Source organism: Streptomyces sp. NPDC029956, assembly GCF_055574655.1.
This window is the reverse complement of the sequence record NZ_JBVHZJ010000003.1, coordinates 170,441-226,870: the sequence shown is the minus strand read 5'-3', so window position 1 is coordinate 226,870 and position 56,430 is coordinate 170,441. Positions and strand designations below refer to the sequence as shown.

Below are 56,430 nucleotides of genomic sequence, written 5' to 3'. Positions count from 1 at the left end.
GATGTCCTTCACGAGCACCATCTCATCGTGCCCGAGATCGAAAGTCGTGGTCAGAACATCCTCAGGCTCCTGACGCATTCCGGCCAGCAGCTCCCGGTACGCACGTGCAACGCGCGCAGGCGTCTTCTGCAGACCCTCGCGGTCCGGGTCCTCGCCGACCGCGATGAGGAGCTCGCGTACGGCCGCCTCGGCGCGCTTCTCGTCGAACTCGCCGATCGTGCCCTCGCCGTCCAGCGTCACCGGGTCGGTCATCTCTGTGCCTCGTTCCGTCTGACTGATGTGCGCGGAAATGCCGCGCCCCCACAGGCTAAAACCTGTGGGGGCGCGGCAGCCATTCCGGGGTGGGGCGGTCAGTCCTCCGGGGTGTCCACCGGGGCGATCTCGATGCCCTTCGTGGTGTCGACCGCGGGGGCCGCCGATCCGTTCGCCGTGTTCGTCAGGGCGAGCTCCTTGGGGGAGAGCACCGGCGGACGCGTGGACGGGGTACGGCGGGAGGAGCCGGTCCAGGCCGGACGGGCCGGGCGCCGGACGATGGGGGTGAAGATCTCGGCGATCTCCTCCTTGCCCAGCGTCTCCTTCTCCAGAAGGGCGAGGACCAGGTTGTCGAGGACGTCACGGTTCTCGACGAGGATCTCCCAGGCCTCGTTGTGCGCGGTCTCGATGAGCTTCTTGACCTCTTCGTCGACCAGCGCCGCGACCTCTTCCGAGTAGTCGCGCGGGTGCGACATCTCCCGGCCGAGGAACGGCTCGGTGTTGTCGCCACCGAACTTGATCGCGCCGAGACGCTCGGTCATGCCGTACTGGGTGACCATCGCGCGAGCCGTGGCCGTGGCCTTCTCGATGTCGTTGGCGGCGCCGGTGGTCGGGTCGTGGAAGACCAGTTCCTCCGCCGCACGGCCGCCCAGCATGTACGCCAGCTGGTCGAGCATCTCATTGCGGGTGGTCGAGTACTTGTCCTCGTCCGGCAGGACCATCGTGTAGCCCAGGGCACGGCCGCGGGACAGGATGGTGATCTTGTGGACGGGGTCGGAGTTCGGCGAGGCCGCCGCGACGAGGGCGTGGCCGCCCTCGTGGTACGCGGTGATCTTCTTCTCCTTGTCCGACATGATCCGGGTCCGCTTCTGCGGGCCCGCGACCACACGGTCGATCGCCTCGTCCAGTGCCGCGTTGTCGATCAGCTTCTGGTCGCCGCGAGCGGTGAGGAGCGCCGCCTCGTTGAGGACGTTGGAGAGGTCCGCGCCGGTGAAGCCGGGGGTGCGTCGGGCGACGGCGCCGAGGTCGACGTCCGGTGCGACCGGCTTGCCCTTCTGGTGGACCTTGAGGATCTCCAGACGGCCCAGCATGTCCGGGCGGTCGACGGCGATCTGCCGGTCGAAGCGTCCGGGACGCAGGAGGGCGGGGTCGAGGATGTCGGGCCGGTTCGTGGCGGCGATCAGGATGACGCCGCCCTTCACGTCGAAGCCGTCCATCTCGACGAGCAGCTGGTTGAGCGTCTGCTCGCGCTCGTCGTGACCGCCGCCGAGGCCGGCGCCGCGGTGGCGTCCGACGGCGTCGATCTCGTCGACGAAGACGATGGCGGGCGCGTTGGCCTTGGCCTGCTCGAAGAGGTCACGGACCCGGGAGGCACCGACACCGACGAACATCTCGACGAAGTCGGAACCCGAGATCGAGTAGAACGGGACCCCGGCCTCGCCGGCGACGGCGCGCGCGAGGAGCGTCTTGCCGGTTCCGGGCGGGCCGTAGAGCAGGACGCCCTTGGGGATCTTGGCGCCGACGGCCTGGAACTTGGCCGGCTCCTGGAGGAACTCCTTGATCTCGTGGAGTTCCTCGACGGCCTCGTCCGAGCCCGCGACGTCGGCGAAGGTGGTCTTCGGCGTGTCCTTGGTGATGAGCTTCGCCTTGGACTTGCCGAACTGCATGACGCGGGAGCCGCCGCCCTGCATCTGGTTCATCAGGAAGAGGAAGACGACCACGATGAGGACGAAGGGGAGGAGCGAGAGCAGGATCGAGACGAAGGGCGACTGCTTCGTCGGCGAGACGGTGTAGCCCTTCTCGATCTGCCCGGCCTCGAACTTCTCCTGCAGCTTGTCCGCGACGTCGACGCCCTGGGAGCCGATGTAGCTGGCCTGGACCTTGCTGCTGTTGTCGATCTTCTGACCGTCGACGAGCTCGATCTTGATGATCTGCTCGTCACCGGTGGTGACCTTTGCCTGCTTGACCTGGTTCTTGTCGATCGCCTGGACGACCTTGCCGGTGTCCACCGTCTTGTAGCCCTCGGACGAGCCGACGACCTGCATCAGCACGACCACGGCGAGGACGGCCAGCACGATCCACATGACCGGCCCACGGAAGTATCGCTTCACGTCCATCCATACGGAGCGAGAACGCCCCGTCCCTCCTGCCCGTAGGAAAATGCTGCTGTGAGAGCTGCTGTGTGAAAAAGCTGTTCTTCGGACGGTACCTCAGCATCGTCGCCCGCGACCGCCTTCCCGTGGTTCAACGGGGGGAAGGCGGTGCGGGTTCCCCGTACGGCCCGGGTGTTCAGCCGCCGTAGACGTGCGGGGCGAGCGTGCCGACGAACGGAAGGTTCCGGTACTTCTCGGCGTAGTCGAGGCCGTAGCCCACGACGAACTCGTTGGGGATGTCGAAACCGATCCACTTGACGTCGATCGCGACCTTCGCGGCCTCGGGCTTGCGCAGCAGCGTGCAGACCTCGAGGGAGGCCGGCTCGCGCGAGCCGAGGTTCGACAGGAGCCAGGACAGGGTCAGGCCGGAGTCGATGATGTCCTCGACGATCAGGACGTGCTTGCCCTTGATGTCGGTGTCGAGGTCCTTGAGGATCCTGACGACGCCCGAGGACTGGGTGCCGGCGCCGTAGGAGGACACGGCCATCCAGTCCATGGTGACGGGAGTGGAAAGGGCGCGAGCCAGATCCGCCATCACCATCACGGCGCCCTTGAGGACGCCGACGATGAGCAGGTCCTTGCCCGCGTATTCCGCGTCGATCTTCGCGGCCAGCTCTGCCAGCTTGGCGTCGATCTCTTCCTTGGTGATGAGCACCGACTGGAGGTCGGTGCCCATGTCCTTCTCGTTCACCCGGGTCACTTTCGTTGCAGCGTGCGTCAGCCTTGCCGGATGACCAGTCTGCCACCCTGGCGGCGGGCTTCGACGCGACCGGGCAGGTTGATGGCCCCCTGGCCGCGCCAGCCGGTGATGAGCCGGTCGACTTCTTCGATGTGCCGGGCGAAGAGGGAGCCGGCGGGTGCGCCCTCGGCGATGACGGCGCGGCGCAGGACGCGGCGGCGTACGGCGGGGGGCAGGCCGTGGAGCTTGGCGCACTCCAGGGCGCCCGCCTCGTCGCGTACACGGGTCTCGGCGTCGGCGGCCCAGGTGTCGAGGGCGTCGGCGTCGTCGCGGGAGAGTTGGGCCGTTCGGGCGAGGGCTTCGACGACGCCCTTGCCGAGGGCCTTCTCGAGGGCGGGGAGGCCCTCGTGGCGGAGCCTGGAGCGGGTGTAGGCGGGGTCGCTGTTGTGGGGGTCGTCCCAGACGGCGAGCTCCTGCGCGACGCAGGCCTTGCGGACGGTCTGGCGGTCGAGCTGGAGGAAGGGACGCCGGTAGCGGCCGGAGGCGCCGGAGATCGCGGCCATGCCGGAGAGCGAGCGGATCCCGGAGCCTCGGGCGAGCCCGAGCAGGACGGTTTCCGCTTGGTCGTCGCGGGTGTGGCCGAGGAGGATCGCGGCGGCTCCGTGGCGTTCGGCGGCGGCGTCGAGGGCCGCGTACCGCGCGTCGCGTGCGGCGGCCTCGGGGCCTCCTTCGCGTCCGACGGTGACGGCGACGGCCTCGGAGGGGGTGAGGCCGAGTGCGGTCATGCGCGCGACGACCTCGCCCGCGCGGGTGTCGGAGCCGTCCTGGAGCCCGTGGTCGACGGTGATGCCGCCGGCGCGCACGGGAAGCTTGCGGGCCTCGAAGGCGAGGGCGGAGGCGAGCGCCATGGAGTCGGCGCCTCCGGAGCAGGCGACGAGCACGAGGGGCGTGTGTGCGTCGCGTGCGGGAGCGGGGTCGGTCTGGTGCTCGGTGAGAACGTCGTGGAGTACGCGGCGGACCGCCAGGCGTATCGCCGCGACCGCAGGATGGGGACCCATGTCCGGTGCCCTTCGTGAATGGGGTGGGGTGCCTCGGTCGGAGTCTTAACGGTCGGAAAGGGGGGTTCGGTCACTCAGAGTGCGTCGATGGTGACAGAAACCCGGCCGTTACCCGAGCATTGCACGCCTCACCCCATGCCCAGGGTCCCTCGGATGGGTGATTGGTGAGGTGTTCCGACGTGTTCCTGTGTCGTGTGCCGCACCTGTCTCACGAGTCTGCCTTACGGTGCACCCTCGCGATCCAGTCGGCGGGAGCGGCGATCTCGGTCTTGGTGGGGAGCGTGTTGGGCGAGGTCCAGACGCGGTTGAAGCCGTCCATGCCGACCTGGTCGACGACGGCGCGGACGAAGCGCTCGCCGTCGCGGTACTGGCGGAGCTTGGCGTCGAGGCCGAGGAGCTTGCGCAGGGCGAGGTCGAGGCGGGAGGCGCCGCGGGCGCGTCGCTGCTGGAACTTCTCGCGGATCTCGGCGACGGAGGGGACGACCTGGGGTCCGACGCCGTCCATGACGTAGTCGGCGTGGCCTTCCAGGAGCGACATGACGGCCGTGAGGCGACCGAGGATCTCGCGCTGCTCGGGGGTCTGGACGAGTTCGACGAAGGAGGGGGTGGGTTCGCCCTCCTCGCCTTCGGGGCGGCCGCCGGCAAGGGTCTGGGCGGCTTCGCGGAGGCGTTCGACGACGGTGCCGGGGTCGACGTCGGTGGCGGCGAGGAACGACTGGATTTCGCCCTGGAGGTGGTCGCGGAGCCAGGGGACGGCGGTGAACTGGGTGCGGTGGGTCTCCTCGTGGAGGCAGACCCAGAGCCGGAAGTCGTGCGGGGAGACTTCGAGTTCGCGTTCGACGTGGACGATGTTGGGCGCGACGAGGAGAAGGCGTCCGCCGCCGTTGGCGCCGGCCGGGAGGTCGCGGGTGGCGGGGGCGAAGGTCTCGTACTGGCCGAGGATGCGGGAGGCGAGGAACGACAGGAGCATGCCGAGTTCGACGCCGGTGACCTTGCCGCCGACGGCGCCGAGCACGGCGTTGCCGGGGGTGGTGGAGCGGCGGTCCTGCATCTTGCCGAGGAGCGGGGTGAGGAGCTCGCGGAAGCCTGCGACGTTGGCCTTGATCCAGCCGGCCCGGTCGACGACGAGGACGGGCGTGTCGTGCGGCTCCATGCCCTCGGGGATCATCCGGGTGTAGGCCCGGACGTGTTCCTCCGACGCCTTGGCGTGCTTGCGGAGTTCGGCGACGACCTCGCGGGCCTCGTCGCGGCTGACTTCGGGTCCGGGCCGCACGAGGCGGGTCGCGGTCGCGACCGCGAGGTTCCAGTCGACCATCCCGGATGTGCCTGCGCCACCGATGCTCGTCATGCGTCAACCGTACGGTCTCGAAGGCTGTTCGGGGTGGGTTCGGTACGGCTTCCGTGCGGCTCGGGGCGGTGTCCGTGCCGGGGCGGGTGGTGGTCAGTCCTGTGCGGCGAGGGCGGCGGAGAGGCGGTCGAGGGCGGGCTGCGCCTCGTACGGCGAGAGGGTGCTGCCGGCGAGGAACGCGAAGGCGAGCAGTCGTCCGTCGGCGGTGACGACGGTCCCGGCGAGGGTGTTGACGCCCGTCAGGGTGCCGGTCTTGGCGCGGACGAGTCCGGCGCCCTCGGTGGCGGGCGCGGTGTCGAAGCGCCCGGCGAGGGTGCCGGTGAAGCCGCCGACGGGCAGTCCGGTGAGGAGCGGGCGCAGGGCGGGGCGTGCGGGGTCGGCCGCTCGGGTGAGGAGTCCGGTGAGGAGGGCGGCGGAGATCCGGTCGCGGCGGTCGAGTCCGCTGCCGTCGGCGAAGCGGGCGCCGGCGACGGGGAGGCCGAGGCGGGCGAGTTCCTCCCGGACGGCCGTGGCGGCGCCTTCGAAGCTCGCGGGCTTCTTGCGGGCGAGGGCGGTCTGCCGGGCGAGCGCCTCGGCGAGGTCGTTGTCGCTGAGGGTGAGGGTGCGCTCGACGAGGTCGGCGAGGGGGTCGGAGTACGTACGGGCGAGGGGGGCGGCCTGGGGAGTGCGACCGGGGGCCGGGTCGCCGGTGACCTTGATGCCGGCCGCGGTGAGGTGGCCGGCGAAGGCGGCGGCGGTGTCGCCCGCGGGGTCGCCGGTGCGGGGTGCGGGGCCGCTCTCGCTGTCGTCGAGGCGTCCTTCGTCGGTCATGAGGGCGACGACGGGGGCGATGTTCTCGTTGGGGCCGATGGGGTGGATCGAGGGGCCCGGGTAGAGGTGCGTGTCGTACGTGAGGCGTACGGAGGTGTGGCCGCGGGCGGTCAGGGCGCGGGCGGTGTCGGTCGCGAGCGCCTTGAGGCGGACCGGGTCGAGCGTGGGGTCGCCGCCGCCGGTGAGGGTGACGGTCCGGCCGTCGGGGGCGGCGGTGACGGTGGTGGCGATGCGGTGGTCGGGGCCGAGGGCGGAGAGTGCGGCAGCGGCGGTGGCGATCTTGACCGTGGACGCGGGGGTCATGGGGGTGCCGGCGCCCTCGCCGTACAGCTGCCTGCCGGTGGCGGTGTCGACGACGGAGGCCGTGCGCAGCGGGCCGAGCCCGGGGTCGGCGAGGAGAGGTACGAGGCGGGCGGTGAGGTCCGCGGGGCGGCCGGCGGGGGCCGGGGCGTGCAGGGCGGTGAGGACGCCGGGTGCGCTGGGGGCGGGCGCGGGGCGCTTGGGCGGGGCGGGGGCGGGGGGCGGGGCGTGACGTGCGCCACCCGCCGCCGGGGCGGCGGCCCGGGCCCGCTCAGCCGTACGCTGACCCGAGTCCCACGGACCGGCCGCGGTCACCGCCACGGCGGCCAGCGCCAGTCCGAGGGCGGCGGAGCCCGCCGTGAGCTGCCACATCCTCGGCTCGGGCATTGCTGACCAGCCCCTTTCGCGATCACACACGTGCGTGAGGGACACTTAATCACCGCGCGTCGTCGCGAGCATTCACTTGTGTTGATTCAGGAGGAGCCACCCGTGGAGTTCGACGTTCTCATCGAGATCCCCAAGGGATCGCGTAACAAGTACGAGGTCGACCACGAGACGGGGCGCATCCGTCTGGACCGTCGTCTGTTCACGTCGACGGCCTACCCGACCGACTACGGCTACGTCGAGAACACCCTGGGTGAGGACGGCGACCCGCTGGACGCACTCGTCATCCTCGACGAGCCCACCTTCCCGGGCTGCCTGATCAAGTGCCGCGCGATCGGCATGTTCCGCATGACGGACGAGGCGGGCGGCGACGACAAGCTGCTGTGCGTCCCGGCCACGGACCCGCGCATGGAGCACCTGCGGGACATCCACCACGTGGCGGAGTTCGACCGCCTGGAGATCCAGCACTTCTTCGAGGTCTACAAGGACCTGGAGCCGGGCAAGTCGGTCGAGGGCGCCGACTGGGTCGGTCGCGCCGAGGCCGAGGAAGAGATCGAGAAGTCGTACGCGCGCGCCAAGGAGCAGGGCGGCCACTGAGCCGGTTCTGTTCTGAGCGTGTGAAGGCGGTGCACCCGTTGGGTGCACCGCCTTTCGCACATCCGTCGCACGCTCATACTGGAATCCACGGTTCCCAGGGAGTGAGGCGGTCAGAGTGGTGGCGGAGCCGGACGGCTCGAAGGACGATCCGGACGACGTCTCGGAGGACGTCCCGGAGGACGGCTCGGAGAACGATTCGGGGGACGGCCAGGAGAACGATCCGGGGGACGGCTCGGAGGACGGCCCGGGCCACGGTCCGTCAGGGGTCCCCGAGGACTCCCCGGAGGACCGGCCGGTGGACTCTCCGGAGGACTGGCCGGAGGACTGGCCGACGGATCGGAAGCCGTTGTCGGACGAGGCACGGAGCGCTTTCGTGCCGCCGGTCGGGGTGGAGCAGCCCGCGCCGCCGGAGGAGGAGCACCCGACCTCCGAGTTCGCCCTTCCCGCGGGGCTGACGACGGAGCCGCCGGCCGAGCAGGAGGGTTCGGCGTTCGCGCCGCCCGCCACGTACTCGGCGAAGAACTCCCCGCCCGCCTTCACTCCCGCCTACGGCGTGCCCCTGGTGCGGCTCTCGCAGAACGCGCCGTGGCAGGACCGGATGCGGACCATGCTGCGGCTCCCGGTGGGTGAGCGGCCGGTGCCCGAGGCGCCGCGCAAGGAGGACGAGAGCGGTCCCTCGGTGCCGCGTGTGCTCGACCTGACCCTGCGTATCGGCGAGCTGCTGCTCGCGGGCGGGGAGGGCGCGGAGGACGTCGAGGCGGCGATGTTCGCGATCTGCCGCTCGTACGGCCTGGACCGGGTCGAGCCGACGGTGACGTTCACCCTGTTGTCCGTCACGTACCAGCCGTCGCTCGTGGACGACCCGATCACGGCGAACCGGACGGTGCGACGCCGGGGCACGGACTACACGCGGCTCGCGGCGGTGTACACGCTGCTCGCGGACATCAACGCGCAGGCGCACGAGGTGACGCCCGAGGAGGCGTACGGACGGCTCGCGGAGATACGGCGCAACCGGCACCCGTATCCCGGCTGGGTCCTGACGGCGGCGGCGGGCGTGCTCGCCGGCGCGGCCTCGGTGCTGCTGGGCGGCGGTCCGACGGTGTTCTTCGTGGCGGCGCTGGGCGCGGTGCTCGGTGACCGGCTGGCGTGGCTGTTCGCCGGGCGCGGGATGCCGGAGTTCTACCAGTTCCTGGTGGCGGCGATGCCGCCGGCGGCGATGGGCGTGCTCCTGACGATGCTGCACGCCGACCTGCGGCCGTCGGCGGTGATCACCGGTGGTCTGTTCGCGCTGATCCCGGGGCGGGCGCTCGTGGCGGCGGTGCAGGACGGTCTGACCGGCTTCTACATCACGGCCTCGGCCCGGCTCCTGGAGGTCGCGTACTTCTTCGTCGCGATCGTGGTGGGCGTGCTGTCGGTGCTGTACATCGCCGTGCAGTTCGACGCGCAGCTGAACCCGGAGGGGACGCTGCAGGCGGCGGAGCGGCCGGTGACGCAGATCCTGGCGTCGATGGTGCTGTGCGCGACCTTCGCGATCCTGTTGCAGCAGTCGCGGGCGACGGTGCTCTTCGCGACGCTGAACGGCGGGGTCGCCTGGGTGATCTACGCGTCGATAGCGGTGACCGCGAACGGGTCGACGGTCATGGCGACGGCGGTGGCGGCGGGTCTGGTGGGCCTCTTCGGGCAGCTGATCGCCCGCTACGAGCACACCTCGTCGCTGCCGTACGTGACGGCGGCGATCGGCCCGCTGCTGCCCGGTTCGGCGACGTACTTCGGGGTGCTCGCGATCGCCCAGAACAACCTGGACCAGGGCTTCGCCTCGCTGGCGAAGGCGGCGGCGCTGGCCCTGGCGATCGCGATCGGGGTGAACCTGGGAGGCGAGCTGGCCCGCCTCTTCATGCAGGCCCCCGGTGCGGCCGCGGCCCGTCGTGCGGCCAAGCGGACCAGGGGCTTCTAGGGAGGGCCCGGCCCGTCGGCCGGGACACGGGAAAGGGCCCCGCACGGTGTGCGGGGCCCTTTCGGTGCTTCGGGTGGATCCGGGGTCAGCGCTTGGCGTGGCGGCCGCGGGGGCCCTGGGGGTTCGGGGTGCCGGGGGCGTCGTGGTCGCTGCCGTGGTCACCGCCCCTGGCCTGCGACTTCTTCGACTGGGAGCGGGCCCGGAGGTACTCGATCACGATCGGGACCACGGACAGCAGGACGATCCCGACGAGAATCATCTCGATGTGCTGGTGCACGAACTCGACCTTGCCGAGGGAGGCGCCGAGCAGCGTCACGCCCGCGCCCCACAGCACACCGCCGATGATGTTGTACGTGACGAACAGGCGGTAGTTCATGCGGCTGACACCGGCGATGATCGGCGTGAACGTCCGCACGATGGGGACGAAGCGGGCCAGGATCAGCGACTTCGGGCCGTGCTTCTCGAAGAACTCATGGGCCTTCTCGACGTTCTCCTGTTTGAAGAGCTTCGAGTCGGGGCGCTTGAAGAGAGACGGGCCGACCTTGCGTCCGAAGAGGTATCCGACCTGGTCGCCGAGGACCGCCGCGGCCACGATCAGCGTGCACATCAGCCACAGCGGCATGTCCAGCTTGCCGGTCGTGATCAGCAGGCCGGTGGTGAAGAGCAGCGAGTCGCCGGGCAGGAAGAACCCGATGAGGAGGCCGGACTCGGCGAAGACAATGGCCAGGACACCGATCGGACCAAAGGTCTGAATCAGATGGTCCGGGTCCAACCAGCTCGGTCCGAGGGCAAGCGTGTTCACGGGTTCCGGGCTCCTGCGGTCGGTGGGGGCATGGGGGACGGCTGGCCCCAAGCTATCAACGTGGGCCGGACGCGACCGGTTCCACCCGGGGCCCACGGGATGCGGAGAGGGCCCGCTCCCCTGAGGCTGGGGGGCCAGGAGGTGTATGCCGATGGGCATCGAGGAGTACGGAGGCGGCCAGGGGTCGCACCCCGACGTACTGGTCGTGACGACGAACGACGTGCCGGGCTTCGAGGTCCGGCAGGTGATCGGTGAGGTCTTCGGGCTCACCGTCCGCTCCCGCCATCTGGGCAGCCAGATCGGCGCGGGCCTCAAGTCGATGGTCGGCGGCGAGCTCAAGGGGCTCACGAAGACCCTCGTACAGACCCGGAACCAGGCCATGGAACGCCTGGTGGAGCAGGCTCGGGCGCGTGGAGCGAACGCCGTGCTGATGTTCCGCTTCGACGTGACCGACGCGGCGGACGTGGGCACGGAGGTGTGCGCGTACGGCACGGCGGTGGTGATCGCACCACGCGCCTGAGCCTTCGGCAGGGCCCTCAGGCCAGGCCCCGGGGCCCGAGGTCCGGGCCCCGGGACCCGGGACCCGGGCCCGGGTCCAGGCCGGGGGGCACCGGGTCAGGCTTCCGGAGCAGCCCCCAGGCGTGGCGCGTTCGCCCGGACGGCGGCGTGGAGGTGCTCGGGAAGGCAGTGGTGTCGGTACGCGTGTCAGCCTGGGGCCTGACGCGACGTGAAGTGCAAGTCCGCTCGACCCGATTTCCGGGATGTTATGCGGCATTTGCTCACTTATGGTGGGGCGGTGACCACCGATCACGTGCCGCCTGACCCGTCGTCCTCCGCCGACAAGACCCCCTTGCAGGTCCTGTTGCCGCAAGTGCTGCCCGCCCTGGTGATCGGGGTGGCGTCGAGCCTGCTGTACCTGGGCATCAGTGCACTCGCGGAGAAGTTCGAGAGCGTCCTCTGGGACGACTTGCCCGACGTCTTCGGCATCGGCGGCCACTCCTCCCTCTGGATCATCATCATGCTCACGGCGACCGGCATCGCCGTGGGGCTCGTCGTCTGGAAAGTCCCCGGACACGCCGGCCCCGATCCCGCCTCCACCGGCCTCGGCGGGACTCCGCTCGCCCTCATGGTCGTGCCGGGGCTCCTCCTCGCGAGCACGCTCGCGCTTGCCGGCGGTGTCAGTCTCGGCCCCGAGAACCCGATCATCGCGAGCAACATCGCCCTCACCTACTGGCTCGGCCGCAGGGTCGCGCCCGCGGTGCCGGGCGCCGCCTGGGTCGTCCTCGCCTCGTCCGCCACCATCGGCGCCCTCTTCGGCACCCCGGTGGCCGCCGCCCTCGTCATCTCTGAGGTCCTCGTCGGCCAGCCGGGACACGGCTCCCTCTGGGACCGGCTCTTCGCCCCGCTCGTCGCCGCCGGGGCCGGCTCCATGACCACCCAGTTGCTCGCCGATCCGAGCTTCGACATGGGCCTCCCGCCACTCACCGACCCCGGCTGGGGCGACCTGCTCGCCGCCCTGGTGATCGCCTCCGCCGCGGCCGCCTTCGGCCTCGCCTCCTGCTACCTCTTCCCCTACGCCCACGCCGTCTTCCGGCGGCTGCGCCACCCCATGGTGATGCTGCCCCTCGGTGGTCTCGCCCTCGGTCTCCTGGGCGCCCTCGGCGGGCCGCTGACCCTCTTCAAGGGCCTGGAACAGACCAGGGAACTGACCTCCTCGGTCGGCAGCTATTCCTCCGGCGAACTCGCCAAACTGGCCGCGGTCAAACTCGTGGCCCTCCTCGTCGCCGCCTCCTGCGGCTTCCGGGGCGGCCGGATCTTCCCCGCCGTCTTCATCGGGGCCGCGTTCGGACTGTTCGCCCAGGCCCTCGTCCCCGAGGTCCATCCGGCGGTCGCCGTCTCCTCCGCCGTCCTCGGCGTCCTGCTCGCCACCACCCGGCAGGGCTGGATCAGCCTCTTCACCGGCGCCGTCCTCGCCTCCTCCCCCGCGATGCTCGCCCTCCTCTGCCTGGCCTCCCTCCCCGCCTGGCTGATCGTCACCGGCCGCCCCCAGCTCGAACTCGACACCCAGGGCAGATCCCTGCACTGAACCCTCCCCCTCGGGAGACCCTCCCCGCCGGACAGAAGGAGTCCCCATGCCGCTCCACCAGGGGCCCGCCGCCTCCACCACCGAGCCCATCCGCCGGCTCGCCCTCAACCCGTTCTTCGGGGAGGCCGCCAACCCGGTCGGCGGAATGACCGAGGCCCCGCCCCACCACCGGCTGCCCGAGGGACCGCTGCCCCCGGCGAGCGCCTACCAGCTCGTCCACGACGAGCTGATGCTCGACGGCAACTCCCGGCTCAACCTCGCCACCTTCGTCACCACCTGGATGGAGCCCCAGGCGGGCGTCCTGATGGCCGAGTGCCGCGACAAGAACATGATCGACAAGGACGAGTACCCGCGCACCGCCGAACTGGAGCGCCGCTGCGTCGCCATGCTCGCTCAACTGTGGCACGCCCCGGACCCGGCCGCGGCCGTCGGCTGCTCGACCACCGGCTCCAGCGAGGCCTGCATGCTCGCCGGCATGGCCCTCAAGCGCCGCTGGACCAAGCGGAACACCGACCGCTACCCGGGCGCCGCCCGCCCCAACCTGGTCATGGGTGTCAACGTCCAGGTCTGCTGGGAGAAGTTCTGCAACTTCTGGGAGGTCGAGGCCCGGCTCGTCCCCATGGAGGGCGACCGCTTCCACCTCGACGCCGAGTCCGCCGCCGCACTCTGCGACGAGAACACCATCGGCGTCGTCGCCGTCCTCGGATCGACCTTCGACGGCTCCTACGAACCCGTCGCCGAGATCTGCGCCGCTCTGGACGCCCTCCAGGAACGCACCGGCCTCGACATCCCCGTCCACGTCGACGGAGCCTCCGGCGCCATGGTCGCCCCCTTCGTCGACGAAGACCTGATCTGGGACTTCCGGCTCCCCCGGGTCTCCTCCATCAACACCTCCGGTCACAAGTACGGCCTGGTCTACCCGGGCGTCGGCTGGGCCCTGTGGCGCTCCCCCGCCGAACTCCCCGAGGAGCTCGTCTTCCGCGTCAACTACCTGGGCGGCGACATGCCCACCTTCGCCCTCAACTTCTCCCGGCCGGGCGCCCAGGTCGTCGCGCAGTACTACACCTTCCTCAGGCTCGGCCGGGAGGGCTACCGGGCGGTGCAGCAGACCTCCCGCGACATCGCCCGCGGCCTCTCCGAACGGATTGAGGCCATGGGCGACTTCCAGCTCCTCACCCGCGGCAACCAACTGCCCGTCTTCGCCTTCACCACCGCCCCTGACGTCACCTCCTTCAACGTCTTCGACGTCTCTCGACGGCTACGCGAACAAGGCTGGCTGGTCCCCGCCTACACCTTCCCCGCCAACCGCGAGGACCTGTCCGTGCTGCGCGTGGTCTGCCGCAACGGCTTCTCCGCCGACCTCGCCGGACTCCTCATCGAGGACCTGAGCCGGCTGCTGCCCGAACTGCGGAGCCAGTCCAGGCCGTTCACCCAGGACACGAGCGCGGCGACCTCCTTCCACCACTAGGTCCTGTCGTCACACTCCCGGGTCTTCGCAGGCCAGCCGGAACTTCGACCAGCGCACCCCGTCCACGGTCAGCGCGTACTCGCAGGGCGAGCCCTCGCGCAGCAGGCCCAGCGGGGTGCGGCGGACGTGGTGCGTCCCGTCGTCCAGCCGGACGAACGTACGGCCGCCGTCCACGCTCCCGTACCCCGAGAGCTCCGCGTCGATCTCCACCCGGCCACCGGGCCCCGGGACCGGCAGGCCGAGCAGGGTCCGGGGCTGTTCGCTCGGCCCCGTCGTCCACATCCGCTGCCAGGTCCTCCCGCCGTCCACCGAACGGTGCAACGCCCGCATCGGGTTCTTCACGGGCTCCCCGCCCGTCAGCTCCCCCATCTCCGCCGCGTACACCGCGTCCCTGCCCACCGCCACCGCCGTGTGCCACCCGGGACTCGCGACGGGACTCGGCAGCCTGCTGACCGTCCAGCCGCGTCCCCCGTCCCGGGAGACGGCGACCGCCGCCCGCCCCGACAGCGGGTCCGTGCCCGAGACCCACCAGGACCCGTCGGGCTCCGGCTGCTCCTGGGGCCGGGGATGCGCCCCCAGGAGGGGCACCCGGGCCAGCGCACGGCGCCGCCCGTCCTGAGGCGAGATCACCACGAGACGCTGCCGCTCGCAGTCGTCCGGCGAGGCGGCGGAGGGCGCGGCGCAGTCGGTGCCGAGCACCGCCCCCTCGGGTATCTCCGGGGTCGTCCCGACCGAACGCCGGTCGCCCGCCCGCCAGGTGCGCCCGCCGTCCTCGGTGAACCAGGTCCGCGAGCCCGGCTCGGCGCCGCCCTCCTCGACGAGCGCCCGGCCGGGGCCGAGGGGCACCAGGTTCGCCGAGACGCCGTCCCCCGACACCCGGGGCAGCGGGGACCGCCGCAGCACCCATTCCTTCGCTCCGGCGTCCCGCACGGCCACGTGCTGCCGGCAGAAGCCGTTCTCCGGGGCCGCCGGGTCGCTCACGCACGAGGCGAGCAGCGCGAACCCGCTGCCGTCCCGCGCGAAGCCCAGACCGTGCGCCCAGCCGGGCAGCCCGGGCGCGGACGGAATCCGGGGCGGCGCCCCGAACAGCCCCGGGTCCGGACGCGCCACCGGCCCCTTCCCGGCCGGCCACGAACCCCCCGGGGCCCCCGAGCCGGCCGAGCTCCGCGAGGCCCCCGGACTCCCCGACCCGCCTTCCTCCACAGCCGACTTCGGCCCCGTACACCCGCTCAGCACCACCAGCACCAGCGCCACGGCGGCGCCGGCCACTCCTCCCACGAGCCTGCGCATCGCACGTCCCCCTGTCCTGCTTCGGGCGGTCCGCGGTGAACCGCTGCTTTCAATACACCGCTCACCGCCCCGGGGTTCCCATCTCCGCGCCGCTCCTTCCCCACTACTTCCCGAGCCGCCCGAACTTCCTGACCGCCAGCGGGAAGAAGACCGCGAGCAGCACCAGCGGCCACACCACCGCCGCCCAGACGTGCCCCGGCTCGCCGCCCGGATTGCCGAAGAGGTCACGGACCGCCGTCGCGGTCGCCGACATCGGGTTCCACTCCACGAACGTGCCGAGCCAGCCGGGCATCGAGTCCGGCGAGGCGAAGGCGTTGGAGAGGAAGCCGATGGGCCACACCAGGATCTGCACCGCCTGCACCAGCTCGGCCCGCCCCGCGACCAGCGCGAGGAAGATCCCGATCCAGAGCATCGCGAACCGCAGCAGAAGCAGCAGCCCCAGCGCCCCCAGGGTGCTCCCCAGGCCGCCGTCGGCCCGCCAGCCGATCGCGTACCCGACGCCGACCATCACGAGCAGCCCCACCGCCGACTGGAGCATGTCGGCGGCCGCCCGCCCGACGAGCACGGCGCCGTCGGTCATCGGCATCGCCCGGAAGCGGTCGATCACCCCCTTGTTCAGGTCCTGGGTCACCGCCGTCATGGTGCCTTCGAGCCCGAACACCATGGTCAGCGTGAGCATCCCGGGCACCAGGAAGTCGACGTAGTCGCCGTCGACGCTCCGCCCGCCGCCGACCAGATAGCCGAACATCAGCAGCATCATCACCGGGAACACGAGCCCGACCAGGACCTGCACCGGCTGCCGCGCCCAGTGCGCCAGCTCCCGGCGGGTCATCGTCCAGCAGTCGCTCACCACGTACGCCGCACTCATGCCGCCACCTCCTTCTCCTGACGCCCGCCCGACGCACCCGCCACATCCGAACCACCCGACGTATCCGACCCGCCCGACCCGCCCGTCAGATGCAGGAAGACCTCGTCCAGCGTCGGCCGCCTCAGGGCGATGTCCTCCGCCTCGATCCTGGCCGCCGCCAGCACCCGCACCGTCTCGGTGAGCGAGGCCATCCGGTCCGCCACCGGTGCGCTGAGCCGCCGCCGGTCGGCGTCCACGCTCACCTCGGCCCGCGGCACCGGCAGCAGCCCGGCCGCCTCGTCGAGCCGCGCCCCGTCCCGTACGACCACGTCGATGCGGTCCACGCCGACCCGTGCCTTGAGCTCGTCGGCCGTGCCGTCGGCCACGACCCGCCCCTGGTCCACGACCGAGATCCGGTCGGCGAGCTGGTCGGCCTCCTCCAGGTACTGCGTGGTCAGCAGCACCGTGGTGCCCCCGCCGACGAGCGAGCGCACCGACTCCCAGACCTCGCCACGCCCGCGTGGATCGAGTCCCGTCGTCGGCTCGTCGAGGAAGAGCACCTCGGGCTCCGTGATCAACGAGGCCGCCAGGTCGAGCCGCCGCCGCATGCCCCCGCTGAACTGCTTGACCGGCTTGCGGCCGGTGTCGGTGAGGCCGAAGCGCTCCAGGAGCTCCTCGGCCCGCGCACCCGCGCGCCGCGCGCCCAGGTGGTGGAGCCGGCCGAACATCTCCAGGTTCTGCCGGCCGCCCAGCTCCTCGTCGAGGGCGGCGTGCTGTCCGAGCAGCCCGATCCGCCGCCGTACCTCGCGGGCCTCGGCGCGTACGTCGTACCCCGCCACCCGCACCAGACCCTCGTCGTGGCGCAGCAGGGTGGCCAGGATCCGTACGGTCGTCGTCTTGCCCGCTCCGTTGGGGCCGAGCAGACCGTGCACCGTGCCGCGCCGGACCGTGAGGTCGAGTCCGGCCAGGGCGTCCTTCTCGCCGTACCGCTTGCGTGCGCCCTCCACGAGGATCACGTCCCCAGTCGCCGTCATGTCGATTCCTCCAGAAATCGTCGTAGTCAAATTTGACCAGTCACCGCCGACGGAGCACGGTATGCGCTTCACAGGGGTTAGTCAAACTTGATTAGCTTGCATCTCCAGTCGAACCGGATCAGGTCCTGCACTCGGCCGGATCGCGCACCCGGCCAGCACCGTGCACCCGGTCAGACCGTGCACACGGCCAGGCCACACGCGGTCGGGTCGCCCACCCGATCAGGTCGCGAAGGGGTTCTCCTCGCCCTCCGCGAGCACGCCCACGAAGGGATCACCCTCGCCCGCGAACACATACGCCCCGCCCTCGATCCGCTCGATCAGGCCCAGCGTCCACTCCTTGCCGGCGTCCGCCGAGTGGACCCACAGGTGCATGATCTCGCCGATGTGCCCGAGCTGACCGGGGCCGCCCTCCGGCGTGTAGTACTCCGTGACCGCCGTCCGCCACTCGTCGAGCGCCCGCACCCGCTGCCGCAGCAGCTCCGCGGCCTCCTCCCGGGGCAGGTCCACGATGAAGCCGATGCCCGCCGACAGGACGTCCATCTTCTGGTCGTACGTGGTCAGCGCCTCGCGCAGCAGGGCGAAGTACTCCTGGAGGCCCTGCTCCGTCAACTCGTACTCGACACGCGGGGGCCCGCCCACCGCGCTCGGCGCCACCTCGTGCGCGTGCAGCAGTCCCTGCTTCGCCATCTGCTTCAGCGCGTGATAGATCGAGCCGGGCTTGGCGTGGGACCACTCGTGTGCGCCCCAGTACTCCAGATCGTTGCGGACCTGGTAGCCGTGGGCGCGGCCGTGCTGTTTCACCGCGCCCAGGACGAGAAGACGGATCGCCGACATCCCACGTACCTCCTAGTCAATTTTGACCAGGGTACGCGCGCGGGGTCACCGGCCCTGCTCCGCCGCGATCAGTTCGAAGGAGCCCTTGCCGTCCAGGGACTCACGGATGACGTCGGCGTGCCCGGCGTGCCGGCCCGCCTCCTGCACCAGGTGGAGCAGCATCCAGCGCATGGAGACCCGTCCGTCCACGGGGAACCAGGGCGCCTCGGGCAGCGGGAAGGTGTCGTCCAGGCTGGGCACCGAGCGGACGAACTCCTCGGTCTCCTTCGCCACGCCCGCCCAGAACTCCACGATCTCCGGGATCGTCTCGTCGCCCACGAGCCGGAAGCCCTCGCCCCAGGTCTCCTGGGTGCGCTGACGCTCGTTGGGCTGCTGCTGCGCCAGTCGGAGCCAGTTGAGCTCGACCTCGGCGACGTGCTTGAGCAGCCCGGAGAGGCTGAGCTCGCTGACGCTGGGGCGGCTCGCCGCCTGCTCCTCGGTGAGACCGAGGAGCGAGCGGCGGATCGCGGCGCGCTGCGCCTCGACGAAGTTCAGGAGCGCGCCGCGCTCGTCGCCGTGGGTCTCCGTGGGAACGAGAGCCACCATGATGTCCGCCTTCCGTAGCCGAATCGCTTGTGTCGCCCGGTCCGGGTAGGCCCCGACCTTCTCGACACCCCTTACGCTACGGACCCTTGCGGACAACTACTGTCCTAGAAGGGGAACCGGCTCCGGCCGTGCTGGATCGAGATCCACTTCTGGGTGGTGAAGCTCTCCACCATCGCCTCGCCGTTGAGCCGCCCGATGCCGGAGTGCTTCTCACCGCCGAAGGGCACGATCGGCTCGTCGTGCACGGTGCCGTCGTTGATGTGGATCATGCCGGTGTGGATGCGCTTGGCGACCCGTACGCCCCGCTCGACGTTCCCCGTGTGGACGGCGCCGCTGAGCCCGTACGGGGTGTCGTTGGCGATCCGCACGGCCTCCTCCTCGCCGTCGAACGGGACGATCAGGGCGACCGGACCGAAGATCTCCTGGCCCAGGATCGGGGCGTCCGGGGCGAAGCCGGTGAGGACGGACGGGGAGACGAGGTTGCCGTCGACCGTGCCGTGCAGGAGCGCCGTGGCGCCGGCCTCGACCGTCTGGTCGACGAGCGAGGAGACGGCCTCCGCCTGCTGGGAGTTGATGAGCGGGCCGATGTGGGTGGCGGGGTCGGCGGGGTCACCGACGCGCAGGGTCTTCACCTTCGCCACGAACTTCTCGGTGAACTCCTCCTCCACCGTCCGGTCCACCAGGATCCGGTTGGCGGCCATGCAGACCTGGCCCTGGTGCACGAAGCGGCTGAAGACGGCCGCGTCGACCGCGTAGTCCACGTCGGCGTCGTCGAGCACGATCAGGGCGCTGTTGCCGCCGAGTTCGAGGACGGCGTGCTTGAAGTTCTGCGCGCAGACCGTGGCGACGTGACGGCCGACCTTGTCGGAGCCGGTGAAGGAGATGACCTTCGGGACGGGGTGGGTCAGCAGCGCGTCGCCGATCTCGGCGATGTCGGTGACGACGACGTTCAGCAGACCGGCCGGCAGACCGGCCTCCTCCAGGACCTTGGCGACGAGGGTGCCGCCGCAGATCGGGGTGTTCTGGTGCGGCTTGAGGACGACGGCGTTGCCGAGGGCCAGCGCGGGCGCGACCGACTTGATCGACAGGAGGAAGGGGAAGTTGAAGGGGGAGATGACACCGACGACGCCGACCGGGACGCGGTAGACGCGGTTCTCCTTGCCGTCGACCGGGGACGGCAGGATGCGCCCCTCGGGGCGCAGCGCCAGCTGCACCGCCTCGCGCAGGAACTCCTTGGCGAGGTGCAGTTCGAAGGCCGCCTTGAGACGGGTGCCGCCGAGCTCGGCGACGATCGTCTCGGCGATCTCCTCCTCGCGGTCCTCGACGATCCGCAGCGCGCGCTCGAAGACGAGCCGGCGGGTGTAGGGGTTCGTCTCGGCCCACTCCGCCTGGGCGCGCTCCGCGGCCCGGTACGCGCGGTCGACCTCACCGGCGGTGGCGACCGTGATCGACGCGAGCTTCTCCCCCGTGTAGGGGTTGAAGTCGATGATGTCCCACGAGCCGCTGCCCGGCTTCCACTCGCCGTCGATGTACTGGTGGGCCAGGTCGGTGAAGTGCGACATGGATCGAGACCCCTCTACCCGCTCTACTTCCGCACGGATGACAGAAGTGACGTCGAAACGCCGAAACGTCGGAACTGATGTCACGTCATCGTACTGATGTGTCAGGTGAGTTGGAGGAGTCCCCGCAGAAGGTCACGACTTTCGGCCGGATCCGGGCCTTCCTTCTGCAGTCGCTCCATCACGCGCTGGTACTGGGCGACCTCCTCGCGCTTGTCGAGGTAGAGGGCGCTGGTGAGTTGCTCCAGGTAGACGATGTCGGAGAGGTCGGACTCGGGGAAGCTCAGCATCGTGAAGGCGCCGCTCTCGCCGGCGTGCCCGCCGAAGCTGAAGGGCATGATCTGGAGCGTGACGCCCGGGTGTTCGGAGATCTCGATCAGATGCCTCAACTGGCCCCGCATGACGGAGCGGTCGCCGTAGGGGCGGCGCAGCGCGGCCTCGTCGAGGACGGCGTGGAACTGCGGGGCGCGCTCGGAGACGAGGACCTTCTGCCGTTCGAGGCGGAGTGCGACGCGGCGGTCGATCTCGGCGGCCGGGGCGTCGGGCATGCCCCGGGTGACGACGGCCTGGGCGTACGCCTCGGTCTGCAACAGGCCGTGGACGAACTGCACTTCGTAGACACGGATGAGGGAGGCGGCGCCCTCCAGGCCGATGTACGTCTGGAACCAGCCCGGCAGGACGTCGCCGAAGCTGTGCCACCAGCCGGCGACGTTGGCCTCGCGGGCGAGCCCGAGGAGCGAGCCGCGCTCGGCCTCGTCCCCGACCCCGTACAGCGTGAGCAGATCCTCGACGTCCCTGGCCTTGAAGCTCACCCGTCCCAACTCCATACGGCTGATCTTGGATTCGGACGCACGGATCGAGTAACCGGCCGCCTCGCGGGTGATCCCGCGCGACTCGCGCAACCGCCTCAGCTGTGAGCCCAGCAGGATGCGCCGCACCACACTCCCGCTCGCTCCGCCCGATTCGCCTGCGGTCACGGCTCCCAGCCTCCCCTTACGGTGTCGAGCCCCCGTCGAGCCCCGGATTCTGCCACCAAACGCTTCAGCGCGTACACATTCGATTACGGAAAGACGGCGAGTTCCGGGCAGTAGCGGAAAGTTGCCCTCCGGAGGCGGACGACTTATGCACAGATTAGGCACGGGGACGGACAGGTCCGGCGCGTGCACGTGCATCTGCCCTTGCATCCAGTGGTCGCATTCGGAACCATGGACCCCGCGCAGCCGCGTACTCGTTCGTGTTGTCGTGTTGTCGCACCACAGTCGCGATTCCCGGGAGTGCCTCGCATGGGGACGAATGGATCGACCGTGCTCGAGCCGTTACGGCAGGGCCTTCCGCCGATCGATCCCGGCGCCGTCTCCACCTCCGCATCGTGCGCGCTGCCCGCGCGGTTCGAAGCCGTGCGCGGGGCCCGGAAGTTCACCAGTGCGACGCTCGACCGCTGGGATCTGGCCGAGCGCTTCGACGACGTGGCCCTGGTCGTCTCCGAGCTCGTCACCAACGCGCTGCGCCATGCGGTGCCCGCCGACGCGCCCCAGGAAGAAGGCCAGAACCCACCGGTTCGCCTGCATCTGATGCGCTGGTCCTCGCGCCTGGTGTGCGCCGTGCGCGACCCCAGCAGGGAGAGCCCGGAGGCGCGCGGCGGCGAGGAGGACTTCGCCGCCGAGTCGGGACGCGGACTGTTCCTGGTGGACTCGTTCAGCGACAGCTGGGGGTGGCATCCGCTCGCCGGCACGCTGCGGGGCAAAGTGGTGTGGGCGCTGTTCCGGATAGGGCCGGAGTAGCCGCACCGCACACCGCACGCAGGGAAGAAGGGCCCGGGCGCATCCGCCGGGGCCCTTCTTCCGTATGTCCGTCTGACCTCATGCACGTCTCGCTGTCCGCGGCTCGCCGTCCGCCGGCCGTGGCCCGCGCACGCGTGTCCGCTCACACCAGGTGGTCGAACTCGCCGTCCTTCACGCCGAGGAGGAGCGCCTCAATCTCCGCGGGCGTGTAGACGAGGGCGGGGCCTTCGGGGTGGCGCGAGTTGCGTACGGCAACGTTTCCCCCCGGCAGTTTGGCGAACTCCACGCACGATCCCTGGGAGTTGCTGTGCCTGCTCTTCTGCCACACGACGCCTCGCAGCTCCGTGGCCGCCATGCCGTTGTACGCGCGATGCGCATGATGCACTGGTAGCTCCCCGAGTTGCTTGGTGCAGGTGTCAACTTCCTCGGATCATAGCTGTGTTCATATGCCAATGCATGAGCAGATGCACGTGCACGGGGGGTGGCGTAGCGGCTACGCGACAGAGCGTGCTACCAGCGAGTACAGCGCCTCGCCCACCCCTCACCCTACGGGTCGCGATCTTCGTCCGAGCGCCCAGGAAGGCACCGTCCCCGCTCAGCCGGCGTCGCCCCTGGGGATCAGAGGCAGCTCGGAGAGGAGCTTGCCCGCCCGGTCGTACAGCGCCGTGCCGACCTCCCCCATCCCCGGCCCGGTGTGCGTGTACCAGACGCCCCAGCCCGGCCTGCCCGGGAGTTCGAGCAGGGTGGCGACGACCGTGCGGCCCTCGGCGTTCCTCAGCTCGACGCGGCCCGCGGCACGGGTGCCGTAGTAGAGCCCCGAGTGGAAGGCCCCCTTCGGGCCCCCCTGGCTCTGGTGGCTCACGCCCGGCTCGGCCACGTCGATGTTGCCGTCGGTGACGCTGCGGACGTTCTCGTAGCCGTCCGGCCCGGCCCAGTGCTTGCCCTCCGCCGTCAGCCAGACCTGCCAGCCCTTCCCTGCGTTCACCCGCTCGCCGGAGGCCACGACCTTGATCGGGGTCGGTTCCGGCGGCGGCGGCTTCTCGCTCGTGCGTACGGACGGCGCCGAGGTCGGGACGACGGTCGGCGGGACGGCGACGGGGGCCGGACCCGAGGCCGCCGGGGTCGGGCGTACGGGAGTCAGGACGACGACGACGGCCACCACGGCCGTCGCGACCGCGAGCACCGAGAGGGCCGAAAGCACGGTCGTACGGCGCCGCCGGCGTGCCCGGCCCGCCCGCCGGACGGCCGCCAGCGGGACCGGACCCGGGGTGATGTCGGAGGCGGCCCGCGCGAACACCGCGTGCAGGTCGGACTCAGAGCGGGGCCCGGGACCGCGGTGGGGGCGCGAACGGCGATCGGGGTCGGGTCGCGGGTCGGGCTGGGGGTCGGGCGGTGTCGTCGGCCTTGCGGGGGTCATCGTCGGGCTCCGGTAGGGGCGGGGAGAGACGGGGCGGGGACGGTGACGAGCCCCGGGTGGGAGCGCAGCGCGGCCAGACCGCGGCGGGCGTGGGTCTTGACCGTGCCGATCGAGCAGTTGAGCACGCTCGCGATCTCCAGCTCGGTCAGATCCTCCCAGTAGCGGAGCACCATGACCGCGCGTTGACGAGCGGTCAGATCCGCTAACGCGGCCAGGAGCGCGGTGCGTTGCTCGACCGCCTCCGCATGACCCGCTGTGGTGTGGCGCAGCGACTCCGGCAGGACGGGCGTCAGGAGATGGACGACCCGCTTCCGGCGGACCCGGCTGAGGTTGTTGTTGATCAGCGCCCGGCGCACGTAGAGGTCGATCTCCCCGCGCGGGACCCGCCGCCACCGCGCGTAGACCTTGGCGAGCGTCGTCTGCACCAGGTCCTCGGCCTCGTGGAAGTCCCCGGTCAGGAGCTGGGCCGTACGCACCAGACGCGGCCAGGCGGCGACGGCGAACTCGGTGAAACCGTCGTCCTCGGAGGTCGCGGCCATCACGGTGGTCCCGGTGATCTCGGTTCTCTCTGCGATCTCTGTGATCTCGCTGGTCCCGGTGGTCCTGGTGGTCCCGGTGGTCCCGGTCGCCCTCGTGGTCCCGGTCGTCTTGGTGACGTCTGCAGCCCCGGTGGTCGCGATCGCCCCTGCAGTCCCGGCGCCCGCCTTGACCTCGGCGACCTCGGTGACCTCGGTGACGGACTCGTGCGGCACGGTGTCGGACCTCGCGATCGGTCGGTGGGCGGTGGCTCGATGGGGCGGTGGGGCGGTGGGGCGGTGGAGCGGTGGGGCGGTGGGGCGGTGGAGCTGGGTGAGGGAGGCGGCGGGGCCCGCCCCGTGCCGGGCCCCGCCACGTTTCCGTCCCGGTCAGCCGCGGCCGGCCGGGAAGTCGAAGCCCGGGAGCTCGGCGAGGAGCCTGCCCGAGCGGTCGTAGAGGGTGACGTCGAGGCTGCTGCCGCCGTTCCCGTTGGTCGGCCCCGTGTGGGCGTACCAGACACCCCAGTCGGGGCGGCCGGGCAGGGCGATGAGGGTGGCGACGGTCTTGTGGCCCTCGTCGTCGCTCAGTTCGACGCGGCCCGCCTTCCGGGTCCCGTAGTAGAGGCCGGAGTGGAAGACGCCCGTCGCGTCGCCCTCGCTCTGGTGGCTGACGCCGGGCTCGGAGCGGTCGATGTTGCCGTCGACGACGCTGCGGAAGTTCTCGTAGCCGTCCGGGCCCGTCCAGTGCTTGCCGTCGCGGGTCAGCCACACGGTGAAGCCCCTGCCGGCGTCCACGCGCTGACCGGGACGGACGGTGCGGACCGGGTTCGGGGCGGGCGCGGCGGCCTTGGCCGGGGTGACCTCGGCGGGCTCGGTCCGGGCCGCGGTTCCGGTCGCGACGGCCGTGGTGGAGGCCTTGGCGGCGGTGGAGGCGGTGGAGGCCTCGGCGGTCTCGGGCGCTCCGACGGCCGACGGTGCCGCGATCGCCACGGCGGCCACGACGCCGGCGGCCGCCAGCCAGTACTTCTTCATGCGGTTGCTCCTGGGATGGGATGCCGGTGGAGGACCGCGTACCTCCGCGCCCCTCTTCCCCTACCAACTCCGCCCGGCCGCATGCCGGATGACAAGCGCGAGAAATTCGTGCGGGACAACTTCCCGCCGCCGAGGGCGGGAACTACCGCGCACGCGCCCGCGTGGACTCCGTCAGGGCCGTCGTGACCTCGTCCAGGGCCTCCAGGAGGAGGACAGCGCCCTTGTGCAGCAGGAAGTGGTCCGGAGCGTCGTCGGACCACGCGTCGACCGTCTCGCGCAGGTCGTCCCAGCCGGGTTCCCTGCGCTCCCGTACGTCCTTGGCGCCCCGTTCCGTCGCCCGCCGCAGGGACTCCGCGAGGGTCGCGGCGGCCGGCACGGGCGGGGCGCCGGGCTCCGGCAGGTGCGCCTCCATGAGCATCGCCACCCGCCCGAACTCCGCGAGCGCGTGGTCGGCCTGTTCGGTCGCCGCGTGCGAGAGGCCCCGGTGCCGCACGGGCTCGTGCGTCGCCCGCTCCACGGCCTCCTGCCAGGCGACACGGGCCGCGCGGGTGTTCAGGAGCGCCTCGCGGACATCAGGGCTTCCGGGCCCGATCGGGTCGGCGTACCGCGCGATGACGACCGCCCCGTACCCGCCGACGGACGCCAGCCAGTCCGCGAGCCGGCCGCGCAGCCGGGGCGTCTCCCAGGCCGGGTAGACGGCGTACGCCAGCATGGCGAGGACCCCGCCGAGCAGGGTCAACGTCACCCGGTCCCGTACGGTCTGGCCGACGCCGACGCCCTCCATGCCGAGCAGGAAGACGACGTACGCGGCGACGAAGACCTGACTGGCGGCATACCCCGTCCGGATGAACAGGTACATCGCGAAGGCGCACACGACCGCGAGCCCGGCCGACAGGTACACGCCCGGGTGGGCCGACTGCACGACCGCCGTCGCCAGGGCCACCCCGACGAGGGTGCCGCCGAACCGCGCCACCGAGCGCGCGTACGTCTGCGAGAAGTCCGGGCGCATCACCATCACCGAGGCCATCGGCGCCCAGTAGCCGTGCCCGAGGGGGAGGACCGTGCCCAGCAGGTAGCCGGCGGCCGTGACCGCCGAGACGCGGATCGCGTGGCGCAGGATCGGCGAGTCCCGGCGCATCTCGGCACGCACCTTCGCCGCGACGATCGGGGTCAGACGGACGAGGGTGGGGCGCTCCCGGGGTATGGCGCCGTGGCCCGAGGTCTCCGTCCTCGGATCGGCCGTGTCGACGACGTCGCCGAGCAGCGCCGTGAGGCGGATGGCGGCGCGGCGGGGCGGGCCGTGCAGGATCGACAGGGTGTCCGGGGCGTGGAGGGTGGCGACGGCGGGTGCCGGGAGGGTGACCGGTTCGCCGTGCCGGATCGCGTGCGCGGCGGCGTCCAGGACGGTGCCCGCCGCCCCGAGCAGCTCCCGCACGCGCGCGCGTGCCGGGCCTTCCTCCGGGACGCCGACGGCCGGGTCGGCGAGGGAGGCGAGAACCGGGCGGATGCGCTCGGCGAGGCCGCGGGCGCCGTGGAGCTCCGCCGGGCGGCGACGGGCCTGGCCGGGTGTCACGGCGGCCGCGCTGCGGGCGGTCATGAGGGGCAGGGGGTCGAACGGTGCGACCGGGTCGTGGCGCAGGCGGCGGGCGTAGTCCGCCTCCGCGGCGAGCGCGTCCGCGAGGGCGTCGCGCTGGGCGCCCCAGGGGCGTACCGGAAGGAGGACGACCAGACCGGCCTGGACGACACCGCCCGCGAAGATCATGGCGGCGTGGCCGGCGGCGGTGGCGACGGAGGTGGGGAGGGTGACGGTCACCAGCATGATCGCCACGTTGGAGGAGGCGATCATTCCGGCGGTGGGCCCCGCGGCCCAGGCGAGGCCCGAGACCAAGGTCCAGAGGATCAGCAGGGCGAGGAAGAGGATCTCCTCGGTACCGACGAGATAGCCGAGGAAGGTCGACACGGCGAGGCTGGCGCCGGAGGCGAGGGCGAGGGTGGGGCGGGGGCGCCAGGAACGCTGGAAGGTCGCGATGGCCGCCTGGAATGCGCCGAAGGCGGAGGAGGCGGCGACGGCGGGGCCGAAGAGCGCGAGCGAGACGCCCATGACGAGGGCGAGCCCGAGGGCGGCGCGGGCGGCGATCACGGGGGCGAGCCGCCGCCGCTCGACGGTGAGCCCGGAGCGGGCGGTCTCCTTCAACGCCCGGAGCCAGCTCATGCCCCGAGCGTATCCGCGACAGGTGCATAACGTCCCATTTCGCCCGCTCATGGGATTCTGTGTGCATGACGTCCGATGTCACGGCCGCCGACTGGGCCGTGCGGCAGGTCGCCTCGGTCCGGGACGACCCCGCCGGGCGGATGGCGCTGATGGAGCGGTGCTACTACGGCCCGTTCGGCAAGGCGCCCCAGCACCTGCCGTTCCGCCGGGCGGCGATGTCGTTCATGCGCTGGCAGCTGCGGCGGGGCGTGCTCCAGCCGGGCTTCGCCGACCGGCCCGGCAGCCCGTGGTGGCGTGCGGTGAACGAGCGCATCCTTCGGGACGGCTGCGAGGCGGTGGGGCTGAGCGGGGGGCTTCCGGGACGGTCCTCGTCCCCTTCGGTCCACCACTGGCTGTCCTTCGTCCACTACCCCACCGCCCGCGCCTGGTACCGGGCGCACAACGGGAGCGTGGTGGCCGGCTACCTCGGCCACCGCGACCTCGCGGAGGCCGAGACCGAGGCCGAACGGTTCTTCATGAACGTCGTCCTCTGCCGCGTGCTCTACTCCCACGCCCTCGTCGCCGCGCCCGGCCTCTCCCTCGGCCCGCTGCGCCCGCTCGCGCCGTTCCTCGGGGACCCGAGGCTGGGCATGGCCGGGGTCTTCCTCCAGCTGTCCCGCGTACTCCCCGACGAGTACCCGCTCCGCGACAGCGTGCGGACCTATCTGCGCGGCGAGGTCGGCTTCGGCCGCCTCGTCGACTTCGGCGTGATCGTGCCACGCCTCCAGCAGCTGTACGAGTGGTCGGCCCACGAACTCGTGGCACCCGGCCTGCTCGACTGCGTCCGCGACGGCTCCCTGGTCTACGCCTGGGCGTACGAGGACCGGAACGTCTGGAAGCCCCCGGAGACGTTCATGGTCCGACTGGCCCACCGGGCACTGCCACCCGAGGGGCGGGCCCGACGGGGGCGCTGACGCGGGCGGCCAGGGAGGGAGGGCGGGCCGGGAGGGCCAAAAGGGGCGGGCTGGCCGGGAGGGGCGGGGCCGGCAGGAGCAGGGGCGGGTCGCCTACGCACCCGCCTCAGAGCCCGCCCTGAGCACCAGCCCTCACCCCCGCCCGCTCAGCCGCGGCCCTCGACCCCGCGCCGCTCCGGTCCGAGACCCGCCCGGTCCGCCGCCGAGGCGCCGTGCGTCCAGCCCTCCTCGTCCCAGGCCGCACGCACGCGCGTGGCGCGGGTCTCCGGGAAGAGTTCGTCCGTGCGGGTGGTGACCGCCAGGTCCCGGGAGGCGAGGGCCGGGAGGAGGGTCGGGGCCTCGGAGGCCACGCGGCGGGACGTCGCCGCGAGACGTGCGCCGAGCCGGTTCGCGTACGCCAGCAGGAACGACTGCCGGAACGACTTCGTGCGCTTCCGGCCCCCGGCCCGCTGCTCCGCCTCCGCTCGCGTCATCGCCGCCGTCCCCTGCACGAGCAGCGACGTGTACAGCAGCTCCACCGGGTCGAGGTCCGCCTCGAAGCCGACCACCGTCGAGAAGGCGTACGTCTCGTTCCACACCGCCCGGCAGTGGTTCGCCGTCGCGACCGCGTCGAGCAGGATCGCCTTCGCCTGCTCGTAGGGCGGCTCCACCCCGATCCGGATCGCCCCCGGCGTCTCCGGCGACGGCGCTCCCGCCGCGAGCGTCGCCTCGTCCAGGCTGTGCCGCGCCATGAGCTCCTGGGCCTTGGCCGTGAGCGCCTCCGCCTCCTCCGGGTACCCCGTCGCCTCCGCCTTCGCGAGCAGCGCCCGGATCCGGGTCAGCATCCGCGGCTCCCCGGCCGTCGCCGGCGGCAGCGCCTCCCCCGGCACCGGTCCGACCGCGTCGAGCCTCGGCAGCCGCACCAGGAGCCGGTACAGCTCCAGGACCGTCGTCGCGTACGAGAAGCGGTCCGTCGGCCGGCCGGGCTCGGCGTCCAGCTCGTCGAGCTGGGCCCGCCAGCGGTGCGGCAGCGTCTCGTAGCGGGCCGTCTCGGTCAGGACCAGGCCGGTCAGGACCAGGAGGTGGGCGTCGGAGAGGTCACGGCGTGCGATGCGGACCAGGTCCGCGGGCTGCCAGCCCCGACCCCACAGGGTCCGCACGAACTCCTCGCCGCGCCGGCCCAGTTCCGTGTCGGCGCCCCGGTCGGCGGCCAGCAGCGACGCCGCCGTGTCGAGGGACCCGTCGTCGCTCGCGTACAGCGCCTCGAAGGCCCTGTCGACCGTGCTGCCGGTACGGCCGTCACTGCCCCTCCCGTTGTCGCCGGTGTTCCCGGTGTTCCCGGTGTTCCCGGTGCTGCCGGTGCTGCCAGTGCTGCCAGTGCTGCCAGTACGGCCGGTGCTGCCGGTGCTGCCGGTGTTCCCGGTGCTGCCGGTCCTGCCGGTCCTGCCGGTCCTGCCGGTGTTGCTCTTGCTCACGCCGTCCTCGTGTCCCAAGCCTCGCGCGACCGGGCGATCACCGAGCGGTGGTCGAGCGACCAGTCGACGAGCTGCTTGATCAGGTGGGTCATGCTGTGCCCGGTCTCCGTCAGCGCGTACTCGACCTGCGGCGGCGTCGTCGGGTACACCGTCCGCGAGACGAGCCCGTCGCGTTCCAGGCGGCGCAGTGTCAGGGTCAGCATCCGCTGCGAGATCCCGGTGACGAGCCGCTGGAGTTCCCTGAACCGCCGCGGTCCCGCGGCGAGTTCGACGACCACGTGCACGGTCCACTTGTCGCCGAGCCGGTCCTGGACGTCCCGGACCCCGCAGTCCTCCGCACAGCTCACCAGGGGTTCGGTGGTTACCTCCGTGTGCCCCTCGGACATCGATGTGCCTCCTTCCGCGATCTTCCCGGTCCCCCCACGATGGTCTCAGCCATCACCTCGTCACCACGGCCCCAGGGGTAACCATGCTGCTCGTCACCGGCGTCTCCGGCGCTCTCGGCTCGCTCGTCGCCGAACGGCTCGCCGGTCGCGAGGACGTCGTCCTCGGTACGCGCGCGGGGCTGCCCGGCACCCGTCGCCTCGACTTCGACACGCCCGAGACGCTGCCGGAGGCCTTCGCCGGGGTGGAGACGCTGCTGCTCGTCTCCGCCGGCTACGGGGAGGACGACACGGTCGTGGCCCGTCACGAGGCAGCGATAGCGGCGGCGGAGGCGGCGGGCGTGCGGCACGTCGTCTACACGAGCCTCTCCGGCGACGGCGACCACCTCACGTACGCGCTCGCCCACCGCTGGACCGAGCGGCGGCTGCGGAGCTCCGCCACCCTCGACTGGACGTTCCTCCGCAACGGCCTCTACGCCGAGTTCCTGACCTGGATCGCCACGCCCGACGCCGAGAACCGGATCACGGGCCCGCTGGGCGAGGGCCGCCTCGCCGCCGTCGCCCGCGCGGACCTCGCCGACATCGCAGTCTCGGTCGCGACGGACCCGTCCGCCCACCGGAACCGGGTGTACGAGCTCGCCGGCGAGCGCGCCCTCGGCGGCGCCGACCTCGCGGAGGCCGTGGGCGCCACGTACGCCCCCGGCACGCTCGCCGACGCCCGCGCCGCGATCGCCGCGTCCGGGGCGGTGCCGTTCCAGGTGCCGATGCTGGCGAGCACGTACTCGGCGATCGCGCACGGCTTCATGGACGGTACGGGGGTGGAGAGCGACCTGCGCACGCTGCTGGGCGGCCGCGAGCCGCTCGACGTGCTGGACGTGTTCGTGAGGGCCGTACGTTCGTGAAGGCCGTACGGGAGGGCTGACCCCGGCGCGGAGGTAGGGCCAGGCATACCCCCTGAACGCCCGCCAGTGGTCGTGATCGGCGGCCGCGAGAACGGTTCGCTTGAGCCATGACTCCGACGCCCTCGCACACCCCGGCGGCCACCCCGGCGGCGACGCCCGCGGCCACCTCCGCCACGGCCTCCGCCGCCACCTCCGCCACGGCCTCCACCGCTGCCGTACGGCTCCGCCGCCTCACCCGTCACCACCGGGACGTCCGCGCGCTCGACGGCGTCGACCTCGACTTCCGCGCCGGGACCTTCACCGCCGTCATGGGCCCCTCGGGCTCCGGAAAGTCCACGCTGCTCCAGTGCGCGGCCGGGCTCGACCGGCCCACCTCCGGTCGGGTGGAGGTCGGCGGGGTCGCCCTCGAAGGGCTGAGCGAGCGGCGGCTGACCCTGCTGCGGCGGGACCGGATCGGGTTCGTCTTCCAGTCCTTCAACCTGCTGCCCGCCCTCACGGCCGCGCAGAACGTCGCCCTGCCCCTCCGGCTGGCCGGCCGCCGTCCGTCCCGTACGGAGGTACGGGAGGCGTTGGCCCGCGTCGGGCTCGCGGGGCGGGAGCGGCACAGGCCGGGCGAGTTGTCGGGCGGACAGCAGCAACGAGTGGCGATCGCACGGGCGTTGATCACGCGTCCGGCCGTTCTCTTCGGCGACGAGCCGACCGGCGCGCTCGACTCGACGACGAGCCGCGAGGTGCTCGACATGCTGCGGGAGCTGGTCGACCGGGACGGCCAGACGATCGTCATGGTCACCCACGACCCGGTGGCGGCGGCCCGCGCGGACCGTGTGGTCTTTCTCGTCGACGGGCACGTGGCGGGCGAGCTTCCGGCCCCGACGGTGGAGACGGTCGCGGCACGGATGACCGCGCTGGAGACGGTCGCGGCACGGATGACCGCGCCGGAGACGGTCGCAGCACGGATGACCGCGCCGGAGACCGTCGAGCCGTCCTTGGAGCCGGGTCAGGCCCGCAGCACCGCCTCCCCCACCGGGAGCGTCCCGTGCTGATCGTCGTCCTCTCCGGCCTCCGTGCCCGCTGGGCCTCCTTCCTCGGCGGGTTCGTCGCCCTCGCGCTCGGCGTGGGGCTGCTCGCCACCATGGGCCTCGGACTGTCCGCGACCTTCCACGCACCGGAGCGTGCGCCTCAGCGGTTCGCCTCCTCGCCCGTCGTGGTGCAGGGTCAGGACCGGCTGACACTGGACGTACGGCGCGGCCCCGGGACCGCGTCCGTGGCGCAGCGACTCGACCGTCCACAGCCTGTGGACAACGAACTGCTCCGCGAGCTGGAGGCCCGGTGGACCGTCACCCGCTCCGACGGTCCCTCCGCCGGCCCCTCCCTCACTCCCTCCGGCGGTCCCGACGCCGTCGGCGTCGACGCCCCCGCCGCCGAGGTCCGGGCCCTCGTCGGCGATCGCGCCCAGGTCCTCACCGGCGACGAACGGCGGCGCGCCGACCCCGGCCACGACCGGGACGCCGAGGCGCTCGTCGGCGTCAACGCCCTCCTCGGCACCTCCGGCGGCGTCACCGCCTTCGTCTCCGTCTTCGTCGTCGCCTCCACCTTCGCCTTCGCCGTGGCCCTGCGCCGCCGCGAGTTCGGGCTGCTCAGGACCGCCGGAGCCACCCCCGGACAGATCCGCCGACTGCTCCTCGCCGAGGCCGCGGCGCTCGGCGTCCTCGCCTCCGCCGCCGGGTGCGCGCTCGGCGCGGCCGGCGCGCCGCTGCTCGCCAGGACCCTCGTCGACGGCGGGCTCGCGCCCGAGTGGTTCACGGTCGGCGGCCCGGCCTGGCCCTTCCACGCAGCGTTCTGGACGGGCGTGACCGTCGCCCTGGGCGGGGCGGTCGCCGCGTCCCGGCGGGCCGGGAAGGTCGGCCCGACGGCGGCGCTCCGCGAGGCGGACGTCGACGCCGACACCCTGCCCCTCGGCCGGGCCCTGCTCGGTACGGGACTGCTCCTGGCCGGCCTGGGGCTCCTCGTCCAGACGTACGTCACGGACCCGTCCGCGCTGCTCAAGCGGAAGACGTACACGACCCTCCCGATGCTCCTGATCACCGGCATCGCCCTGCTCTCCCCGCTCCTGGTCCGGCCGATGGCCCGGCTGCTGAGGCTGCGGGGGGCCGTGGGGACGCTGGTCCGGGAGAACAGCGCCGCCTCGGTCCGCCGTACGGCCGCCGTCGCCGCCCCCGTCCTCGTGACCGTGGCGCTCGCCGGGACGCTCTTCGGCTCGGCGACGAGCGTCACGCACGCGAAGGCGGTCGAAGGGCGCGAGCAGACGACCGCCGAGTACGTGGTGGCCGGCCGGGCCCTGCGGCCGGTGGCGGCGCCCGCCGGGGCCGTGGTCTCCCCCACGGGGCCGACCTCGGTCTTCGTACGGGACGGGGACGCGGCCGTCGTGAAGTACGGGGCGCGGGCGGTCACCGACCCCGCGGCCTTCGCCGAGCTCGCCCGGCTGCCCGTGGTCGCCGGAGATCCACGGGACCTCGACGACCGGTCGATCGTCGTCAACGAGGAGTTCGAGCATCGCCGGGTGGGCGGGACCGTCGAGGTCTGGCGGGCGGACGGGACCGGTCCGGTACGGCTCCGGATCGCGGCCGTCCTCGCCCTCGGGACCGGCGACAACGGCCCGTACGTCACCCGGGCGAACGCCCCCGGCTCCGTCGCCGACCGGATCGACGCCCGCGGCGGCGGTACGGCCACGGTGCGGGCCCTGGAGGCGAGCGGCGGCACCGTCAGGACGGCCGACGCGTGGGCCGACGCCGAGCGCCCGTCGAGCGGCAGCCCGCAGGCGCGGCTCGGCATGGCCCTGGTCCTCGGCATCGCCCTCGTCTACACGGTGATCGGCCTCGCCAACACCCTGCTCATGGCGACCTCCGTACGCGGCGGAGAACTGGCCTCCCTTCGGCTCGCCGGGGCCACCCGGGCCCAGATCCTGCGGGTGGTGACGGGCGAGGCGACCCTCGCCGTGGCGATCGGCACCCTGCTCGGCCTCGCAGTCACCGCGCTGGTCCTCGGCACCCTGGGAGCGGGGCTCGCCGCCCTCTCGGCCCCGATGGCCCTGGCCCTCCCGTGGGCCACGGTGGGCATGGCGGCGGGCGTGTGCGCGGCGGTCGCGATCGCCGCGTCGGCCCTCCCCGCGTGGCGCCTGACGCGCTGAGCGGCGATGGTGGGACGGACGGGGCGGTGACCGGGGTCGGAGCCGGGTCACCGCCCCGTCCACGCCTGCCTCCATCCGGCCCCGGACAGGGATCGGGCCCGGGAACGGGACCAGGTCCGGGACCGGGACCGGGGGCGCCCCCCGTGACGCCCCCGGCCCCGCCCGGCCCCCGACCCGGAACCCGCTCAGGCCCCGCTCGGACCCGCCCCCGTGGACGCGGTCCTCGCCGCCCTCCACTCCGGGGCGAGGACCGACCAGACCTCCTCGTCGTGGCGTCGGCCCCGGTAGGGGTGGCTGCCCCTCAGGACGGCGTCCCTGCTCATGCCGAGGCGGCGGGCCACCGCGATGCTCGGCTCGTTGTCGGAGGAGACCACCCACTCCACCCGGTGGATCCCGCGTACCTCGATCGCCCAGTCGATGAGCGTCCGCGCGGCCCGGGTCACCAGGCCCTTTCCGACGCCCGCCGGCTCCAGCCAGCAGCCCGCCTCGGCCCGGCCGCTCTTCGTGTCCAGCTGCCGGAGGATCACCGCGCCGACGAGGGTGCCGTCGGACCAGATGCCGTGGATGCGGCCCGAGTCGGCGGCCGCCTTCTCCGCGTAGAGCCGGAGGAACGACCGGCTCGACTCCAGGTCGGTGACGACGTCGGGAAGGCCGTTGCGCGCCCCGATGAACTCGCGGCCCCGGTCCATGTGCGCCAGGAACTCCTCCGCCTGCCACGGTTCGAGCGGCCGCAGCTCCGCGCCGTCGTCTCCCAGGGGTGTCGCGTACATCGTCGTCGTCGCCTTCCAGGTCAGGACCGCCCCGCGCGGCGGACGGATCCTCTCACCCGACAGCGGGGTTACGGGACCAGGATCAACTTCCCCCGCACGTGACCCGATTCGCTCAGCTCCTGGGCCCGCGCCGCCTCCTTCAGGGGGAGCGTGTCGGCGAGCCGGACCGCGAGGGTCCCGGCCGCCGCACCGCGCGCGTGCGCGGTGAGTCCGGCCCGTACGGCCTCGGGGTCGCCCAGGACCCCGGAGAACACGATCCCGTACTTCTCCGCGTCCACGTCCGCGATCGTCACGATCCGCTCCTTCTCCGCCTCGACCCCGTCGGGCCCGTTCCCGCCGAGGAGTTCGATCGCGACCGGCAGCACCCCGTGCCCGGCCGCGTCGAAGACCGCGTCGACGCCGTCCGGGGCGGCGGCCCGCACCCGGTCGGCCAGGCCCTCCCCGTACGCCACCGGGATCGCGCCGAGTTCGCGCAGGTAGGCGTGGTTGGACTCGGACGCGCTGCCGATCACGGTGACCCCGGCGGCGACGGCGAGCTGGACGCCCACCGAGCCGACGACCCCGGCCGCACCGTGCAGGAACAGCGTCTCGCCCGCCCGTACGCCGAGCAGGTCGAGGACCCGCTGCGCCGTCTCGCCGGCCACCGGGAGGCTCGCGGCGGCCTCCCAGGACAGCCCGGCCGGCTTCGGCGCGACGATGCCGGCGATCGCGTACTCGGCGTAGGCGCCGGTCTTCGTCCAGCCGAGGACCTCGTCACCGACCGTCAGACCGGTGACGCCCTCGCCCAGCCTGTCGACCGTGCCGGCGAACTCCAGGCCGGGGACGGCGGGGAAGGTCGTCGGGTAGAACTCCTCGACCCAGCCGTATCGGCGCTTCCAGTCCACCGGGTTGACCCCGACGGCCGCCACCTTGACGCGGACCTCGCCGGGGCCGGGCTCCGGTACGGCGACACCCGCCGCGTGACGCAGCACCTCGGGACCGCCGAACTCCTCGTACACGATCGCTTCCATCTCAGCCTCCACAGCCGCCCGTTCACTTCGACGGGTCCCAGCCTGCGGCCGCGACCACCCCTTCCCCGCCCTCCCAACGGCCAGTCACACCTGGTCGAAAGACCGGCCGCCCCCCACCCCTCCCCGCGTACGCTCCCTCGCATGGACGCGCACACGCTGACCACCGCGTACGAGATCATCCGGCAGCCGCTCGGGGAGATCCTCCCCAAGGTCTCGGCCGCCCTGGCGCCGCTCGTCCCGCACGTGGACGCGGCCGAACTCTCCACCCACTGCGCCCACTCCCCCTTCAAGGCCCTCGGCGGTACGGAGCTGCTCACCTCCTCCGAACTGGCCCCGCTGCTCGCGGCCGGCGTGCCCGGGAGCCCGTGGCAGGGGACGGCGACGATCGGCGGCCGGGAGCGCGAGGTCGTGGCCGTCACCAGCCACGCGACCCGGCGCGGGGCGGTGCTCGTGCTCGTACGGGAGGACGGCGGCGTCCCGGCGGGCGAGGCCGAACTCGCCGTGGCGCAGGCCCTGTGGGACCTGGTGTCCGGCCACTTCGACCGGTTCGCGACGGAGGCCATGCCGGGGGCCCTGGCCAGGTCACGGGCGGCGGCCGACACCCGGGCGCGGGTGATCGCGGAGCTGACCGCCACGCACTCCGCGGCCCTCTCCGGGGTCCTCGGGGTGCTGCGCAGCCGGGCCCTGGACGACACGACGGCCCGGGCGACCGCGACCGACCTGGCCGCGTCGGCGCTGATCGAGATGCGGGCGGCGCAACGGCAGGACCGGGCCCTCGCGGAGGAGCCGGCACCGGACGCCTTCGAACGGCTCGCCGCCGAACTCCGGCCGATGCTGCGGCACAGCCAGGTCGGGCTCGACCTGGGCGCGCCCGACTCGGACCGCTCGCTCGCGGCGGACGTGGCGCACAGCGCGCGGGCGATCGTCCGGTCCCTGCTCCTGATCGTGCTCGAACAGCCCTCGGTGCGCCGGATCCACGTCGGCTGGCAGCTGACCGAACACGAGCTGCGGGCCTCGGTACGGGACGACGGCGCGGGCGCGCTGGCCCCGTGCGACCTGGGCGCGGGCACGATCAAGGACCGGCTCGACGTGCTCGGCGGGCGGCTCGACATGGACGCGGTGCCCGGCTGGGGCACGACGATCACGGCGGTGATCCCGCTGGCGGCGCCGGCCGCGCCGGTCGAGGCGGCGCACCCGCTGACCGGCCTCGGCGAGCGGGAGGTGGAGGTCCTGCGGCACCTGGCGCTGGGGCACCGCAACCGGCGGATCGCGGAGGAGCTGCACATCAGCGAGTCGACGGTGAAGTTCCATGTCGCCAACATCCTGAACAAGCTCGGCGTCGACTCCCGGGGAGAGGCGGCGGCCCTGTTCCACGCGGCGGCGTAGCACCTGCGGGGGGACCCAGCGTTGTGGGCAGTCGTTCCGCTGGGGCGGAACAGTTGCCCACGGCCGAGGCGCGGAACGCATGCCCACCACCGAGCGGCGGCGAGGCGCGGCCGGAGCGCACCGGTCCGCCTCACCGGCGCTGTCAGTGCCGGATGCCAGACTCGCACCCATGACCGAGCGGTGGGCACTCGCAGCCGAAGCCGAGGGGGACGGCGCGCTGCTCGTTCCGCTGGGCCCGGACGGCCTGCCCGCCGGAGACGTGCGGCGCGAGCCGGACCTGGTCGCGGCCGTACGGGCCAGGCCCGGGGTCGCCCGCTGGGTGTGGCGGTCGACGGCCGAGGTGTACCCGCGCCTGCTGGCCGGCGGCGTACGGGTCGATCGGTGCTACGACGTGGAGGACGCCGAGCAGCTGCTCCTGGGCCACGAGGGGCGGCTCGGCGAGCCCCGTTCCGCGGCGGCGGCCTGGGCGCGCCTGCGGAACGCCCCGGTGCCGCCCGATCCCCCGCAGCGCGGCGCCGAGCCCGGTTCGCAGGACTCGCTCTTCGAGCCGCGGCCCGTCGTCTCCGTGCCCTTCGACGGGGTCCTCGCGGTCTACGCGGAGCAGCTGCGCCGTCACGACCGGGCGGAGCACCCGGGCAGGATGCGGCTGCTCACGGCCGCCGAGTCAGCGGGGATGCTGGTGGCCGCCGAGATGCACCGGGCGGGCCTCCCGTGGCGGGCGGACGTGCACCGGGACCTGCTGCACGAGCTGCTCGGCGAGCGGTACGCGGGCGGGGGCGAGCCGCGCCGCCTCGCGGAGCTCGCGGACGAGGTGTCGGCGGCCTTCGGGCGCCGGGTCCGGCCTGACCTGCCCGCCGATGTGGTGAAGGCCTTCGCGCAGGCCGGGGTGCGGCTGAGGTCGACCCGCCGCTGGGAGCTCGAGGAGCTCGACCATCCGGCGGTGAAGCCGCTGATCGCGTACAAGAAGCTGTACCGGATCTGGACGGCGCACGGCTGGTCGTGGCTCCAGGACTGGGTGCGGGACGGCCGCTTCCGGCCGGAGTACCTGCCCGGGGGCACGGTCAGCGGCCGCTGGACGACCAACGGTGGCGGGGCCCTGCAGATCCCGAAGGTGATCCGGCGTGCGGTGGTCGCGGACGAGGGCTGGCGTCTGGTCGTCGCCGACGCCGACCAGATGGAGCCGCGGGTGCTCGCCGCGATCTCCCGGGACCCGGGTCTGATGGAGGTCGCGGGGCACCCCGACGACCTCTACACCCGGCTCTCGGACCGGGCCTTCTCCGGCGACCGCGACCACGCCAAGATCGCACTCCTGGGCGCGATCTACGGGCAGACCAGCGGCGACGGCCTGAAGAACCTGGCGGCGCTGCGGCGCCGCTTCCCGCGCGCGGTGGCCTATGTCGACGATGCGGCGAAGGCGGGCGAGGAGGGCCGGCTCGTACGGACCTGGCTGGGCCGGACCAGCCCGCGGGCGGTGGGCTCGGGCGAGGACGAGGAGGCCGGGCTTCCACAGGAGGGCGGAGAACCGGCTGCGGAGGAGGGGGAGTTCACCCCTGGCTACGCCTCCGGGAACGCGCGGGCGCGGGGCCGGTTCACCCGTAACTTCGTGGTGCAGGGCAGCGCGGCCGACTGGGCGCTGCTGATGCTGGCGGCGTTGCGGCGCGCGCTCTCCGGGATGCGGGCGGAGCTGGTGTTCTTCCAGCACGACGAGGTGATCGTGCACTGCCCGGCGGAGGAGGCGGAGGCGGTCACGGCGGCGATCCGGGCGGCGGGGGACGAGGCGGGCCGGATCGCGTTCGGGGACACGCCGGTGCGGTTCCCGTTCACGGTGGCCACGGTGGAGCGGTACGCGGACGCGAAGTAGCCGCGGGGGAAAGCCGGATGGGCCTCGCACGCCTGTGCGGCGCGGGGCCCGTCCGGCGTCGCGGCCAGCCGGATGGGCCTCGCACGCCCGTGCGTGCGGGGCCCGTCCGGCGTCGCGGCCGCTACTTCAGCGGTAGCTTCTGCCACTTCGGGCTCAGTGCGATCGCCTTCAGCTGCTTCATCGTCAGCGCGGGCTCGGCGCGGGTGGCCGCCTCGTGCTGGGTGCCGGCGTTGAAGGCGGACACGACGACCCGGAAGCCCTCCGGGGTGATGGTGTCGGCGGTCCACCAGACGACGCCCTCGCCGCCCTTCTCGCCCGGCTGCTGGGTGAGCTTGACCTTGCGGCCGTCGGGGAGCGTGGTGACGTCCCCGCTGCCGAAGAGGGAGCCGGCCACGTCCGACATGTTCGGCTGGACGTTGATCTGCACGAGGCTCTTGCCCTTGCCGTCGTCGACGACCACGTAGGCGTACCCGGACTGCCCGCCCTTGTTGGCGACCGTGAGGCCCTTGGGCACGAGCGAGGTGAGGGTGTTCATCACGTCGGCGGCGCTCGGCTCGACCGGCGCCAGGGCCGCGTCCCCGGCGCCGGACATGTCCACGTTCTCGGGCAACTGGGCGGCCAGCGGGCCCCAGGCGGGAGCCGTGACGAGCGCCTTGAGCTGGGCGGGGGTGAAGGGCGGGTTCTCACGGCTGACGGGAGCGCCCTTCTCCGCTGCGGCGTTGTACTCGCTCACGTCGACCAGGTAGCCGTCCCGGGTGAGGAGGACCGCACGCCACTGCTTGGTCTCCTCGCGCTTGTCGGGGTACTCGTACCCCTGGAGGATCATGAGCCGGGAGCCGCCCGCCAGGGTCTCCTCCGTGCAGTCGTCGTAGGGGACGGCGACCTCGTCCGGGCAGGCCACCTGGTCCTCGCCCGCCTCGCCGGTGCCCGTGCGGAAGAGGCCGACGCTGACGGCGGCCTTGCCGTTGCCGTCGTCGAAGACGCCGTTGACCGACTGGCCGACTCCGTCGAGGCCGTCGAACTCCCAGGTGCCCGCCGGGGTGTTGGCCTTGAGGGCGGCGGCGAGGTCCTGGACCGGGATCTCCGCCTCGCCCGGCATCTGCTTCCCGGGGACGGGGTCGACGGTGCCGGTCGGCTTGGGCGGGGCCGCCACGGAGGTGGCCGGGGCGTCCGCGGCGGGCGACAGGAGCGCGCCGCCGTACGCGCCGCCGATGCCGACGGCGGCGAGCGCGAGGACGCCGCCGGTCACCGCGAGGCGACGGCGGACCAGGCGGCGCCTGCCGCGCCGCAGCCCGCCCTCGACCAGCTCGCGCCGGTCGTCGGCGGCGAAGCCTTCGCCGGTGCGGCGCAGGATCGCGCCGAGCTCGTCCTCGAACCCTTCGTACTGGGGGCCTTCGTTCTGAGGCATGTCGAATTCACCGTCTCCGGTCGGGGGGATGAAGAAGCGTGGAAGGGGAACGTCCGCGGGAGCCGGCGGGGGTGGCCGGCGACGGGCGGCGGTGGTCAGCGTGCGGCGAACTCGGTGATGCTGCCGCCGAGTCGTTCGCGCAGCTTCGCGAGGGCGCGTACGGAACGGGTGCGTACCGCGGCGGAGCTGACGTGCAGGGCGTCGGCGGTCTCCTCGATGCTGCGGTCCTCCCAGTACCGCAGGACCACGACCGCCCGGTCCTTGGGCGCGAGTCCGGCCAGGGCGTCGAGCAGCGCGATCCGCAGCACCGGGTCCTCGCCGTTGTCGGGGGCGCGGTCGGGGAGCTCGCCGAGGGGGCGCTCGGTGGCCGACCGGCGCCGCTGGTGGCTGAGGAACGTGCGGACGAGCACGGTCTGGGCGTACGCGGCGGGGTTCCCGATCCGGGCCATGCGGCCCCACAGGGCGTACATCCTGCCGAGCGTCTCCTGGGTGAGGTCCTCGGCGAGGTGGGTGTCCCCACTGGTCAGCAGGCATGCCGAGCGGAACAGCGGGCCCGTGCGTGCGGCGGCGAACTCCAGGAACTCGTCCGCGCGGGACTTTCTCATGCCCCTCCTTTCCCTCGCGGTCACGTGGTGTGGTCGCCGTACACCTCATTGACGCGACGGGGCGGGGCAAATGTTTCAACGTCTTCAAGGGAATCCGCGGGCGTCTTCGCCCAGCGCGTCCAAAAGGGCAGAAAAGGGGTAATCCTGGAGTATGAACACTCTCAGCGCAGCCCAGACCCTGGCCGCGGGAGTCTGGCAGTCAGGCCTCGGACAGGTGCTCGGCGGGCTTGTCATCGTCGCCGTACTGATCGGCGCGGTCTGGCTGGGCTTCCGGGTCCGCGACCGCGAATCCAATCCGCCCAAGCCGGACGAGCAGCCCCACCGGCCCGACGACGGCAGCCTGCCGGGCGAGACCTCCGGGTACCGCAGGCCGACCGAGATGCCGCAGACGGACGGCGAGCACCGGCTCATGCCCTACCAGCTCAAGGACGGCTCGGAGGCGTCGCCCGACCCGCCCACCGAGGAGAAGCGCAAGTGGGGCGGGATCTCCAGCGGAGGCTTCGGCAGCGGAGGCACAGGACACGGCGACTGAACCCTTCCCGCCCGACGGAGGCCACGCCCCGTGGATGAGAACGCTGTCCCCGCAATGCTCCCGGGAGCTCCCCCAGCCCCCTTCGAGGAGCACCGACCACACGTGCGGGCCGTCGCGTACCGCCTCCTCGGCACCTCCGAGGAGGCGGACGAGGCGGTCGAGGACGTACGGAGGACCTGGTCGGCCCGGCACCTCCCGATCGCCCCGGGCCCGGTCCCGGCCCCGTACGACCCCACCGAGGCGGTCGCCCGCGTCTGCCTGGACCGGCTCCGGTCCCGCGAGAGCCACCGCGAACACCCCTGGGACCCGTGGGACCCCTGGGCCTCGGGCATGCCGGGCCACCCGCGCGACCCCGGGGAACCGCCCCCGCCGACGGCCCTCGACGGACTGACACCACCGGAACGGCTCGCGTACGTCCTGCACGACGAGTTCTCCGTCCCGTACGAGCGGATCGCCCCCGTCCTGGAACGCACCCCGGCCGCCGCCCGCCGGCTCGCCGGCCGGGCCCGTTACCGGCTGCGGGAGGCCGAGGAGATGCCGGAGCCGGACCTGCCCCGCCAGCGGGACGTCGTCGCGGCCTTCCTGGCGGCCGCCCGGAGCGGCGACGCCGCCGCCCTGCGCGCGCTCCTCGACCCCGACGTGGTCCTCCGGGCCGACGCCACGGCCGAACGGGCCGGGGCGACCACCGTGCACGGCCCCGCGGCGGTCGCCGACGCGATCGCCCACCAGGTGAGCACGGCCAGAAAGGCCCTGGTGGACGGGGCGGCGGGACTGGCCTGGCCGTCTGAGGGCGACCCGCGGCTCGTGTTCGCCTTCACCGTCCTGGAGGACCGGATCACGGCCGTCGACGCCCTGTCGGACGCGGACCACCTGGACCGCCTGAAGATCCAGCTCTGAGCGCCCACGGCGGGGGCCGGCCACCACAGCCGCGGTGCGCCGGTTCACTCCCCCGGCCCGCCCCATCCCACCCGGCTCACCATCCCGGCCCACCGCCCCTGCTCACTCCCCGAGGACGCGCCCCGCACGGGATGCCACATGGGCGGGCGGTACGACGTCGGCGGGCAGCACCGGATCGGTGACCGGCTCGCCGAAGGTGGTCACCACGGGCAGCACCCCGGCCCACAGCCCGAGCGCCGCGTCCTCGGAATCGCCGTCGTCCGGCGGCCCGCTGCGGGTCTTCACGGAGGCCTCGGTCAGGTCGAGCGCGAGCACGGAGGTCGCCGCCAGTTCCTTGCGGCTGGGCTGCCGCACGTACTCCCACTGCCCCGGGGAGCTCTGCTCGGTGAGCGCCCGCAGGCCCCTCAGCTTCTCGTCCGGGTCGGTCACGACGCGCGGGACGCCGTAGACCATCGCGCAGCGGTAGTTCACCCCGTGCTCGAAGACGGAACGGGCCAGGACCAGCCCGTCGACGTGGGTGACGGTGACACAGACGGTGGTGTCGGGCGCCTGGACGAGACTGCGGCTGGCGACGGACCCGTGCAGATACAGCTGGTCGCCCTCGACTCCGTACGCGGTGGGCACCACCATCGTCGTCCCGTCGACGGGGACGCCGAGATGGCAGAGGAACCCGGCGCCGAGCACGGCGTCCAGATCGGCCCGCAGGTGACTGCCCTTCTCCCGCATCCGCCGCAACCGGGTCCGCTCGGTGACGGTCAGAGCCCCGTCCCCGCCGACCGTTTCCGTGCCGTCGCTCATGCTTCCCCCAGGTTCCTCGACCGATGCAGAAGATCTTCCGGAGTTGTACGACCTCCGGCCCCCGCCCCGCCACCACCGCTCACCTGTCGGAACGGCGGAGGGTTCAGTGGCCGCGCCGCCGCTCCGGACGCACCAGCAGGCCTCGTTCGAGGGCCACGACCACCGCGTGGGTGCGGTCGCTGACGTCGAGCTTGGCGAAGACCCGCAGGAGGTGCGTCTTCACCGTCGCCTCGGCGATCACGAGACGCCTCCCGATGTCGATGTTGGAGAGGCCGTCGGCGACCGCGTTCAGGACATCCACCTCCCGCGCGGTCAGGGCCACCTGGGCCGGCCGCCGCATCCGCGCCACCAGACGTTCGGCGACCCTCGGTGCCAGTACCGTCTCGCCGCGGTCGGCCGAGCGGATGGCGTCGACGAGCTGCTCGCGGGTGGTGTCCTTGAGGAGGTAGCCGATGGCGCCGGCCTCGACCGCGCGCTCGATCTCCTCGTCGGTGTCGTAGGTGGTGAGGATCAGCACCCGGGTGGGCGCGGGACCCGCGACGATCTCCGCCGTGGCGGCGACTCCGTCCAGGACGGGCATCCGCAGATCGACGAGGGCCACGTCGGGGGCGAGGGACTCGACGAGCCCGACCGCCTCCCGGCCGTCGGAGGCCTCTCCGACGATGTCGATGGTGGGCTCGGCGGCAAGCAGGGCGACGACACCGGCCCGCATGACCGTGTGGTCGTCGACCACGACGACACGAATACGCCGCCCCGTCGCGCCGTCCGTCGAGTCGTCCGTCGCACCGCTCATCGCGTCACTCCTGACCACGTGTCACTCCTGACCGTTCGTGGGGAGGGCGGCGAGAACGCGGGTGCCGTCCCCGGGGGAACTGGTGACCGTGAGCTCGCCGCCCAGCTCGGCAAGGCGTTTGCGCATGCCGTCGAGGCCGAAGCCGTGGGACCGCTCGACGACGAACCCGCTGCCGTCGTCGGTGATCTCCAGCTCGACGCGGTCCTCGTGCCGGTCGAGGAACACACTCACGGTCGACGCGCCCGCGTGCTTCCGCACATTGGCCAGCGATTCCTGCGTGCAGCGCAGCAGCGCGATCCGGGTCTGCTGGTCGCAGTCGATCTCCGGCAGCTCGGCGAGGACGGTGAGCCCGGTGTCCTCGGCGAACCGGTCGAGGGTCCTGCGCAGGGTCGCGGCGACCGAGCCGGGGGTGAGGCCGCTCTGCGGCGCCGAACCGACGAGGACCCGCGCCTCGGCGAAGTTCTCGCGTGCGGTCTGCTCGATCGAGAGCAACTGCCGTGCCGTGCGCTCCGGTTCGGTGTCGAGCGTCGTACGGGCCGCCTCGGCCAGCACGATGATGGAGGCGAAGCCCTGGGCGAGAGTGTCGTGGATCTCCCGCGCCAGGCGCTCGCGTTCCTCCACGGCGCCCTGCCGGCGATGCGCCTCGGCGAGCTGGGACTGCGTGCTCTCCAGCTCGTCGCTCAGCCGCAGCGCCCGCGCGGCGGACTCCTCGGCGCTCCGGTGGAGAAGCGTCCCGATGAGCACCCCGGCGGCGTACCCGATGAGCGCGGAGACCGCGTTGCCGGTGACGGCGTCGACGAACCCACCGCGCCACTCGATGCTGCCGACGACGGTCCCGGCGGCCGCGGCGCCACTCAGGGCCGTGGCCGCCCGCGGGCTCGCGGCGAGGATCCAGAACTGCGGCAGCGACACGATGAGCAGGGCCGCGCCGCCGCCCGGGAGCCAGGCCATCGCCCCCAGGGTGACGGCGAGCAGGCACAGATAGGGGTACGGCCGGACCACGGGGTTCCCGGGCATGCAACGCACGAGGGCGTATCCGAGACCGACCGCGACGAGCAGGGCCAGGGCGATGTACCGCTGCGGGGCGGGGTCGTCGAGGCCGCCGATGACCGACGGCGCGAGGCCGAGGAACACCCAGACCAGGGCGTACCACCGGTGGAGGGTCGGCATCCACGCTCTCGTCTCCGCCGGTGGCTGTCGATTCATATGGTCAGCGTACTTTCGGTGCGGCCGGGCCGACTTCGAGCAGCGCCCCGGCCTCGGAGGCCGTACGGGCATCCGCCGGTCCACCCTCGGAAGCCGTACGGGCAACCGCAGGCCCGCCCTCGGAGGCCGTGCGCCGCCGGGCGCGGCCCACCCCGCGCGACGGCCACCAGTTCGCCTCGCCGAGCAACAGCATCAGGGACGGCAGGATCAGGATCCGGATGACGAAGGCGTCGAGCAGCACGGCCACCGCCAGGCTGAAACCGATCTGCTTCATCTCGATCAGATGCAGCGCGGCGAAGCTGGCGAACACCGTCACCATCACGACGGCGGCGCTCGTCACCACGCCCGCCGAGCCGCCGATGCCGTCGAGGACGGCCCTGCGGGTCGGCACTCCGTTCAGCGCGGCCTCCCTGATCCGGCTGATCACGAACACCTGGTAGTCCATCGACAGTCCGAAGAGGATCACGAAGAGGAACAGCGGCACCCTCGAACCGATCGAACCCGTGGACTCGAAGACCAGCAGCCCCTCCGCCCAGCTCCCCTGGAAGACCATCACCAGGACACCGAGCGAGGCGCCGGCCGACAGCAGGTTCAGCACCACACCGACCAGGCCCAGCACCACGGAGCGGAACGCCCACACCGTCATCGCGAAGGTCACCAGCAGCAGGGCCCCGATGATCAGCGGCAGCTTCCGCTTCTGGTGCTCGGGGTAGTCGGCGTAGCGGGCGACATCACCGGTCACCGCGGCCTCGGCGCCGGGCACCGCGCCGACCGTCGCCGGCACGTACTCCTCGCGGAGCTGCCGGAGCGACGACTGCGCCGCGTCGGTGCTCACATAGTGCGGAACTGACAGTTCCAGCATGCTGATCCGGCCGTCGGGAGAGGTCCGCAGCACGGCCGTGCCGCCGAGCCGCGGATCGTCCTTCACGTTCTCGGCCAGCTCGCGCAGAGCGCCGGCCACCTCGTCCGCACGGCCGGCGTCGGCCCGTACGACGACCTGGTGCATGGCCTTCAACTCCGGGAAGGCCGCGTTCAACCGGTCGTACGTCTGCATGGCGCCGATGGCGCGGGAGTGCGTCTCGCGGCCCATGTCGGTGAGCTTGAGGCCGAGGAGCGGCGCGGCGAGCGCGAGCATGGCGACGACCGAGACGATCAGGGTGAGGGCGGGATACCGGCTGACGGGCCGCAGCACGGCCCGGGTGAACCGCCCGGCACCGGAGCCGCCGGCGTCCTTCCCGGCACGGGAGCCACCCTTGTCCTTCCGGGCACGAGGGCCGCCCTTGCCCTTCCGGGCGGCACGGCGCTCCGCGCGCCCGCCGAGCGTGGCGAGGAGCGCGGGCAGCACGGTCAGCGAGCTGACCACGGCCACCAGGGTGACGACGATCGCGCCGGTGGCGATGGACGAGAAGATGACGTCGTCCGCGAGGTACAGCGTCGCGCTGGAGACGGCGACGGCGAGACCGGAGAGGACGACGGCCCGGCCGGAGGTGGCGGCGGCCAGCTCGACGACGGCCTGCGGCGTGAGCCTGCCCCCGGCCCTGGCCCGTTCCTCGCGCTCCCGCTTGAGGTAGAAGAGCGTGTAGTCGACGCCCACCGCGAGACCGATCAGCAGGATGACGTTCGTCCCGACGCCCGCGTCCGGGAAGACGTGCGAGGCCAGCATGGACAGTCCGACGGCGCCGGCGATCGAGGACAGCGCGAGGAGCAGCGGCACCAGGGCCATCGACACCGAGCGGAAGACGAAGAGCAGGGTGATCAGCGTCACCGGCAGCGCGATCATCTCGGTACGGGCGAGATCGTCGCCGCGCAGCTTCTCGACGCCCTTGCCGATGGAGGGACTGCCCACCTCCTCGACGCGCAGCGCGGGATGCGCGGCCGCCACCTGGGCGGTCTGCGCGAGCAGCGGATCGACGTGCTTCTTGCCGTCGAGCTCGGCGCCCTTCATGGTCACGTCGACCCGGACCGCCGTGCCGTCGGCGGCGCGGACGGCGGGGGCGACGGACAGGACCTCGGGCAGCTTCCGCATCCGCGCGGTGATGTCCCGGACCGCCGCGTCGGCCTCGGCGACGTCGAGACGGCCCGTGCCGGGTGCGGCGGAGATCAGCACCCGCTCCAGCGGCCGCTGCCCCATCCCGCCCTCGGCGGCGAGCGCCTCGGCCCGGCCCGCCTCGCCGATCCGGAAGTCCTCGGTGGTGGCGGGGTTCCCGCCGACGGCGATCCCCGCCCCCAGGCACAGGGCGACGAACAGGAACCATCCGACGATCGCGCGCCAGGGGTGCCCGGCGCTCCAACGGGCCATACGTACAGGGAGATTCGTCATGCGTCCATGCTGTTCGCGCACCCACCCCCACCGGCAGGCTCGACCGGTGGAACCTCCCGTCCACCGGTCGGTGGACACACCCCCGAACGCGCCCCACCCACACCGCCGCCCCACCCCGGCCACCGCGTGCCCGTCCGCATCCGCATCCGCATCCGGGCATGAAAAAACCCCAGGTCACGGCGAGTGAGTCCTGGGGTAATTCCGAGCCGCCTTCGGGATTCGAACCCGAGACCTACGCATTACGAGTGCGTTGCTCTGGCCAACTGAGCTAAGGCGGCACGCTGTCCGGACCCATGGTGGGTGCAGCAGCGACGCCAAGTCTACACAGTTTCCGGGAGTGCTCCGACCACCCCCGGAGAGGGCCTATGAGCAGCGCTTTCCTTCGGCGGGAGGGGTGCCGTCGAGGAGGTAGGTGTTGATCGCCGTGTCGATGCAGTCGCTGCCCCGGCCGTACGCGGTGTGGCCGTCGCCCTCGTAGGTGAGGAGGGTGCCGGAGGAGAGCTGGCCGGCCAGGGACTGGGCCCACTTGTACGGGGTGGCCGGGTCGCGGGTGGTGCCGACGACCAGGATCGGGGCGGCGCCCTCGGCGGCGATCCGGTGGGGGGCGCCGGTGGGCGGGGTGGGCCAGGAGGTGCAGTTGAGAGCCGCCCAGGCGAGACCCCGGCCGAAGATCGGGGAGGCCTTCTCGAAGGACGGGACGGCCTTCGCGACGTCGGCGGGGCCCCTGTAGGCGGCCGGCAGGTCGAGGCAGTTCACGGCCGCGTTGGCGAACATCAGGTTGGCGTACGTGCCGTCCGCCTCCCGCTCGTAGTAGCTGTCGGCCAGGGTGAGGAGGCCCGAGCCGTCGCCGCCGATCGCCTGGGTGAGGGCCTCGCGCAGCTGGGGCCAGGCGCCCTCGTCGTACATCGCCGCGATCACTCCGGTGGTGGCGAGGGACTCGCCGAGCGCCCGGCTCTCGCCGGTGGGCACGGGCTCGGCGTCCACGTCGCGGAAGAACTTCTTCATCGCCTCGCCGGCCGCCTCGACCGACTCCGTGCCCAGCGGGCAGTCCGGCTTGGTCACGCAGTCCGCGGCGAAGGCCCGGAACGAGGTCTCGAAGCCGGCGGTCTGGTCGCGGTTGAGGTCGATCGCGGGCAGCGACGGGTCCATCGCCCCGTCGAGGACGAGGCGGCCGACCCGGTCCGGGAACAGCTCGGCGTACGTGGCGCCGAGGAACGTGCCGTACGAGGCCCCCACGTAGCTGAGCTTCTCGTCGCCGAGGACCGCCCGCAGGATGTCCATGTCACGGGCCGTCTCGACCGTGGAGACGTGCGGCAGGATCACCCGCGACTTCTTCGCGCAGCCCGCCGAGAAGACCTTGAAGGCGGCGCTCAGCGCGTTGACCTCCGCGGTGTCGTCGGGGGTCTGGTCGACCTGCGTGAACGTGTCCATCTGCGGGCCCGTCAGACACTCGACCGGCTCACTGCGCGCGACTCCGCGCGGGTCGACGGCCACCATGTCGTAGCGGGCGCGGACGGGTGCGGGGTAGCCGACGCCCGCGTACCCCTGGAGGTAGCCGACGGCGGAGCCGCCGGGGCCGCCCGGGTTGACCAGGAGCGAACCGAGCCGCTTGCCGGGGCCGGTCGCCTTGACCCGCGAGACCGCCAGGTCGATCTGCTCGCCGTCCGGCTTCGCGTAGTCCAGCGGGGCCTTCAGGGTCGCGCACTGGAACCCCGTGACACCGCAGTCGCGCCACGTCAGCTTCTGCCCGTAGAACTTCTTCAGCGCCTCGGGCGAGGAGGAGGGCGAGGAGGCAGAGGGCGAGGCCTGCCGGGCCGCCGTGGTGCGGGACGCCGCCGCGTCGCTTCCGCCCGAGCAGCCGGAGAGGATCAGTCCGGCGGCCGCGAGGGCCGTGGCGGACGTACGGAGCAAGCGCCTGGAGTCCATTCCCGGAGCGTATCCGGAGCGATACGTACCGTGTCCAATCGGCTGCCGGCCGCCCTCCGGGCCCGACCCGATCGGCAGGGCGCTCCTCGGTCCTCCCGATCCGGAGGACGCTCCTCAGTCCCGCAGCGCGAGGGTCATCGCCTCCATCGCGAGCAGCGGGGCGACCTGCCGATCGAGGGCCTCTCGGCAGGCCAGGACGGCCTCGATGCGGCGCAGGGTGCGCTCCGGCGTGGTGTCGTGGGCGATCCGCTCGATCGCGTCCCGCACGTCCGTGTTGGCGAGCGCCGTGCGCGAGCGGAGCTGGAGCGCCAGGACATCACGGTAGAAGCCGGTGAGTTCGGTGAGCGCGAGGTCCAGGCTGTCGATCTGCGTCCGCTTCTTGCGCCGCTTCTGGTCCGCTTCCAGGTCCTTCATCACACCGGCCGTGCCGCGCGGCAGCCGCCCGCCGGGGCCCACGCCCAGGGCGGCCTTCAGCTCCTCGGTCTCCCTGGCGTCGGTCTCCTCCGCCACCTGGTTGGCGTCCTCCGTCGCCGTGTCGATCAGCTCCTGGGCGGCCTTGAGGCAGCCGCCGACGTCGTGGACCCGCAGGGGCACCTTGAGGACGGCGGCCCTGCGCGCACGGGCCCGCTCGTCGGTGGCGAGCCGCCGGGCCCGGTCGATGTGGCCCTGGGTGGCCCGGGCGGCGGCGTGGGCCGTCTCCGGTTCGATGCCGTCACGCCGTACGAGCACGTCGGCGACCGCCTCCACCGGGGGCGTCCGGAGGTTCAGGTGGCGGCACCGGGAGCGGATCGTGGGCAGCACGTCCTCGATCGAGGGGGCGCAGAGCAGCCAGACGGTGCGCGGAGCGGGCTCCTCCACGGCCTTCAGAACCGCGTTGGCCGACTTCTCGTTCAACCGCTCGGCGTCTGCCACCAGGATGACCTGCCAGCGGCCGTTCGCGGGCGCGGTGTACGACTTGCGGACGGTGTCGCGCATGTCCTCGACCCTGACCACGGCACCGACGGCGGTGACCGTGGTGATGTCGGCGTGGGTGCCGACCAGTGCCGTGTGGCAGCCGGTGCAGAACCCGCAGCCCGGCGCGCCGCCGAGCGCCCGGTCGGGGCTCACGCACTGCAGCGCGGCGGCGAACGCCCGCGCGGCGGTCTCCACCCCGGACCCCGGCGGGCCGGTGAAGAGCCAGGCGTGGGTCATCGTCGAGGCCTCGGGGTCGGGCTCTCCGGCGGAATGGGCGGTCACGAGCGCGTCGGCGTCCCGCGCGGCCGCGGCGAGCTGCTCCTCGACCTTCGCCTGTCCGACCAGGTCGTCCCATACGGCCATGTCTGCCCCTCCTCAGGTACGCCCTCCATTGTGGGGCAGTCCTCTGACAGCACCCGCCGCGCCGACGGGTCACGCCTCCCTGTCGCGGCGGGTCAGCCACAGGCCGACGGCGGAACCGAGCAGGACCGTGCCGGTGGCGACGCTCGCCGCCACGTGGGCGGCGCCGGTCAGGTCGGCGACGGTGTTGACGTAGGCGTTGCCGAGGACGCTCGCCGTGAGCAGCAGCCAGAACAGGACGCGCATGGGATCTCCGTGGGTCGGGGTGAACGAAGGGGGAGCAAAAGGGAAGCGGAAGGGGCTCGAAAGCAGGGGCCCCTCCGCATTCGATCTTCGTCGTCCCGGCGCGCCCGCACAGCGGTGCCCACCCCCGGACCGATGGTGGTGCCTGCTCCACCGCACCTCTCGGGTCCGCCCGCATAACCTGGCGGGTATGCGCGACGCGATCAGGGAATCCGGCCGGGCGTCGCTCCATCTCCTGGGCGGGGCCGCGGTCGCACTCCTCTGCTACCTGATGATCGGCGTCGCCGTCTTCACGGCCTTCCTCACCGCCACCGTGATCGGCGCGGGCGTGCTCCCCGAGAGCGTGCTGCTGCTGCGCCGGCTGGCCGGCTGGGAGCGGCGCCGGACCACCGCCCGCACCGGAACGCCCGTCCCGGAGGCGTATCTGCCGCTCGAAGGCCCCCTCCCCGCGCGCGTGCGGACCGCCGTCACCGATCCGGGCACGGGGCGGGACCTGGTCTGGGCGGCCGCGCAGCTGCTGTACGGCATGGGGGTCTGGTTCGCCTCGCTGGTGCTGTGGGCGCCCGCGCTGCTGGTCGACGGTGTGGTGACCGGGCTGGCGGGGCGACGGCCGGTGGCCCTGCCACTGATCGGCAGGCTCGCCGACCTGGAGGCCGAGTGGTCGCGCGCACTGCTCACGCCGACCCCCTCGGCCGCGCGGGCCGCCGCGCTCGCCGCCCGTGTCGAGGAGCTCACGGCCACCCGGGCGGGTGCGATCGCCGCGCACGGCGCCGAGCTGCGCCGGATCGAGCGCGATCTGCACGACGGCACACAGGCCCGTCTCGTGGCGCTCTCCATGCGGATCGGCCTGGCCAAACGGGCGTACGACTCCGATCCCGTGGCCGCGCGGAAGCTCCTCGACGACGCGCAGACGCAGGCCGAGGAGGCGCTGGCCGAACTACGGCACGTGGTGCGCGGCATCCACCCGCCGATCCTCACCGACCGGGGCCTGACCGGGGCGGTACGGGCTCTCGCCGCGAGCAGCGGCCTGGAGGTGGAGGTGTCCGTGACGGGCCTGGCCGACCACGCCCCGGGCGACCTGTCGGAACGGCTCGACGCGACCCGCCCGAGCGCCCCCCGCGCCCCCGCCGCCGTCGAGGCCGCCGCCTACTTCGTGGTCGCCGAGGCCCTCACCAACGCCGCCAAGCACAGCGGCGCCACCCGCGCCTCCGTCGCCCTCGTCCGCGAACCGACCGCTCTCCGCGCGCGTGTGGCGGACGAGGGTCGGGGCGGGGCCGAGGCCGGCGAGAGCGGCGGCTCCGGGCTCCTCGGCATGCGCCGCCGGGTCGCCGCGCTCGACGGCACCGTACGACTGACCAGCCCCGAAGGGGGCCCGACCGTGATCGAAGTGGAGCTTCCGTGCGTGTGGTGATCGCCGAGGACAACGCCCTCCTGCGGGAGGGCCTCGTGCTGCTGCTGACCTCGTCCGGCCATGAGGTCGCCGGGGTAGCGGCCACCGGCCCCGAGGTCCTGCCGCTGCTCCTGGAGCACCGTCCGGACGTGGCCGTCCTCGACGTGCGGATGCCGCCCGGCTTCCGCGACGAGGGGCTGCGGGCGGCCCTCGCGGCCCGCGAGCGGCTGCCCGACCTTCCGGTGCTCGTGCTCTCCCAGTACGTGGAGGAGACGTACGCCGCCGAACTGCTGGGCGGCGGCGCACGGGGCGTCGGCTACCTCCTGAAGGACCGGGTGGGCCGGGTGGACGAGTTCCTCGACGCCCTGGAACGGGTCGCCGCCGGTGGTACGGCCCTGGACCCGGAGGTCGTCTCCGAGCTGCTCTCCCGTCGCCGTGACGACCCGCTGGACTCCCTCACGCCCCGGGAGCGCGAGGTCCTCGAACTGATGGCGCAGGGGCACGACAACGGCACGATCGCCCGCTCGATGGTCGTCACCGAACGGGCCGTGCACAAGCACGTCGGCAATGTCTTCCTGAAGCTCGGCCTGCCGCCGAGCGACAGCGGCGGCCACCGCCGGGTCCTCGCCGTCCTCGCCTACCTCGACGCCTGAGCGGACCCCCGCGTCAGGCCCGCTGCCGCCGCGAGGGCAGGAACACGCCCGCCACCACCGTGACCACCACGGTGCCGGCGATCAGCGCCGCCTGCCCGGGCGGCAGGTACGGCAGTCCGCCCGTGAGCGCCCAGGCGAAGGCGGTCAGCGGCAGCGCGGCCACCACGACGCCGACGAGCAGGCCGGTGGCGGTCAGGAACCCGGCCTCGAGGCCGAGCATCCGGCGCAGCTGACCGGCCGACGCGCCGACCTGGCCGAGGAGATGGAGTTCGCCGCGCCGTCCCGCGCCGATCAGGGTGAGGGTGCTGAGGACGGAGAGGAGGGTGAGGCCGCCGATCGCGGAGACGATCACGGCCGAGACGATGCCGTTGAGTTCGGCGCCCGGCGGACTCACCTGCTCGGGCGCCACGGGGGAACCCGCGGTCGCCTTCGCAGTGGACGCGTTCGCCGTGGACGCCAGGACGCGCGCGGGGTACGGATCGCTCATGTGCGGGGCCAGTTCGGCCTTCGGGAGCAGGAACTCGCCGAGCGCGAGCGAGCGTTCGTACACGGCCGCCACCCGAAGCCGCTTCGGCGTGCCGTCCCCGAGCCGCAGGTCCACCGTCGAACCGGGGCGTACGTCCAGCGAGTCGGCCATGTCCGCGCCGACCGCGACCGTGCCCGTACGGGCGAGTCCGGCCAGGTCCCCCGCGACGACCCCGGGGTCGAGCGTGCCCGCCAGGCCCGCCGCGTCGACGCCGAGCACCGGAAGCCGGTCGAGGCGCGGTGCACCGGCCTCCGTCCGGGCCAGGACGACCGTCGAACGCAGGACGTCCGTGGCCGCGTCGACCCCCGGCAGCCGCCCCACCCGCTCCGCCGTCGTCCCGGTGAGCGCGAGGTCGGCGGTCGTCGCAGCCCGCGCCTGCTCGTCGGCGGCCCGCCCCATCGTCGTGCCCGCCGAGAGCTGCACGAGCGCGAAGGCGGTGACGAGGACGACCGGTACGAGCGCCGCCCCGAGGCGCCGCGAGTGGGTGCTCGCACCCGCGGCGGTGAGCCGTCCGGGCGCACCGCCGAGCCGGCGGAACGGCAGGTCCAGGACCTTCATCGCCGCCCCGGCGATCCAGGGGCCGAGCACCGCGCATCCGGCGACCAGGGTCACCGTGGCCGCCCCGGCGGCGGCGCCGGCGGCCTCGCCGCCCTGGGCCGTGGCGGTGACGGCCGACGCCACGCCGAGCAGGATCAGCGCGATCCCGACGACCCGCCGCACGCCGCCCTTCCCCGGCCGCCGGGGCTGCCGGGCGGCGAAGAGGACGACGAGCCGGGTGATCCCCACGACCACGGCCGCGACCACCAGGGAGGCGGCGAACAGCCAGGGCGGGGAAGGGAGTTCGAGACCCTCGGGAACGACTCCCGCGCGGGTCCGCAGCGCCGACCACAGCCCGAGGAACACCGGTACGGCCACGACCGCGCCGCAGAGCGCCGCGAGCCCCGCCACCCGGGTCACCTCCCGGCCGGCCGCCGCCCGCACCTGACGTGCCGTCGCACCGACCGAGAGCAGCAACTCCCGCTCACCGGACCGCTGCTGGAGCGCCTGGGCGACGAGCGAGGCCAGCACGAGCACGGCGACGAGCACGACGGTCCCGGAGATCGCCGCGAGGAGCTGGAGGAGCTCCATGCGCGCGGGCGCCGCGGCCAGGTGCTCGGGCCCGCCCCGGCCGTCGCCGGTGAGCGCCCGGAGCGGCTGCCCCGAGGCGGTGTCCTTCAGTCCCGCCTCGTCCAGGGCCGCCCGCACGCGCGCGTGGAGGGTGTCCACGGGTACGCCGGGTTCGGCGAGCACGCCGACGGCGTCGACGGAGCCCGGGTGCCCGGCGAGCTTCCGCGCCTCGGCCGCCGTGACGTACAGGGCGGCGGGCCCGTCGGCGAGGCCGACGACCTTGCGCCCGGCGACGGTGTCCCCGATCCGCGCCCCGGCACCGGAGCCCATGACGGCCTCTCCCGCGCCGCGCGGCTCGCGCCCGTCGACCAGCCGGTAGGGGGCCAGCCGCGCCGCCTCCCAGGACCGCCCGCTGTAGGCCTTCGGGTCCGGCTGAGCGCCCGTGCCCGGTTCCCGTACGACGAAGGTGTGGTCCGGCACGGCGGCCCGGACCCCCGGGACCGTCCGCAGCACCTCGACGGTCGCGCCCGGGATCCGTACCCGCTCGGTCAGTCCCGCCGACTGCGTCTGCGCCTCGCTCCCCCACGGCTTCGTCGTCCAGCGGACCTCCTGGTCACCGGCGACGACGACGGACGCGGCGGCGTACCGCTCCACGCGCGCGTGGCCCAGCCCCGCCGAGCCGGCGGCGAGGGCCAGGGCGCCGAGCAGCACGGAGGTGACGGCGACGGCGGCGAACACGGCGGCCCACGCCTTCCGGTGCGCCCGCAGGGAGCGGGCGGCGAGCAGCCGGACCGCAGGGTTCCCGAGCGGCTTCACCGGGCCACCGCCGTTCGGCGGAACGGGTGGCCGGTCGTCGCGCCCACCACGTGCGCGCCCGGGAGGTGTGCACCCGGCGTCTCCCGGGCGCCCGACATCCCCCGGACGCCCAGCATCTCCCGTACCCCCGTCTCGTTCGGACGGTCGAGACGCCCGGCGAGCCTGCCCCGGTCGAGGAACACGGCCTCGTCCGTCCAGGCGGCCGCCACCGGGTCGTGGGTGACGAGGACGACGGTGGTCCCCCGCTCGTCGACCGCGCGCCGCAGCAGGGCGAGGACGCCGGCCGCCGTGACCGGGTCGAGGGCGGCGGTCGGCTCGTCGGCGAAGACGACCTCGGGTTCGTTGACCAGGGCGCGGGCGATGGCCACCCGCTGGCGCTGGCCGCCGGACAGGTTCTCCGGCCGGTCCCCGGCCCGGTCCGCGAGGCCGACGGCCGCGAGACCGGCGAGGGCGCGGGCGTCGAGCTCCCGGCCCTCCCTGGCTCCGGCGAGGAGCAGCGGGAGGGTGACGTTCTCCCGCACGTCGAGGGCGGAGACGAGGTTCAACGACTGGAAGACGAAGCCGATCCGGTCGCGGCGGAGCCGGGTGAGACCGGCCGCCTTCAGCGTGGCGAGGTCGGTGCCCCCGATCCGTACCGTTCCGGTCGTCGGCCGTTCGAGTCCCGCGGCGCACCGCAGCAGGGTGGACTTCCCGGAACCCGAGGGACCCATCACGGCCACGAACCGGCCGCGCGGCACGGTCAGACTCACCCCTTCGAGCGAGGGGGCCCCGCGCCCGTACGTCCGGCCCACCCCGTCGAGGGCGAGGGCCGCGTCCGGGGCGCGGGCGGCACCGTTCTCCGTCACTGCTGTCGTCGTCATACCGACAACGCTAGAAAAATGCAGGTCAGAGCGGTATGGGGCTGGCTTCCCGGGGGGGGGGGGGGGGGGGCCCCCCCCCCCCCCGGGGGGGGGGGGGGGGGGGGGGGGGGGAGGGGGACGTTTTTCTTTTTTG

50 protein-coding genes and 1 tRNA gene (1 of these 51 running past the window's edge) are annotated in these 56,430 nt (G+C 73.0%); 16 read left to right on the top strand and 35 right to left on the bottom strand.

Annotation, left to right across the window (positions count from 1 at the left end):
- The 6 genes from folE to dacB all read right to left on the bottom strand — a co-directional run.
- Nucleotides 1-252, bottom strand: the 5' end (the start) of a protein-coding gene (folE, locus tag ACZ4XX_RS03520; RefSeq protein WP_468506322.1) for a GTP cyclohydrolase I FolE. Its footprint begins 354 nt before the window's first position; only the first 252 of its 606 coding nucleotides appear in the window; its start codon is at nt 250-252; the stop codon falls past the left edge of the window.
- 98 nt (nt 253-350) lie between these two features.
- Nucleotides 351-2,369: an ATP-dependent zinc metalloprotease FtsH gene (gene ftsH, locus ACZ4XX_RS03515; RefSeq protein ID WP_468506321.1), complete on the bottom strand. Its 2,019-nt coding sequence runs from the start codon at nt 2,367-2,369 to the stop codon at nt 351-353.
- A gap of 172 nt (nt 2,370-2,541) precedes the next feature.
- Complete coding sequence (gene hpt / locus ACZ4XX_RS03510) at nt 2,542-3,081, bottom strand: hypoxanthine phosphoribosyltransferase (RefSeq protein ID WP_030219931.1); 540 nt, start codon at nt 3,079-3,081, stop codon at nt 2,542-2,544.
- Between the two features lie 41 nt (nt 3,082-3,122).
- Complete coding sequence (gene tilS, locus ACZ4XX_RS03505; RefSeq protein WP_209495438.1) at nt 3,123-4,142, bottom strand: tRNA lysidine(34) synthetase TilS; 1,020 nt, start codon at nt 4,140-4,142, stop codon at nt 3,123-3,125.
- A 208-nt stretch (nt 4,143-4,350) separates the two neighbouring features.
- Complete coding sequence (locus ACZ4XX_RS03500; protein WP_468506320.1) at nt 4,351-5,490, bottom strand: zinc-dependent metalloprotease; 1,140 nt, start codon at nt 5,488-5,490, stop codon at nt 4,351-4,353.
- 93 nt (nt 5,491-5,583) lie between these two features.
- Nucleotides 5,584-6,987: a D-alanyl-D-alanine carboxypeptidase/D-alanyl-D-alanine endopeptidase gene (gene dacB, locus ACZ4XX_RS03495; protein ID WP_468506319.1), complete on the bottom strand. Its 1,404-nt coding sequence runs from the start codon at nt 6,985-6,987 to the stop codon at nt 5,584-5,586.
- A gap of 102 nt (nt 6,988-7,089) precedes the next feature.
- Here dacB and ACZ4XX_RS03490 point away from each other — a divergent pair, with 102 nt between their 5' ends.
- Together ACZ4XX_RS03490 and ACZ4XX_RS03485 are read left to right on the top strand one after the other, a co-directional pair.
- Complete coding sequence (locus ACZ4XX_RS03490) at nt 7,090-7,581, top strand: inorganic diphosphatase (protein ID WP_024758444.1); 492 nt, start codon at nt 7,090-7,092, stop codon at nt 7,579-7,581.
- A gap of 295 nt (nt 7,582-7,876) precedes the next feature.
- A complete protein-coding gene (locus ACZ4XX_RS03485; RefSeq protein ID WP_468506383.1) occupies nt 7,877-9,535 on the top strand; it encodes a threonine/serine exporter family protein in 1,659 nt (552 codons plus the stop codon).
- Nucleotides 9,536-9,620: 85 nt separating this feature from the next.
- Here the strand turns inward: ACZ4XX_RS03485 and ACZ4XX_RS03480 are convergent, their stop codons facing one another.
- Entirely contained in the window at nt 9,621-10,337 is a 717-nt protein-coding gene (locus ACZ4XX_RS03480; RefSeq protein WP_468506318.1) for a DedA family protein, read from the bottom strand.
- 151 nt (nt 10,338-10,488) lie between these two features.
- Here ACZ4XX_RS03480 and ACZ4XX_RS03475 point away from each other — a divergent pair, with 151 nt between their 5' ends.
- From ACZ4XX_RS03475 to ACZ4XX_RS03465, 3 genes are all read left to right on the top strand, one after another.
- Nucleotides 10,489-10,857, top strand: coding sequence for a YbjQ family protein (locus ACZ4XX_RS03475; RefSeq protein ID WP_318210619.1), 369 nt, complete (start codon nt 10,489-10,491; stop codon nt 10,855-10,857).
- A gap of 276 nt (nt 10,858-11,133) precedes the next feature.
- A complete protein-coding gene (locus ACZ4XX_RS03470; RefSeq protein WP_468506317.1) occupies nt 11,134-12,423 on the top strand; it encodes an ion channel protein in 1,290 nt (429 codons plus the stop codon).
- 46 nt (nt 12,424-12,469) lie between these two features.
- Nucleotides 12,470-13,891 carry a glutamate decarboxylase gene (locus tag ACZ4XX_RS03465; protein ID WP_468506316.1) on the top strand — a complete coding sequence of 474 codons (1,422 nt, stop codon included), beginning with the start codon at nt 12,470-12,472 and terminating at the stop codon, nt 13,889-13,891.
- A gap of 9 nt (nt 13,892-13,900) precedes the next feature.
- On the opposite strand, the gene ACZ4XX_RS03460 is transcribed toward ACZ4XX_RS03465, so the two are convergent.
- From ACZ4XX_RS03460 to ACZ4XX_RS03430, 7 genes are all read right to left on the bottom strand, one after another.
- On the bottom strand, nt 13,901-15,001 hold the full coding sequence (locus ACZ4XX_RS03460; protein WP_468506315.1) for a WD40/YVTN/BNR-like repeat-containing protein: 1,101 nt from the start codon (nt 14,999-15,001) through the stop codon (nt 13,901-13,903).
- A 283-nt stretch (nt 15,002-15,284) separates the two neighbouring features.
- Complete coding sequence (locus ACZ4XX_RS03455; RefSeq protein WP_468506314.1) at nt 15,285-16,049, bottom strand: ABC transporter permease; 765 nt, start codon at nt 16,047-16,049, stop codon at nt 15,285-15,287.
- Nucleotides 16,046-17,062: an ATP-binding cassette domain-containing protein gene (locus tag ACZ4XX_RS03450; protein WP_468506313.1), complete on the bottom strand. Its 1,017-nt coding sequence runs from the start codon at nt 17,060-17,062 to the stop codon at nt 16,046-16,048. The genes ACZ4XX_RS03455 and ACZ4XX_RS03450 overlap by 4 nt, the downstream gene beginning before the upstream one ends.
- A gap of 219 nt (nt 17,063-17,281) precedes the next feature.
- Nucleotides 17,282-17,896 (bottom strand): PadR family transcriptional regulator, encoded by a 615-nt coding sequence (locus ACZ4XX_RS03445; protein WP_468506312.1) that lies wholly within the window; start codon nt 17,894-17,896, stop codon nt 17,282-17,284.
- 45 nt (nt 17,897-17,941) lie between these two features.
- A complete protein-coding gene (locus ACZ4XX_RS03440) occupies nt 17,942-18,481 on the bottom strand; it encodes a DinB family protein (RefSeq protein ID WP_468506311.1) in 540 nt (179 codons plus the stop codon).
- A gap of 104 nt (nt 18,482-18,585) precedes the next feature.
- A complete protein-coding gene (locus ACZ4XX_RS03435) occupies nt 18,586-20,043 on the bottom strand; it encodes an aldehyde dehydrogenase family protein (protein ID WP_468506310.1) in 1,458 nt (485 codons plus the stop codon).
- Between the two features lie 101 nt (nt 20,044-20,144).
- Complete coding sequence (locus ACZ4XX_RS03430; RefSeq protein WP_468506309.1) at nt 20,145-21,017, bottom strand: helix-turn-helix domain-containing protein; 873 nt, start codon at nt 21,015-21,017, stop codon at nt 20,145-20,147.
- 306 nt (nt 21,018-21,323) lie between these two features.
- On the opposite strand from ACZ4XX_RS03430, the gene ACZ4XX_RS03425 reads away from it, so the two are divergent.
- Nucleotides 21,324-21,821, top strand: a complete 498-nt coding sequence (locus ACZ4XX_RS03425) for an ATP-binding protein (RefSeq protein ID WP_468506308.1) — start codon at nt 21,324-21,326, stop codon at nt 21,819-21,821.
- Between the two features lie 142 nt (nt 21,822-21,963).
- On the opposite strand, the gene ACZ4XX_RS03420 is transcribed toward ACZ4XX_RS03425, so the two are convergent.
- From ACZ4XX_RS03420 to ACZ4XX_RS03400, 5 genes are all read right to left on the bottom strand, one after another.
- A complete protein-coding gene (locus ACZ4XX_RS03420) occupies nt 21,964-22,176 on the bottom strand; it encodes a DUF397 domain-containing protein (protein ID WP_173861569.1) in 213 nt (70 codons plus the stop codon).
- Nucleotides 22,177-22,416: 240 nt separating this feature from the next.
- A complete protein-coding gene (locus tag ACZ4XX_RS03415) occupies nt 22,417-23,118 on the bottom strand; it encodes a hypothetical protein (protein ID WP_468506307.1) in 702 nt (233 codons plus the stop codon).
- Between the two features lie 116 nt (nt 23,119-23,234).
- The gene (locus ACZ4XX_RS03410; protein WP_468506382.1) at nt 23,235-23,777 is read right to left on the bottom strand and encodes a SigE family RNA polymerase sigma factor; all 543 of its coding nucleotides are present in this window, start codon (nt 23,775-23,777) and stop codon (nt 23,235-23,237) included.
- Between the two features lie 366 nt (nt 23,778-24,143).
- Nucleotides 24,144-24,785, bottom strand: a complete 642-nt coding sequence (locus ACZ4XX_RS03405; protein ID WP_468506306.1) for a hypothetical protein — start codon at nt 24,783-24,785, stop codon at nt 24,144-24,146.
- A gap of 142 nt (nt 24,786-24,927) precedes the next feature.
- Nucleotides 24,928-26,997, bottom strand: a complete 2,070-nt coding sequence (locus ACZ4XX_RS03400; protein WP_468506305.1) for an FUSC family protein — start codon at nt 26,995-26,997, stop codon at nt 24,928-24,930.
- 65 nt (nt 26,998-27,062) lie between these two features.
- Between ACZ4XX_RS03400 and ACZ4XX_RS03395 the strand changes: the two genes are divergently transcribed.
- Nucleotides 27,063-27,950: a hypothetical protein gene (locus ACZ4XX_RS03395; RefSeq protein ID WP_468506304.1), complete on the top strand. Its 888-nt coding sequence runs from the start codon at nt 27,063-27,065 to the stop codon at nt 27,948-27,950.
- A 146-nt stretch (nt 27,951-28,096) separates the two neighbouring features.
- Here the strand turns inward: ACZ4XX_RS03395 and ACZ4XX_RS03390 are convergent, their stop codons facing one another.
- Together ACZ4XX_RS03390 and ACZ4XX_RS03385 are read right to left on the bottom strand one after the other, a co-directional pair.
- The gene (locus ACZ4XX_RS03390; protein WP_468506381.1) at nt 28,097-29,188 is read right to left on the bottom strand and encodes a DUF2786 domain-containing protein; all 1,092 of its coding nucleotides are present in this window, start codon (nt 29,186-29,188) and stop codon (nt 28,097-28,099) included.
- A 212-nt stretch (nt 29,189-29,400) separates the two neighbouring features.
- A complete protein-coding gene (locus tag ACZ4XX_RS03385) occupies nt 29,401-29,790 on the bottom strand; it encodes a winged helix-turn-helix transcriptional regulator (RefSeq protein WP_030323364.1) in 390 nt (129 codons plus the stop codon).
- 83 nt (nt 29,791-29,873) lie between these two features.
- Here ACZ4XX_RS03385 and ACZ4XX_RS03380 point away from each other — a divergent pair, with 83 nt between their 5' ends.
- From ACZ4XX_RS03380 to ACZ4XX_RS03370, 3 genes are all read left to right on the top strand, one after another.
- Nucleotides 29,874-30,689 carry an NAD(P)H-binding protein gene (locus tag ACZ4XX_RS03380; protein WP_468506303.1) on the top strand — a complete coding sequence of 272 codons (816 nt, stop codon included), beginning with the start codon at nt 29,874-29,876 and terminating at the stop codon, nt 30,687-30,689.
- A gap of 308 nt (nt 30,690-30,997) precedes the next feature.
- Complete coding sequence (locus tag ACZ4XX_RS03375) at nt 30,998-31,732, top strand: ABC transporter ATP-binding protein (RefSeq protein WP_468506380.1); 735 nt, start codon at nt 30,998-31,000, stop codon at nt 31,730-31,732.
- Complete coding sequence (locus ACZ4XX_RS03370; RefSeq protein WP_468506302.1) at nt 31,726-33,876, top strand: ABC transporter permease; 2,151 nt, start codon at nt 31,726-31,728, stop codon at nt 33,874-33,876. Before ACZ4XX_RS03375 ends, ACZ4XX_RS03370 begins: the two co-directional genes overlap by 7 nt.
- Nucleotides 33,877-34,061: 185 nt before the next feature.
- Here ACZ4XX_RS03370 and ACZ4XX_RS03365 read toward each other — a convergent pair whose 3' ends face one another.
- Together ACZ4XX_RS03365 and ACZ4XX_RS03360 are read right to left on the bottom strand one after the other, a co-directional pair.
- A complete protein-coding gene (locus ACZ4XX_RS03365) occupies nt 34,062-34,646 on the bottom strand; it encodes a GNAT family N-acetyltransferase (protein WP_468506301.1) in 585 nt (194 codons plus the stop codon).
- Nucleotides 34,647-34,714: 68 nt separating this feature from the next.
- Nucleotides 34,715-35,656, bottom strand: coding sequence for an NADP-dependent oxidoreductase (locus ACZ4XX_RS03360; protein WP_468506300.1), 942 nt, complete (start codon nt 35,654-35,656; stop codon nt 34,715-34,717).
- A gap of 141 nt (nt 35,657-35,797) precedes the next feature.
- On the opposite strand from ACZ4XX_RS03360, the gene ACZ4XX_RS03355 reads away from it, so the two are divergent.
- Nucleotides 35,798-37,042: a helix-turn-helix transcriptional regulator gene (locus ACZ4XX_RS03355; protein WP_468506299.1), complete on the top strand. Its 1,245-nt coding sequence runs from the start codon at nt 35,798-35,800 to the stop codon at nt 37,040-37,042.
- A 169-nt stretch (nt 37,043-37,211) separates the two neighbouring features.
- Entirely contained in the window at nt 37,212-38,903 is a 1,692-nt protein-coding gene (locus ACZ4XX_RS03350; RefSeq protein WP_468506298.1) for a bifunctional 3'-5' exonuclease/DNA polymerase, read from the top strand.
- A 121-nt stretch (nt 38,904-39,024) separates the two neighbouring features.
- On the opposite strand, the gene ACZ4XX_RS03345 is transcribed toward ACZ4XX_RS03350, so the two are convergent.
- Both ACZ4XX_RS03345 and ACZ4XX_RS03340 read right to left on the bottom strand, forming a co-directional pair.
- Complete coding sequence (locus ACZ4XX_RS03345; protein WP_468506297.1) at nt 39,025-40,311, bottom strand: hypothetical protein; 1,287 nt, start codon at nt 40,309-40,311, stop codon at nt 39,025-39,027.
- 95 nt (nt 40,312-40,406) lie between these two features.
- Nucleotides 40,407-40,916, bottom strand: a complete 510-nt coding sequence (locus ACZ4XX_RS03340; RefSeq protein ID WP_468506296.1) for a SigE family RNA polymerase sigma factor — start codon at nt 40,914-40,916, stop codon at nt 40,407-40,409.
- A 151-nt stretch (nt 40,917-41,067) separates the two neighbouring features.
- Between ACZ4XX_RS03340 and ACZ4XX_RS03335 the strand changes: the two genes are divergently transcribed.
- Both ACZ4XX_RS03335 and ACZ4XX_RS03330 read left to right on the top strand, forming a co-directional pair.
- Entirely contained in the window at nt 41,068-41,448 is a 381-nt protein-coding gene (locus ACZ4XX_RS03335) for a DUF6479 family protein (protein ID WP_468506295.1), read from the top strand.
- Between the two features lie 102 nt (nt 41,449-41,550).
- Entirely contained in the window at nt 41,551-42,345 is a 795-nt protein-coding gene (locus tag ACZ4XX_RS03330; RefSeq protein WP_468506294.1) for a sigma factor-like helix-turn-helix DNA-binding protein, read from the top strand.
- Between the two features lie 102 nt (nt 42,346-42,447).
- Here ACZ4XX_RS03330 and ACZ4XX_RS03325 read toward each other — a convergent pair whose 3' ends face one another.
- From ACZ4XX_RS03325 to ACZ4XX_RS03290, 8 genes are all read right to left on the bottom strand, one after another.
- Nucleotides 42,448-43,143, bottom strand: a complete 696-nt coding sequence (locus ACZ4XX_RS03325) for a pyridoxamine 5'-phosphate oxidase family protein (RefSeq protein ID WP_468506293.1) — start codon at nt 43,141-43,143, stop codon at nt 42,448-42,450.
- A gap of 103 nt (nt 43,144-43,246) precedes the next feature.
- Nucleotides 43,247-43,936, bottom strand: a complete 690-nt coding sequence (locus tag ACZ4XX_RS03320; protein WP_468506292.1) for a response regulator — start codon at nt 43,934-43,936, stop codon at nt 43,247-43,249.
- A 21-nt stretch (nt 43,937-43,957) separates the two neighbouring features.
- The gene (locus ACZ4XX_RS03315) at nt 43,958-45,142 is read right to left on the bottom strand and encodes a sensor histidine kinase (RefSeq protein ID WP_468506291.1); all 1,185 of its coding nucleotides are present in this window, start codon (nt 45,140-45,142) and stop codon (nt 43,958-43,960) included.
- A 4-nt stretch (nt 45,143-45,146) separates the two neighbouring features.
- Nucleotides 45,147-47,462, bottom strand: coding sequence for an MMPL family transporter (locus ACZ4XX_RS03310; protein ID WP_468506290.1), 2,316 nt, complete (start codon nt 47,460-47,462; stop codon nt 45,147-45,149).
- A 204-nt stretch (nt 47,463-47,666) separates the two neighbouring features.
- Nucleotides 47,667-47,740 (bottom strand) — tRNA-Thr (locus tag ACZ4XX_RS03305).
- Between the two features lie 85 nt (nt 47,741-47,825).
- Nucleotides 47,826-49,388, bottom strand: coding sequence for an alpha/beta hydrolase (locus ACZ4XX_RS03300; RefSeq protein ID WP_468506289.1), 1,563 nt, complete (start codon nt 49,386-49,388; stop codon nt 47,826-47,828).
- 114 nt (nt 49,389-49,502) lie between these two features.
- Nucleotides 49,503-50,705 (bottom strand): DNA polymerase III subunit delta', encoded by a 1,203-nt coding sequence (locus ACZ4XX_RS03295; protein ID WP_468506288.1) that lies wholly within the window; start codon nt 50,703-50,705, stop codon nt 49,503-49,505.
- Nucleotides 50,706-50,774: 69 nt separating this feature from the next.
- A complete protein-coding gene (locus ACZ4XX_RS03290; protein WP_209495469.1) occupies nt 50,775-50,948 on the bottom strand; it encodes a hypothetical protein in 174 nt (57 codons plus the stop codon).
- Between the two features lie 187 nt (nt 50,949-51,135).
- Here ACZ4XX_RS03290 and ACZ4XX_RS03285 point away from each other — a divergent pair, with 187 nt between their 5' ends.
- Nucleotides 51,136-52,356 (top strand): sensor histidine kinase, encoded by a 1,221-nt coding sequence (locus ACZ4XX_RS03285; RefSeq protein WP_468506287.1) that lies wholly within the window; start codon nt 51,136-51,138, stop codon nt 52,354-52,356.
- Nucleotides 52,344-52,988 (top strand): response regulator, encoded by a 645-nt coding sequence (locus ACZ4XX_RS03280; RefSeq protein ID WP_468506286.1) that lies wholly within the window; start codon nt 52,344-52,346, stop codon nt 52,986-52,988. The genes ACZ4XX_RS03285 and ACZ4XX_RS03280 overlap by 13 nt, the downstream gene beginning before the upstream one ends.
- A gap of 13 nt (nt 52,989-53,001) precedes the next feature.
- Here ACZ4XX_RS03280 and ACZ4XX_RS03275 read toward each other — a convergent pair whose 3' ends face one another.
- Both ACZ4XX_RS03275 and ACZ4XX_RS03270 read right to left on the bottom strand, forming a co-directional pair.
- Entirely contained in the window at nt 53,002-55,437 is a 2,436-nt protein-coding gene (locus tag ACZ4XX_RS03275) for an FtsX-like permease family protein (protein WP_468506285.1), read from the bottom strand.
- Nucleotides 55,434-56,297: an ABC transporter ATP-binding protein gene (locus tag ACZ4XX_RS03270; protein WP_468506284.1), complete on the bottom strand. Its 864-nt coding sequence runs from the start codon at nt 56,295-56,297 to the stop codon at nt 55,434-55,436. Before ACZ4XX_RS03270 ends, ACZ4XX_RS03275 begins: the two co-directional genes overlap by 4 nt.
- Between the last annotated feature and the right edge of the window lie 133 nt (nt 56,298-56,430).

Coding starts and splice junctions, on each gene's coding strand:
- ftsH (WP_468506321.1), bottom strand. CDS start 2,369: ATGGACGTGAAGCGATACTTCCGTGGGCCGGTCATGTGGATCGTGCTG.
- hpt (WP_030219931.1), bottom strand. CDS start 3,081: ATGGGCACCGACCTCCAGTCGGTGCTCATCACCAAGGAAGAGATCGAC.
- tilS (WP_209495438.1), bottom strand. CDS start 4,142: ATGGGTCCCCATCCTGCGGTCGCGGCGATACGCCTGGCGGTCCGCCGC.
- ACZ4XX_RS03500 (WP_468506320.1), bottom strand. CDS start 5,490: ATGACGAGCATCGGTGGCGCAGGCACATCCGGGATGGTCGACTGGAAC.
- dacB (WP_468506319.1), bottom strand. CDS start 6,987: ATGCCCGAGCCGAGGATGTGGCAGCTCACGGCGGGCTCCGCCGCCCTC.
- ACZ4XX_RS03475 (WP_318210619.1), top strand. CDS start 10,489: ATGGGCATCGAGGAGTACGGAGGCGGCCAGGGGTCGCACCCCGACGTA.
- ACZ4XX_RS03465 (WP_468506316.1), top strand. CDS start 12,470: ATGCCGCTCCACCAGGGGCCCGCCGCCTCCACCACCGAGCCCATCCGC.
- ACZ4XX_RS03455 (WP_468506314.1), bottom strand. CDS start 16,049: ATGAGTGCGGCGTACGTGGTGAGCGACTGCTGGACGATGACCCGCCGG.
- ACZ4XX_RS03450 (WP_468506313.1), bottom strand. CDS start 17,062: ATGACGGCGACTGGGGACGTGATCCTCGTGGAGGGCGCACGCAAGCGG.
- ACZ4XX_RS03445 (WP_468506312.1), bottom strand. CDS start 17,896: ATGTCGGCGATCCGTCTTCTCGTCCTGGGCGCGGTGAAACAGCACGGC.
- ACZ4XX_RS03440 (WP_468506311.1), bottom strand. CDS start 18,481: ATGGTGGCTCTCGTTCCCACGGAGACCCACGGCGACGAGCGCGGCGCG.
- ACZ4XX_RS03435 (WP_468506310.1), bottom strand. CDS start 20,043: ATGTCGCACTTCACCGACCTGGCCCACCAGTACATCGACGGCGAGTGG.
- ACZ4XX_RS03425 (WP_468506308.1), top strand. CDS start 21,324: ATGGGGACGAATGGATCGACCGTGCTCGAGCCGTTACGGCAGGGCCTT.
- ACZ4XX_RS03420 (WP_173861569.1), bottom strand. CDS start 22,176: ATGGCGGCCACGGAGCTGCGAGGCGTCGTGTGGCAGAAGAGCAGGCAC.
- ACZ4XX_RS03410 (WP_468506382.1), bottom strand. CDS start 23,777: ATGGCCGCGACCTCCGAGGACGACGGTTTCACCGAGTTCGCCGTCGCC.
- ACZ4XX_RS03405 (WP_468506306.1), bottom strand. CDS start 24,785: ATGAAGAAGTACTGGCTGGCGGCCGCCGGCGTCGTGGCCGCCGTGGCG.
- ACZ4XX_RS03400 (WP_468506305.1), bottom strand. CDS start 26,997: ATGAGCTGGCTCCGGGCGTTGAAGGAGACCGCCCGCTCCGGGCTCACC.
- ACZ4XX_RS03395 (WP_468506304.1), top strand. CDS start 27,063: ATGACGTCCGATGTCACGGCCGCCGACTGGGCCGTGCGGCAGGTCGCC.
- ACZ4XX_RS03385 (WP_030323364.1), bottom strand. CDS start 29,790: ATGTCCGAGGGGCACACGGAGGTAACCACCGAACCCCTGGTGAGCTGT.
- ACZ4XX_RS03380 (WP_468506303.1), top strand. CDS start 29,874: ATGCTGCTCGTCACCGGCGTCTCCGGCGCTCTCGGCTCGCTCGTCGCC.
- ACZ4XX_RS03375 (WP_468506380.1), top strand. CDS start 30,998: ATGGGCCCCTCGGGCTCCGGAAAGTCCACGCTGCTCCAGTGCGCGGCC.
- ACZ4XX_RS03365 (WP_468506301.1), bottom strand. CDS start 34,646: ATGTACGCGACACCCCTGGGAGACGACGGCGCGGAGCTGCGGCCGCTC.
- ACZ4XX_RS03360 (WP_468506300.1), bottom strand. CDS start 35,656: ATGGAAGCGATCGTGTACGAGGAGTTCGGCGGTCCCGAGGTGCTGCGT.
- ACZ4XX_RS03355 (WP_468506299.1), top strand. CDS start 35,798: ATGGACGCGCACACGCTGACCACCGCGTACGAGATCATCCGGCAGCCG.
- ACZ4XX_RS03350 (WP_468506298.1), top strand. CDS start 37,212: ATGACCGAGCGGTGGGCACTCGCAGCCGAAGCCGAGGGGGACGGCGCG.
- ACZ4XX_RS03345 (WP_468506297.1), bottom strand. CDS start 40,311: ATGCCTCAGAACGAAGGCCCCCAGTACGAAGGGTTCGAGGACGAGCTC.
- ACZ4XX_RS03340 (WP_468506296.1), bottom strand. CDS start 40,916: ATGAGAAAGTCCCGCGCGGACGAGTTCCTGGAGTTCGCCGCCGCACGC.
- ACZ4XX_RS03335 (WP_468506295.1), top strand. CDS start 41,068: ATGAACACTCTCAGCGCAGCCCAGACCCTGGCCGCGGGAGTCTGGCAG.
- ACZ4XX_RS03325 (WP_468506293.1), bottom strand. CDS start 43,143: ATGAGCGACGGCACGGAAACGGTCGGCGGGGACGGGGCTCTGACCGTC.
- ACZ4XX_RS03320 (WP_468506292.1), bottom strand. CDS start 43,936: ATGAGCGGTGCGACGGACGACTCGACGGACGGCGCGACGGGGCGGCGT.
- ACZ4XX_RS03315 (WP_468506291.1), bottom strand. CDS start 45,142: ATGAATCGACAGCCACCGGCGGAGACGAGAGCGTGGATGCCGACCCTC.
- ACZ4XX_RS03310 (WP_468506290.1), bottom strand. CDS start 47,462: ATGACGAATCTCCCTGTACGTATGGCCCGTTGGAGCGCCGGGCACCCC.
- ACZ4XX_RS03300 (WP_468506289.1), bottom strand. CDS start 49,388: ATGGACTCCAGGCGCTTGCTCCGTACGTCCGCCACGGCCCTCGCGGCC.
- ACZ4XX_RS03295 (WP_468506288.1), bottom strand. CDS start 50,705: ATGGCCGTATGGGACGACCTGGTCGGACAGGCGAAGGTCGAGGAGCAG.
- ACZ4XX_RS03290 (WP_209495469.1), bottom strand. CDS start 50,948: ATGCGCGTCCTGTTCTGGCTGCTGCTCACGGCGAGCGTCCTCGGCAAC.
- ACZ4XX_RS03285 (WP_468506287.1), top strand. CDS start 51,136: ATGCGCGACGCGATCAGGGAATCCGGCCGGGCGTCGCTCCATCTCCTG.
- ACZ4XX_RS03270 (WP_468506284.1), bottom strand. CDS start 56,297: ATGACGACGACAGCAGTGACGGAGAACGGTGCCGCCCGCGCCCCGGAC.